Here is a 57,671-nt window from a genome sequence, read left to right as displayed (position 1 = left end):
ACAAATACATCCATTGTCAACGAGTTGCTTTGCTTCTTCGCCGTTTAACTCATTTTGAGTTGCGCAAGGCAGCGCTATATCACAAGGTACAGACCATGGTCTTTCTCCTTCAAAATATTTAGCATTTGGGTAGTGTTCAACATATGCACTTATTCTGCCTCTTTTTTCATTCTTAAGCTCCATTACATAAGCCAATTTTTCAGTATTAATTCCATCTTCATCCAAAATATAACCTCCAGAATCGGAAAATGTTAATACCGTTGCTCCTAATTCTATTGATTTTTCGGCAGCATATTGTGCAACATTACCAGAACCAGAAATTACAACCCTTTTTCCATTGAATGAATCATTTTTAGTTTTTAGCATATTTTCAGCAAAATATACATTACCATATCCTGTAGCTTCAGGACGTATTAATGATCCACCCCAAGATTGTCCTTTACCTGTGAGGACGCCTGTGAAAGAATTCTTAAGTTTTTTGTACATACCAAACATGTAACCTATTTCTCTTGCTCCTACACCGATATCACCTGCCGGTACGTCTGTATTATGACCTATATGTCTTGATAATTCTGCCATAAACGCATGACAAAATCGCATTATCTCATTATCACTTTTACCTTTTGGATCAAAATCAGAACCTCCTTTTCCACCACCCATTGGTAAGGTTGTTAAGGCATTTTTAAAGACTTGTTCGAATGCCAAGAATTTTAAGATACTTGCATTTACCGAAGGATGAAAACGTAAACCACCTTTGTATGGGCCTATTGCAGAATTCATCTGAATTCTATAACCTCTATTTACTTGTATCTCACCAGAATCATCTACCCAACAAACCCTAAAAGAGATTAATCGCTCTGGTTCAGCCATACGAAGTAAGATATTTTTACCGTGGTAAATATCATTTTTAACAATGTATGGAATTACAGTTTCGGCAACCTCTTGTACCGCTTGTAAAAATTCTGGTTCATGACCATTTCGTTTTTTTACTAGGTCTAAAAATGCTTCAATTTTATCTTTCATTTGAAAAATTATTAATAGATTCTTAAATAATAGCAACAAAGATACATTATCTATAAAAAAAACTGCTTATTTTTTTAATATTATCAATGTTCTTTTAATTTGAATTGCATAGCTTAGTTTTATTGGATAAAATATAATAATAATGCATTTCATCCGTTTTATTTGGTATTTCATCGATATTTTTTATATTTGCCATGTTTATGTCCCAAAAAACTAAACCTATGATCAAAACCTTAAGGCAATCATTCATATTGTGCTTTGTAATTTTTACAATTCAGACTTCTGTTGCTCAATTAGGATTTTCACATGAAGTAGGAGTAATTGCTGGACCAGTGCAATTTCGCTCAGATTTTGGCGAACGATTTAATGAAGAAAATAATATTGGTAATACAGGTTATGGAATAGGAATAATACACTATATCAACTTTTCTTACAGAGCAGATTGTAACTGTTATACCTCGGATAATTATTTTAATGACCATTTTAAGTTACGAAGTGAATTATCGTATAATAAAACGCAACTCGATCATTTTGGTCAATGGGTTGATGCGAGCCAGTTTGGTATAGATGGTCAGCGATTAAGAGCTCACTCTGGTGAAGCAAATAATTTTGATATTGGGATGCAGCTTGAGTACTTTCCTTTAAGTATAAGAGCCTTCTCATCTCACACAGGCAGTTGGGCACCATTTGTAAGTCTAGGTGCGCATTACACGATATCATCTCCTAAGCAATTTACCACGTTTGCTCGAGATGGTGGAATTTCGGATGAAAATATTTTTAATCCAGATAATATTTATGGCCCATGGATTCAGGCAAGTAATGGTGAATATCCAATAGACACAAGTCAAATAAGTGCATGGTCTGTGGTATCAAGCGTTGGTACAAGGTATAAACTAACGTTATTATCTGACTTAATGATAGATCTTAGATTTCAATATTATTTTAGTGATTGGATTGACGGTCTCAATCATAAACTACCTTCTAATAAATTTAACGATGTGCTTATTTGGTTAAATTTTGGATATATTTATTACATTGATTAGTAACAACATACCTTATATATTAAAAAAGACCGAACTTTAAATTGGGTCTTTTTTATCTGAATTAATGTTTTTTGAATTTTACCCAATAGCTTGTTTTAAATCTGCTATTAAATCTGCTTCATCTTCTATACCAACACTTAAGCGAATGAGTGAGTCTACGACACCTGTCTTTTCGCGTTCCACTTTAGGAATACTAGCATGAGTCATACTTGCAGGATGCCCAGCCAAAGACTCAACTCCACCTAATGATTCTGCTAGCGTGAATATTTTTAAGTTTTCAACTATTTTAATAGCTTCATCATAATTATTGCCTTTGGTTACAAAAGATACCATACCTCCAAAATCTCGCATCTGAGATTTTGCTATATCATGATTAGGGTGATTTTCAAAACCTGGCCAGTAAACTTTTTCAATCTTTGGGTGGTTAGCTAAGTATTCTGCTACTGCTCTACCGTTTTCGCAATGACGTTGCATTCTTACATGTAAAGTTTTAATTCCTCTTAATGCTAAAAAACTATCTTGAGGTCCACAAACAGCACCACTAGCATTTTGGATAAAGTACAAGCGGTCTGCTAGGTCTTTATCTTTAACAACTAATGCTCCCATAACCAAATCACTATGTCCACCGATATATTTAGTAGCAGAATGCATTACTATATCAGCGCCTAAATCTAAAGGTTGCTGTAAATATGGTGTTGCAAACGTATTATCTACAGCCAAAATTACTTGTCTTCTCTTAGCAATTTCTGCTGTGGTTTTTATATCAATAATATTCATCATTGGGTTTGTTGGCGTTTCAACCCATATAAGTTTGGTATTATCATTAATATAATCCTCAATTTTTGAGGCATTTTCCATACCTATGAAATGGAATTTAATTCCAAAATCTTCATAAATCTTAGTAAATAATCGATAAGAACCACCATACAAATCGTTTGTTGAGATAACTTCATCTCCTGGTTGTAGTAGCTTTATAACAGCATCAATAGCCGCCAAACCTGATCCAAAAGCCAAACCATAATTCCCATTTTCTATACTTGCAAAAGCATTCTCCAGTGCATTTCGTGTAGGATTATGAGTTCTTGAATACTCATAGCCTTTATGGCCTCCAGGTGTAGATTGCGCATAGGTAGAGGTTTGGTATATAGGTGGCATAACAGAGCCATAAGCTGGGTCATGTTCTTGGCCACCATGAATTGTTTTAGTATTGAATTTCATTTTAAATAAATCTATATTAAGAACGTCTTATAAGACGTAATATTAATGTAACCTTACGACGGGTTTAAGACGCAACAAATTTAAAGCTTAATTCGTTGGTTTCAAATGTATGTTTTACCTTTATTGAATGTTTAACAAAGTTGTTTTATTTTGAAAAAATTATCTCTATATATTCTAGCTTGCTTATTAGTAATATCGTGTAAAAAAGAAGTCAAACCTCAAACTTTTGAAACAGGTGGCATTGATAGGTCTTTTGATGCTGACATTGAAGTATCTTATGATACAGCAAACAATAAATCGGATGTTGCTAAAAAAATTAATGCAATCGTTCAATCCGAGATTCTTAAGTCTATACCAAATCATGAAGATAAAAACTCAGTTAATGAAGCTTTAGAAGCTTTTAATGCAGAGTACATAGAGTTTTCAAAACAATTTGAAGAAAACAAACAAAAATGGACTTTAGCCATCGAAACTGAAGTGATATATCAAGCAAATGAAGTCATTACTATGGGTTTGAGTGTTTATACTGATACTGGCGGTGCTCATGGTAATGATAGTATAGAGCTTTTAAACTTTAATCCTTCAAATGGTGAGTTGTATTCGCAAAATGAATTATTTTCCGATCTAAATGAATTTAAAAAACTAGCAGAAACTTACTTTAAGGACCATGTAAAAAATGAAGGTAAAAACATCTCAGAATTCTTCTTTGGTAAACCATTTCAACTTCCTGAAAATATTGGCTTTAATGATGAAGGTGTAATTTTATTATACAACACTTACGAAATTGCCAGTTACAACCAAGGTTATACTGAGTTTGTAATTCCTATAGAAAAGGCCGAAGAGTTTCTTGAGGTCTATTAATTAGAAAACCGTTCTGTTATTTTTCTAATAATTGGTCCAACAGTTAGTCCTTGTCCGATTATTGACACTATGACTACTATATATGTAATTACGAGAAAAAGGTCCTTATCCATTTCTGATGTTAGGCTTAAAGCCAGTGCTATTGATATTCCGCCACGTAGGCCGCCCCAAGTCATAATCAATGTTGTTTTTGGTGCGAAATTCAATCGTTTTGCATAAAACTTAATTGGTAAAAACAAGGATATGTATCTACATAATAAAATTATTGGGATGGCTAATAACCCGGCGTATATATAGTCTAAGTTTAAAGTTAGCACTAGCATTTCCATACCTATCATTACAAAAAGTATAGTATTAAGTAATACATCTATCAATTCCCAAAACTTGTCGACATATGCTTCTGTAATTTCGGACATTGATGTTTCTCTAATCGTATCATTACCTACTACCAAGCCTGCAGTAACCATGGCTAACGGTGCAGATAAATGTAACTTATGTGCTATTACTGTGCCTCCCATAACGGCTGCTAATGTGAGAATGACTTCTATCTCATAATTGTCTATCGATTTCATTAATCGGTATGTTACCCAACCCAATGCACCACCAAGTAAAATTCCACCACCAACTTCTTGAATAAACAATGTCGCAATTTCTGAAACATCTACTGCTGCATTTGGTTGTTTTGCAATGGCGTAAATTGTTAAAAAGACTACTACTCCAACACCATCATTAAATAAGGATTCACCAACAATTTTGGTTTCTAGCTTTTTTGGAGCTCCAACTCTTTTCAATATTCCTAAAACAGCAATTGGGTCTGTTGGCGAAATTAAAGCTCCAAATAATAAGCAGTTAACAAATGAGACATTAAAGCCAAGAGACGTAAGCAACGGATACATTATTGCAGCTACCAGCACCGTAGAGCATAAGACACCCAAAGTTGCAAACACCAAAATTGGCCATCGCTGTACTTTAAGCTGTTCAAAATTGGTATGCAAAGCTCCAGCAAAAAGAAGAAAACTTAACATAACATCTAGCAATAATGCTTCAAAATTAATGCTAGAGATAAAAGCCTTTTCAGTAAGTAGAATAGTATCATCAAACTGTCCAATGATTACGGCAAAGAGTGTAAAAAGAAGGGTAATAACCATTAGACCAATGGTTATTGGTAATTTTAAAAACTTAACATTAAGATACCCAAAAAGTGCAGAAATAACTACAAGCCCTGATGCGATACTAAAGTAATCCATAATGCTATATTGATTTTACTAAGGCCATAATATAACCAAGATGAATGCCTTCGTGAAAATTATTAAATGCCATTGCTTCTTCTGCATTCGTTAGTGTACTTCCTGTAGACACAGTATATTCAGTAAATGTTTTAAAACTTCCATTAAGATAATCCGTTTCTATTTGGTCATTCGTAGAGAACAAAATACTTTTAAGATAATCAATCTCTGATTGATTAAAATCAGTCTCATGTTTTGTCCCTTTCTTGTATCTATCTATGTAATCTTGAGCTAAATTCATTGGCAAATTAGATAAACGATATATCAAAATTTGTTGTGTCACAACTGTATGAGCAATATTCCAAATAATACTATTTTTAAATCCTTGCGGAACTTTGTTTAGTTGCTCGAGCGTTAGTCTGTCTATAAAAGATTCAAATATTTTTCTGTTTTTTCTAGTGATATCAATATCGTAAAGCATTATTTAATTTTTTACTAAATGTAACTTGTTTTAATTTGAAATGAAGTTTCTTTGTAAGTACAAATTTCGTGATTCTTTAAGGATGAAAAAAATATATTATTTAAGTACTTGCGACACCTGCAAACGCATTATAAATGACATTGATTTACCTTCAGAGTTTATACTTCAGGATATTAAAACCGAGACAATTACTGAAACCCAAATTGAAGAAATGCGAAGCCTAACCAATAGTTACGAAGGCTTATTTAGTAAGCGCGCTCGCTTGTATAAAGAATTGGACTTAAAGAATAAATCGCTCACAGAAGAAGATTACAAAAAATACATTTTAGAGCACTATACTTTTTTAAAGCGACCAGTAATTTTATTTGGAAATCAAATTTTTGTTGGCAACTCTAAAAAAGTGGTAGAAGCAGCAAAACAAGCTATACATGAATAGTAGAGCCTTTGCCATTTTTGCTTTATTTATGGTTCAGCTTTTGTATGGGCTAAACTATACTTTTGCAAAAATTGTAATCAATGACAATTACATTAAGCCTTTTGCTTTTGTAATACTAAGAGTTGTAGGTGCTACCATGTTATTTTGGGTATTTAGTTTTTTGTTTCCAAAAGAAAAAGTTGAACGCAAAGACTACATCAAATTCTTTACTGCTGCAATTTTTGGTGTAGCTATAAACATGCTCTTGTTTCTTAAAGGTTTAGAATTAACCACGCCAATTCACGCTGCATCTATTGTGACGATTACTCCAGTTATAATTCTAATATTATCTGCTTTAATATTAAAAGAAAAAATTACTACACTAAAAGTTATTGGCGTTACTTTGGCATTTTCAGGAGCATTAGCACTTACCCTTTTTGGTGAATCAACACGAGAAGGAGATAACATTGTTTTAGGAAATACGTTCATTTTTATTAATGCCATATCTTATAGTATTTACATTATTTTAATAAAGCAATTGACCGAAAAATACCATCCGTTTACATTTATAAAATGGCTGTTTTTATTTGGGTGTTTTATGGTAATTCCTTTTGGTTATAATCAACTTAAGGAAATTCATTGGGAAACTTTTACCCCATATGTTTACTTTTCTGTTGGATTTGTAATTATAGGTGCCACTTTCGCTACTTATATTTTAAATCCGTATGCATTAAGTAAATTAAAAGCATCTACTGTTGGTGTATTTATCTATCTTCAACCTGTAATTGCAGGTTTGTTTGCAACAGTAATGGGCGCAGATGTCATAGATGTTGTAAAGTTAGTTGCAATGCTATTGATTTTTTCTGGTGTGTATCTAGTTTCGCTAAAACCAAAAAGGACAAGTTAATTGGCTTTAAAATCTAAAATATTTAAAACTGTAGATAATATCCCTCAAGCCTATTGGGATAGCGTAAATTGTTGCACAAACATTTACTATTCTCCTGAGTTTTTAAGTGCATTTGAGAAAGCGAATACGGATATTGAATTTAATTATATTTTCATTCTCAAAGACGACGAAGCAGTAGCATTTGCTAATACACAAATTGTTACTATTGGTGTCGAAACCATAACACAAAACATAAAAATGTCTGCCAGGTTAAGACGCATTGTCAATAACATGTTTTGTAATAATCAGCTGCGTGTATTGTTTTGCGGTAATGTGTTTTTAAGTGGTGAATATGGTACATTCTTAAAAGAAGGAGCGCCTAAAGTTGAAACTTTTAAGGCCATTGCTGAAGGCGTAAAGCAACTGTCTAAAAAAACAAAACGCTTACAAACTATTTTTGTGAAAGATTTTGAAGACGAGTCGCTTTACATCACAGACCATTTAAAATCTTATGATTATGCATCTATGCAGGTTGAGCCTAATATGATTATTACGCTCAAACCTGAATGGAAATCCTTTGAAGATTATAAAAGTGCTCTTAAGTCCAAATACCGAGTCAAAGCCAATAAAGCAGACTCCAAAAGTGAATCTTTAGAAGCAAAGTTCTTCACTCAAGAAGATATAAAAACGCATAAAGAGTCACTGCAGGCGTTATATCAAAACACCATAGATAATGCAGATTTTAATGCCCAAATCCTTAATCTTGATACGTATACCTATTTAAAAGAAACGTATCCAGATAAGTTTTTTGTAAAAGGCTATTTTCTCAATGGGAAATTGGTTGGTTTTTTGAGCGCTATGCAAAACGAAACCAATCTAGATGCACATTTTATTGGTATTGATTACAGCAACAATAAAACCTATGCCATTTATCCACGGATTTTAAATGACTATGTGCGTTTGGGTATTGAAACAAATGCTTCTCAAATAAATTTAGGACGTACAGCATCTGAAATTAAAAGTACACTTGGCGCCAAACCAAAAAACTTAACGTGTTATTGCAAGCACAAAAGATATGTGCCAAATCAGATTTTGAAGCCATTTGTTAGAAACGTAAAAATCAAATCATTCAAACAGCACAAACCATATAAGTAAGTCTAAGCTTGCATTGGTCTTGGTCGCACGCCGTGCTTACGCGTATCTTGTTTAGTTAATACTTTAAAATCTTCGGACTTTGGGAATTTTTCTGCTAGGTCTAATAATGCTTGTGGAAGACTCGTAAGTTTTCTTTCTTTTAAGTCAATCCAACCGCCTTGCATTTCGCAATAGGCTAAATTGTCACCGTTTTCATTGTAGAAGTTATGTTTAAACATAAACAACATCCCATCTTCACTTAGTCCAGAAACTTCAATGGTTACAGTAATTGGCGCACCAATAAAAGATTCTTTAAAGTAAAACATGTGTTCGTAGAATACCACCGGACCAACATTGTGTTTTCTAATTTCGGGCATAGAAAATCCATGCTCACCAAAAAAAGACATACGCGCATGACTCATAAAGTTGGTATAAGCAGAATTTGCTAAATGACCATTTGCATCTACGTCGCTCCAACGAATTTCGAACTGTTTTTTGTACATAAAAAATCTTATTAATTGAGGTTGCAAAGATACACTTAAAAAACCGTTCTATTTTGTACATTTGCTCAACTCTAATACTATCATTTTAATGATACAATCTATGACAGGTTATGGGAAATCTGTACTTCAGCTCCCAAACAAAAAAATATCTATAGAATTAAAATCACTGAATAGCAAAAATTTAGATGTCAACGCACGGATGCCATCTATGTATAGAGCAAAAGAGTTAGATATCCGAAAAGCTATTGCAAAACATTTGGTGAGAGGAAAAGTAGATTTTTCACTTTTTGTAGAAATTACAGGTGAAGATACAAGCTCAAAAATTAACAAAACTGTAGTACAAGAATACATTAAGCAACTTAAAGATGTGGTTGATGGCGGTGACACTACAGAAATGCTTAAAATGGCAATTCGCTTACCAGATGCTGTAACTACGGAACGCGATGATATAAATGAAGAAGAATGGAACCTTATCGTTAAGGCTATTGATGATGCTATCGCCAAAATTGTGACTTATCGTGAAGATGAAGGCGCTATACTAAAACAAGATTTTACTAGCCGCATAGATACGTTGAATAGTTTATTGAAAGATGTCATTACAATGGATCCAGAACGTATTGAAGGGGTGCGTGCAAGATTAGAAAAAGGTGTTGCCGATATTAAAGAAAAGGTTGATGAAAATCGTTTCGAACAAGAGCTAATTTATTACATTGAGAAATTTGATATAACCGAAGAAAAAGTACGTTTGGATAATCACTTAGAGTACTTTATTAAGACTTTAAATTCTGACGATTCTAATGGTAAAAAGCTAGGTTTTATATCCCAGGAAATAGGACGAGAAATCAATACTATAGGTTCTAAATCTAATTATGCACCAATGCAAAAATTGGTTGTACAAATGAAAGACGAGCTCGAAAAAATTAAGGAACAATTATTGAATGTTCTATAGTAAACATAAAAATTAGTGTCTAAAACAAACGAAAATAAAAAAGGTAGACTTATCGTATTCTCAGCACCATCTGGCTCAGGGAAAACAACTATAGTACGTCACTTGCTAAAACAAAAAGAACTTAATTTAGAGTTCTCTATTTCTGCGACCTCCCGTGAAAAACGTGGTAACGAACAACCAGGTAAGGATTACTATTATTTGTCTTTAAAAGAATTTAAAACCAAAATTAAAAACGACGAGTTTTTAGAATGGGAAGAAGTCTATAGAGACAATTTTTATGGCACTTTAAAATCTGAAGTTGAACGTATTTGGGCAAAAGGTAAGCACGTTATTTTTGACATTGATGTATCTGGTGGTTTACGTATAAAACGTAAATTCCCAGAGGAAACCATAGCTATTTTCGTAAAACCCCCAGATTTAAATGAGCTCGTAAGACGTCTTAAAGATCGTGGTGAAGAAAGCGAAGAAAAAATAAGTATGCGTGTTGCAAAAGCGCCGGCAGAATTAGCCACTGCCCCTTTATTTGATGAGATTGTAGTTAACTCTAATCTTGAAGAAGCGCTTAAAAACGCTTATGATTTAGTTTCAGAATTTATTAAAACCTAATATTGTAAATTAATTACTGCTTTGGCAGGACTTAAAGTTATATATGAAAATTGGTCTTTACTTCGGCACGTTTAATCCAATACATGTTGGGCACCTTACCATTGCAAATCACTTGCAACAACATAGTGATTTGAGTCAAGTATGGTTTGTTGTAACGCCATTAAGTCCATTTAAAAAAAAGAGTAGCCTTCTAGATAATCATCAACGGTTAGAAATGGTCTATCGTGCTACTAAAGACTACAGCAACTTGCGCCCAAGTGATATTGAATTTCATCTTCCTGAACCTAATTATACTATTGACACACTCACGTATCTAAATGAAAAATTTCCTGAGCATGAATTTGCTTTAATCATGGGTGAAGACAATTTGAAGAGTTTTCATAAGTGGAAAAATTACGAGATTATTTTAGACAACTATAATATCTATGTTTATCCAAGGATTTCTGAAGGTAAAATAGAGCATCAATTTATTGAGCATCCAAAAATCCATAATGTAGATGCGCCGATAATGGAAATTTCTTCCACGTTTATTCGTAAGTCTATTAAAGAAGGGAAAATTGTAAGACCAATGTTACCAGAACATGTATGGGAATATGTCGACGAAATGAATTTTTATAAATAACAGATTATGAGATGCTGAAACAAGTTCAGCATGACACTAGGTTTCAAAAATGGTAAAAAGCATCTTCGAGATGCTCAATTTCATAGTTGTTTCCTGCCTTAACTATTGCAATGATATCAAAGCGTACTTCAACGTCTAAATTATTTACACTGACATATTCATCAACGGCTTTTACAAGGTTTTTAATTTGTTGAGGCTTTACAAAATCTTGAGGGTTGCCATAATCTGTGGTCGATCGTGTCTTTACTTCGATAATTGCTAGAATATCATTTTTTTGAGCGATTATATCAACTTCAGCTTTCTCAAAACGGTAATTACGCTCAACAATATCATAGCCTTTTTCCAAAAGAAAGTTAGTTGCTAATTCTTCTCCTTTTTTACCAAGTTTATTATGCTCTGCCATATTTCTAAAATAAAAAAATAGTATTAAATTTAAATCATAAATAAAATCATCAATCTCATCAATTCAATATTTAATTTTCCGTTTAGCTTTAATGAAAAAAGCTCATTGCTGTTGATATTCTTTTTTCATGGTATTGTCTTTTCATTTCTGTCATTAAGAAAAGGGATTATTCATAACAATAAAGCAAGTAAATGGCTAAGCCTTCTGCTGTTTTTGTATGCCATGTATTTAATCCCTTATATGTTAGGCTACGCAGGTTGGTATTCTGATAATTATGAGTACACAGCCGAAATTCTGTTTTTCATACCCTTTATGCAGGTACTACTCATAGGTCCAGTAGTTTATTTTTATTCTAAAAGCCAATTAAACCGCAGTTATAAGCTTTCAAAAAAGGACTATTTTCATTTCATTCCTGCAATTTTATACTTGATGTATAGTCTTGTAGTTTTTGTAACAGATGTGCTAATATTAGATGACTATTATTTCTATGCCGTTCGTAGAGATAAGGATTTGGCAAATTGGTATCAAGTAACAGGATTGGTATCTATGGCATTTTATCTTGTATTAAGCCTGCGCTATTATTCAAATTATAAAAAATTACTTTTTGCTACAGTAAGTTATGCAGATTCTATATTATTTAAATGGATTAGAAATTTCATGATTGCTTTTTTAGGTATTCTTGTTCTTCGTGTTGTCTTCTTTATAACTAATCCAGAATGGGGCGAGTTTGGAAGTCAATTTTGGCATTATATAGCCTTCTCATTTGTGTTTTATTATATCGCAATTACAGGCTACAGCAGTATCATTAAACAGATAGCTTTGAAAGGAGAAAAACTAAAAGTTATTAATGTTTTTGAAGAAAATATAGGTGTTGGAGAAGACGCAACAAAACACGAAGAAAATGACAAGGAGTATAAAAAATGGAAAGACAAGCTATCTCAATTAATGACGCAACAAAAATTGTTTGAAAATCCAAGATTAACCTTGTCCGACGTCGCAAATGAATTGAATGTCACTACTAAAACGGTTTCTTCAACCGTTAATTCTGGTTTTAATATGAATTTTAACGACTTTGTTAATCATCATAGAATTAAAGCAGTTAAAACCAAGCTAGATCATGGAGAGCATAACAAAACTACACTTCTTGGCATAGCTCTAGATTGTGGGTTTAATAGTAAAGCAACTTTTAACAGAGCTTTCAAGAAAAGTACGTCATTATCACCTAAGGATTATTTAGAAAAAATATCCAATTAATAGGTCTCAAATCGAGATTTGAAGCGCTTGTAATGCAATTTGACCTCAAATTTGTATTATAATTAAAACATTGGTCATGAAAAAAATCGTTTTACTCTGCATTGGTTTTATCGGTCTATCATCTTATGCTCAGATGCCATTAAAGCAAGTGGTGGACTCCATTGTAGAATCTAAATTAAAAGAAACACATCCGGGTATAGCTGTTGGAATAATTAAAGATGGAGAAATTATATATGAAACGTATCGTGGGTTATCAAACCTTCAGCATCAGGTAAAATTTAACGCAGCAACACGTTCTAATATCGCATCTACGGCTAAGCAATTTACAGCATTGATGGTGTTAGATTTAGCTTTGAATAAAAAGCTAAACTTAGATCATGATATAAGAAAGTATCTTCCATCACTCTATCCTAATGTAAAAGAGTCCATAAAAATTAGACATTTAATTAACCACACTAGTGGTATTAGAGATTATGTTGAGCTTCTAGACATGGTAGGAGATGTTTGGTGGAGAAGATTTGGATTAGACAATGACGATATCATGGAACTTCTTGAAAAACAACATACTATTGGTTTCAAGCCAGGGTCTGCATACAGCTACAGTAATTCTAATTATAATGTCTTGACCAAAATCATAGAAAATGTGACCAATACATCCTTTAATGATTATTCTAAAGCATTCTTCAAAGATTTAGGCATGAACGAAACATCTTTTGTAGAAAGATACATGAGAGTCATTCCAAATAGAGCTAATCCCTATTCTGATTGGGGAAGAGGCGAATGGTGGGAAGTTCCTACTGTTACAAAGACTAACGGTGAGGGTTTTTTATTTACGACGCTGAAGGACCAATTAATATATGAGCAAGCCGTTCAAAACGCAACACTAAACAATAATTTACTTTTGATTAAAAGTCAGCAACCTATTGAAAATAGCGAAATAAAAACATATGGTTTTGGTTTGGAGCTTGAAGACAAATTGGGAAGAACTTCTGTGCATCATTCAGGTGGAACATACGGGTTTCATTCCCAAACATATAGATTCCCAGAAGAACGATTAACCATCTTTATAATGAGCAATAACGGTAATATAAGCAGTAATTTAATAGCTCAAGAAATAGCCAAATTACTTTTTATAAAACCACCGAAAGCGCCTAAGTATGATAACCGCTTTTATGAGACTAATGAGAGTGTTAAAAGTGGAGTAATTTTCGGCAATTATACTTACCCAAATGAAAATTCAGTAGTGAACATATATGAAAAAGACGGGCAACTATTTTGGAAAGAAAAGAATTTTACCATTGAAATGGTTTTAGATTCGGACAACATATATTCTTTTACCAACAATCCAAAACTAAAAGTTGTTTTTTACAAGGATGAGATGGTCGAATTTTATCCTTCAGGAAAAACTATGGCATATAAAAGAAGAGCTCAATCTATGGTATCTCAAACCGATTTGGATGGATTGGTGGGCAACTATTACAGTAACGAACTAGATCTTAGTTTTAAAATAAAATTGACAGAGGAAAACGAGCTAAATCTTAAACTTTCTGGTGATAATGAGTATAGTAATATAGTCGTTTACAATGAATCATACATGCTAGCTAATAACTATTTTTTAAAGATTCATAGAGATGAGCTCGATCAAGTGACCAACATATCACTCACTTATGGTAGAGCTCTTAACATACCATTTAAAAAGATCGCGCCATAATCTCGTAAAGGTTATTTAGTAAAAACACATAATTAATGCGTCTCAAATCAAGATTTGAAGCGATTTCATTAGAATTTCACCTCAAGTTTGTATCAAATTAAAACATTCGTCATGAAAAAAATATTCACACTTTACACATTGCTACTAACAATGTCATTAGTAGCTCAAACACAAACTCAACAAATTGATTCTATTATTAATTCTAAATTATCAGACAATGACCCTGGGTTATTAGTAGGTGTAGTAAAAGATGGTAAAATACTTTATCAAGGTTACAAAGGACTAGCAAGTTTGCAACATAAAGTAAAAGTTGATGAAAATTCGAGATCTAACATTGCATCTACAGCAAAACAGTTTACTGCGTTAATGGTGTTAGATTTGGCCTTAAATGAAAAAATTAGCCTCGAAGATGATATACGAAAATATTTGCCAAAGTTATATCCAAATGTAAAGGAAGAGATTAAAGTAAGACATCTAATTAATCATACAAGTGGTGTTAGAGATTTTTACGATTTAATGAGCATACAACAAGAGCCTTGGTGGAGACGAGAAGGCTTAGATAATGAAGATGCTATTGAGTTACTGGAAAAGCAAGAAGATTTGGCCTTTAAACCCGGCTCGAGATATATGTATAGTAATTCTGGTTATACATTATTAACCAAAATTATTGAGGTTGATTCAGGAGAGAAATTTCATGCTTATTCAGAAAAGTTCTTCAAAAACTTAGGAATGAATCAAACAACTTTTCTTAAAAACTATATGAAAGTTATTCCTAATCAAGCATTACCATATTCTGATTGGGGTGATGGTGTATGGCAACAATATCCTATGATAACAAATCTTTATGGTGATGGCTTTTTATTTACTTCACTTAAAGATCAATTAATCTTTGAACAGGCTGTACAAAATTCAAAATTTAATAACAATAGACTACTAATTGAAAGTCAAATACCGATACCCAATAGTGAAATTAAAACCTATGGTTTTGGGTTAGAGTTTGGAGATAGACTTAACTATAAATGCGTACATCATTCTGGTGGTACTGGGTCTTATCACTCGCAAACTATACGTTTTCCTGAAGAGAAATTAACTGTTTTTGTAATGAGTAACAATAGTAATCTTTGGAGCGGCGCTATTGCAGACGAAATAGCAAAGTTATTTTTACCTAAAAAGAAAGAGGTTATTGCCTATAATGAACGTCTTAAAGACATTTCTAATACCATACCAACATCAAAAATACTTGGACAATACCTTTCGCCAGGTAACTATTTAATACGTATTGAAGAAAAAGGAGATAAACTCACTTGGAGAAATGGTAACAACAACCCAATAGAACTTAATAAAGAGACACAGAATTTATATAGTATCTCATATAACTCTAAAACAAAAATTGGTTTTTACGAAAATGAGCTCATCCTGTTCTATGCATCTGGCAAAACAAGCGTTTATAATAAAATGCCTAAACAAGATGTAACCATTGCCGATTTAGAGGGTTATGTAGGTGAATACTACAGTAGAGAACTAGATGTTACGTTTTCGATAAATTATATAGATGAGAAACTATCCATCTCATTACATGGTTGGGATAACGCACAAGATTTGGAGGTGTTAAACAGAAACGAGCTTTTGGTATTTGATTATATACTGAAAATTGAACGTGACCAATTTAACCGAGTAACAGGAATTCTTCTTACAACAAATCGTGTTCTAAATAACAAATTCGCCAAGAAGACAAACTTAAAATTTCAGCCAAAAATTGATACTGAAAACGGATCAATTAATGTCACTACAATTGGGTCTAGAGATGGTAATTCTTCACAAATACTACTAACCGCTAATTACCCAAATGGTAACGAGATATGGAGCACACAATTTGGCGGTAAGAGCTATGACAAGGCAAGTTCTATTATAGCAACAGAAGATGGATATTTAATTATTGGTTCTACTAGTTCTTTTGGAAATGGCAACTATAACATGTTTGTAATTAAAACAGACAAAAAAGGGAATAAGCAATGGCAAAAAGCATATGGAGATTTTTATAACGAGTATGGCTATACTGCTGAAAAAGTTAGTAATGGTTATATCCTAAAAGGAACCATCCAAAATTGCACTTCAAATTCGGATGTATTCAATAGAACGTGTACCACCAATGTTTGGTTCGTTACTATTGATGAAAATGGTAATGAAATTTCTAACAAAGTCTTGGAAGAAATCAATAAAGCTTAAAATTAGCATCAATGTAATCTATTGCATCTTGCTGTGATAACACAGCAAACTTTTTATAACGGTTGTGTACGTCCACAATTTCATCTAAAGCCTTTTGTACTAAGATCTTATTATCCCAAGTATTTAGATGTTTAATGACGGTTTGTATGCAACCTTTTTTGTAAGCTATTTGACCAAGAACATGAACCAATGTATCAGACACTCTTTTAGTTTCATCAAACTCCAATTCCTTAAGTAAAGGCAATATATCTTGTGGATGCGTTCGGCCTCTTAGTTCAATACCATGACAAATCTCTCTACGGATTTCTTTATCTGGATGTTTTAAATAGGGTTTTGCCCAGGCTAAAACTGGCACAGGATTACGCTCACCCATTTTTTTGACAGAACCAATAACTGCATTTCTTACACGATGATGAGCATCAAATAAGCCTTTATCCATAAAATTTTGAATTTTATCAAAGTGAAACTTTCCAATTTCACCTGCAGCATTAATAACAGTTTGCCTTACTAACTCATCCTCGGACTTAAACAAATTTTCTAAGGTGGCGAATATTATCTCTCGAAGCTTTGGATACGCATAGAAGATTTTACCAATGGCTAAATATCCCGTTTTGCGGATATAAGTATCATCGTCCGAAAAATACCTTATAATAAGTTTTGTTTCATTATGAGATAAGTCCTCTTGTATATCTTGATTAATTTTTAAGACAAGTTGATTTCGTTCTTCCTTAGAAAGATCATAAAAAGCCATAAAAACCTAGTTAATGTATTTGATATATAAAGGTATTGATTCTAAAAAAACTAGACCCTAAAATTATTTTGTAACCTTTTTTAGAGTCGTCTTGTCCAATGATTGTGAATTCGCATAAACACAATTTAAACTTTTAAAATCATCAAAAAATGAACACTTTAAAATCATATTTAATTATCTCTGCTTTGACTCTAACTAGTTTAGTTTATGGGCAGAAAAATTCAAATCTTATAGAAGTCCCTGACGGAAGAACTATTTCTGCCGAAACTTTAAACCAACATATCAGTAAAGCTATGGATTCCTTAAAATTACCGGGTTTGTCAATAGCTATAGTTAATGGCAATAAAATAGCTTACCACAATACATTTGGTGTCAAAAACAATAAAACTAAAACACCAGTTACAGCTGCAACCATTTTTGAAGGCGCATCATTATCTAAACCATTATTCGCATATTTCGTAATGAAGATGGTAGAAGACGGCAAAATAGATTTGGACAAACCTATTTACCCATACTTAGAACCTATTTTTCCTGAAGGCACTGTTGAAGAGAAATCACTTGAGTATTATAAGCGCTTAACACCTCGTATTATTTTATCTCATGGCACTGGTATTCCTAATTGGGTAAGAGGCGAGCCTATTAAAATTGCTTTTAAACCAGGTACAGATTTCTCATATTCTGGTGAAGCTTATCAGCATTTAGGGGCAGCATTTGCCCTAAAACAAGGCATAGATTGGGGCTCAAAATTAGATTCACTTTTTATTAAAGAAGCTGCTATACCTATTGGTATGGATAGAACCCTATACACTTGGGATTCGAAATATGAAAATGCTGTAGCTAATGGACATCTAAAAGGTAACGTCAATTCAAAAATAAATAGATTTAAAAAAGTAGGCCCAGGTTTTAGCTTGCACACTGATGCAGAAGATTATGCTCTGTTTCTTATAGAAATGATGCATCCCAAAAATATTACAGAAGCTACCAGAGACGAAATGCTTAAAACGCACAATCTCTTTAAAGAAAATAACGCGCTATACATAGAAACTGGACAAACAGGTTGGGGTCTTGGGTTCGCACAAAAACCCACTCCTAATGGCTTAATGCATTTACATACGGGCAACAATCAAGATTTTCAAGCATATACAATGTTTATTCCTGAGCAGGATTATGGTTTTGTTATGTTTGCTAATTCCGACAATCTATTCCCATTCTTAGAAAAACTAGAAGAACTAATAGGAGAACATTTTTAAAATTAAAAACTATGAAAAATTATAATGAAGCCATCGTATTTACGGCTATAATAGTAGCGCTGCTACTAATTGTTTTTATCATTTCTCGCTACACATATTTAATAAAAAAAGAAATGATAAACCAGGGCATTTATCTCGAAAACAGAACCGTAAAATATAAGTATTTGGATATTGGTTGTATTGTTTTTGGCTTGGGTATTGGCTTAATGGTATCGTCCATCTTTACATCAATGACACTTTCTGAAGACACCACAGATCTTTTGGTTTGGGGAACTATTTTAATCTTTGGAGCAGCTGGTTTGGTAGCAGCACATTTCATCAGAAAAAAGCTTGAAGACTAAACCTCAAATAGAAGACTACGAATTAATTCGTAACACAATAGAAGGTGACACAACTGCTTTTAGACAATTGGTCTACAAGTATAAAGACGTGTCGCTTTCTCTTGCGTATTCGATTCTGAAAAATAAAGCACAATCAGAAGATGTACTTCAAGATGCGTTTATTAAGGTTTTTAACAAACTAGATACGTTTAAGTTTAAATCTTCTTTTTCAACTTGGTTGTATAGAATAGTCGTAAATACAGCTTACAATGAGTTAAAAAAACAGAAACCTAAGGTTTCTATTGACGATACCATCAACGAAGGTCTGTTAACACCAGCCGAGGACGAAGACCATTTAAAAGAAAAAGACCAAAAACGCTATATCAATCTGGCTTTGGAACGCATGAGAATAGATGAGGCGTTGGTTTTGCGATTATTCTATTTATGCGAATTAAGTATTAAAGAAATAGAAGCAATTACCAAGTTTAAAACCTCTAAAATTAAAATTGATTTACATCGCGGAAGAGAAAATTTAAGCTTCCAGCTTAAGCAATTATTAGGGAATGATATAAAACATTTATTATGAATGAAGAGCAATTCAAAAAAATTATAAAAAAGAGTAATCTTGAAACTTCAGATGACTTTATAAATAACCTAATGTCGACTATTGAAGTCAATAAAGAACGTAAGAAGGCATTAAACAAGTTATTTAAAATTACCTTATTTACTGTGGCAGTCGTAACCGCTGTGACATCATTTATTATGTTTAAGTATTTAGGAGATAAAAACGGGTTAGTTGTTATTTTTACGAGTATTCCTAAAACACCAATATTCGTTGTTTTTATGGTAATAACACTGGGCTACATAAACTCATTTATTAGATTGAATGAGCGAAATCGGGGATAATTATTTTAGTTCTAACTTATAACCTACACCATGAACATTAGTCAACTTTATAGAAGCATCGCTCTTTAGCTTTTTCCTTAATTTAGAAATGTAAGTATCCAAGCTTCTTCCAACAAAAACACCATTGTCTTCCCATACACGCTTGGTTAACTCGTCACGCTTTATAACTTCATTAGGTCTAGAAACAAATATCTCTAACAACTCGCACTCTTTTTTAGATAGATTAATTTCTTCTGCTTCTTTAATAAGTTTATTCTGGTCGGCATAAAACTTAAAACTTCCAATCTTAATAGCCGTTTCAGTTTTATTTTCCTTGTCATAATTACGTCTTCTGTAATAAAATATAATTCCTAAAAAGCATAAACCAATTAAGGCAACTAACAGAATTAGTATTGAATTACTAGAACTTGAGTTTTTAGTATTAATAAGCCTTACCTCAATATTGTAACAGGCTTTTGGTAAAACTCTACTGATACACGGAATGATTGTATTCTCTTCATTAAGGCTCACTTCATAGCTATAAGCAACTTCATTATCAACACATTGAATCACCTCTACACGATAATCTTTGGTAAGTGTTGTTTTTTGAAAATTCTCTCTAAAAATTTCTACTAAATCATCAGGCTCAAAAGTCAATGGTTTTTGAAATGATAACCTAAACTTTGATTTCTCTATGGCAACCACAGGTAATATTAATGATGTTGAATCTTTATTAACTAATAACAGCTGATTACCTACTTCTCGGAGTACCACTTTTATATGTTCGGTAGAAGAATCTTCTTTTTCATCTGCACAGGAAAGCACAAATAAAAATAATAGAGGCATTACATACTTAAATAGGTTTCTAATCATAACAGAATGTAAATAACATACAATTTCATGACATTTTGCAACTGTTGACACTTCTTTTACAATTTTTTGACACTCTCAAATGCAGTCCATTCTAGTTTTACCAAAAAAACAACATCTAAAAATAAGTAATCATGAAAAAACGAACATTCCTGATCATTCTAATAATTTCTAATCTTGCTTTATGTCATTCTCAAACTTCAGAAAAATTAAACATCAATACCTCAACCAGTGAAATAAAATGGACTGGTGAATATGCATTCTATTTTGGAGGTCATAAAGGTATTATTGACTTTAAAGAGGGTCACTTTTTAAAAGAAAATGAAGTCATTTCTGGAGGTGAGTTTATAATTGATATGAATACTATAGTATGTACTGATAACGATGAAATTGATAAAGACTCTGGCTTAGTAAATCATCTCAAAGACCCCGATTTTTTCGACGTTAAAAAATATCCAATAGCCAAGCTTGTTATTACTAGTGTTTCTTACCATAATGCCACACAAATGAAAATATTTGCAGATCTTACTATAAAAGATATTACCTTGCCTATACACTTTGAAGCCAAAGTCAATTACACAAAGAAAGAAATGACTACTCGATTTAAAATTGACCGCACGCTCTGGAATATTACTTATAATTCTAAAGAGGTCGAAGGAAAATTAAAAGACGGTCTAATCTCTGATGCTATTGGGTTTGAAGTAAAATTAAGCCTGTAATGAAACCACTAACCTTTATCATCATTTTTCTAAATACATTAATAGTGTTTAGTCAAACAGAAAAAAATGAAACTATCCTAATAGCTAACAATACATGGTCTAAAGAATCCTTAAAAATGCCCCTAAGCTTTGCTCCTGGAATCGAATACGAAGGCATTGAGGATATTAGATTTGCTGAAGGTTGGTCTAAAAAGGATAGGCCTGATTTTTGGACCTACGTTTTTGTTTGGCATATAAAGGGTATCCAAAAACAAACCATAGAAAATCTAGAACAGCATTTGAAATTATATTTTGATGGGTTGATGCTTTCGGCAAACAATGATGAAGAAAAAATACAAGGAGCTTCAGTTTTGTTTATAGAAAATCCGAATAAGCCCTCGAGCTTTATTGGTAAAATAAAAACTTATGATAGATTTCATACTAAAGAAGTTATCTCGCTAAATTGTACTGTCGATGCTCATTATTGCGAAACTAGCAATAGGTCTACAATTGTATTTAGACTTTCCTTAAAACCCCAAAAAGATAAAGTGTGGCAGAAGTTGCAAGAGGTTACAGTTCGTGATGGTATTTGCAAAAACTAGATGTTTTTAGTTTTTAAAAACTATAGAAGATTCGGTTTTAGAAACATCTAATTCTATAGTTCTGCCCAATACTAAAGCTCGATTATCTTTTTCATGACCTGCAGGCATATTAAAAGCTATAGGGAAGTCGTATTCAGAAAGTGCATCTAAAATTAATTGTTCAATTGATGTGCCCCATAGTGTTGTATTCTTTCGTAGCTTAGACATATCACCAACAATAAGACCATTTAGTTCCTCGAAATAGCCAGCACGCTTCATACTTTGCAACATTCGGTCTATATGATATTTGTATTCACCGATTTCTTCAATAAACAAAATTTTACCAGCTGTATCAATACTCTCATTAGAGCCTAACATAGTATGCAACATGGTTAAGTTTCCGCCTACCAACTGCCCAGATGCTTTGCCTGCCTTATTATAACTAGAACCCTCTAGAAGGTAATTAGTAGGGTTTCCAAACAACACGGACTTAAATGTAGCTATTGAATTTTTTATCTCATCTAAGTCCTTTGTTAAGCTTACACACATCAACGCATGAAATGATTCATACCCATTGTTATGCATCTGGTTATGTAAAGCGGTAATATCACTATACCCAATTAACCATTTAGGGTTTTTCTTAAATTTTGTATAATCCAGTTTGTCTAAAATTCTTACCGTGCCGTAGCCTCCACGTGCACACCATATAGCGCTAATGCTTGGATCATCCAAAGCTTTTTGCATGTCTTCACATCGTTCATCATCAGTACCTGCAAAATGATTAGCTGTGCTAAAAACATGTGTTCCAACCACACTATACAAACCCCAACTTTTTAATAAATCTATAGCCTGTTGCACTTCTCGTTCTCTGTTTTTGAGAATACCTGATGGTGCAACTATAGCAACAGTATCGCCTGCTTTGAGATAAGGTGGTTGAATTAATTTGGAACTCATTTTCATAGAATTATCAGAGTGGCTTTGAGCATAAGTAGTTGTATTAAAATTCAAAATTAAACTTACGAATACAACAGCTAAATAATGTCTCAAAATCATAATACCTCCTTTTTTGTAAATATAAAAAGTATAATACAACTATACTGAAATCTTAAAATTTAACGTTTTTTAACGAAAAAACATCCAAAAGTCTTAATTAAACCGTAGATATTCAGTAGATTAAAAAACCAAATCTATTTTTCAACTTAAAATTTCAACTTATGGCTGTTACTACATCCTGTAATTCTAGCACTATTCAGCCTTATATACCGTCAGCAATAAACCCTTGGGATGAAGCAAGGGTTAGACATGCTTATAGACGTATTGGATATGATGCGAGTAAAGCTATGGTTACTGCCGCCTTAGCTATGTCTCCAAATGACTTTATTGACCAATTGGTTGATGAGGCATTTAACGAACCTAACTGGCCAACACCTGTTTGGGCAGACTATACAAATCATGATTATGATAATTTAGGACTTGATTTTGAGGAAGAAACTCAAAATAATCATCATGAATTGCGATTAGAAGTTATAAACAAAATGCAAAATAATGGTTTAAAAGGACGCTTAATATTGTTTTGGAGTAACCATTTTGTAACTGAATTAGAGAGTTATTTTGCGAGTAATCTGCTTTATGAATACTATCATACACTGGAGCGTCATGCCCTAGGTAATTTTAGAGAATTTGTATATGATATAGGTAGAACAAGTGCAATGCTTGTATACCTCAATGGTTTCGAAAACACAAATAACAGCCCTAATGAAAATTATGCCAGGGAATTATATGAACTTTTTACACTTGGTGTAGACAATGGATACACACAGCAAGATATTGTTGAAACTTCTAAAGCATTAACTGGATTTAATCACAGAGTCAATTGGACTTACCCTATCAATTACGACTCTAGCACATTTGATAATTCTGTCAAGACTATTTTTAATCGTGAAGGAAATTGGGGTTATGACGAGGTCATTGCCATTTTATTTGAAGAAAAATCGCCATTAATTGCTCAATTTATTTGCCGAAAATTATATACATATTTCATTAGCCCTGAACCAAATGAAGTTGTTATTTCTGCTATGGCAGATAGTTTTGGGGCAGATTTTAATATCGCTAATGTTCTTAAACTATTATTCAAAAGTGAACATTTCTTTGATGAAAAATCATTGGGAACTAAAATTAAAAGCCCTTTTGACCTAACCATGTCGTACTTAAAAGTTACTGGTTTCACTATGCAACCAGATTATTTAGATGCTTTTGTTTGGTATAATAATATGATGGGGCAATATTTATTTAATCCGGTAGACGTAGCTGGATGGCAAGGCGATAAAGATTGGATAAACTCTAGTACTATTACGATTAGATGGCAAATATTCGAATGGATTATATGGCACACTTTGAATGAGTTTACAGAAGAATTAAGAACATTTGCTATAGAGAGTTCTGGTGATAGTAATGACCCATATATTATTACTAAAAGTATCATAGATCGTTTTGTCCCACTTGAGCTTTTTACTCCAACCGATTATCAAATAGCAACAGATATATTTAAACATAATATCCCACAAAACTATTATGATGATGGTTCATGGAACTTACAATGGGATACAGTACCAAATCAAGTCGTATTGCTTTTATTTCATATTATTAAAATGCCCGAATTTCAACTAATTTAATACCTGCTTATCATGTGCAACAACCATAATTACAAAAAACATCATCACGAAGGTAATCTTCATGATGAAGAACATAAAAAATGGAATAGACGTTCATTTCTGCAAGCACTTGGATTGGCAGGTGCAGGAACTATGATGGTAGGTGGAATGCCATTATCAGCATCTAACAGCTCAAGACTGGCAGCTGCAATACATCAATCTGAAACAGATAGAATTTTAGTATTAATTCGCTTAAAAGGTGGAAATGATGGCCTCAATACAATTGTACCAATCTATGATTATGACACCTATGCCTCTTATAGACCAACTATAAAACATGATCTTGGTAGAATTACTAATCTTGGGCCAGATTTTGGTATTCCGGACTTTATGAATCCTCTTTTAAACCTTTGGGATAATGGTGCCATGAAAGTTATACATGGTGTTGGTTATGAAGATTCTAACCAATCTCATTTTGCTGGTTCTGATGTTTGGGCTTCAACAGATCCAAGCGGTACAGAACAAACTGGTTTTTTAGGTAGATACTTTGAAAATCTCTATCCAGATTATTTAACTAATCTTCCAGATATTCCTGCTGCTATACAAATTGGAAGTATCGGAAATCTCATTTTTGATGGCGACTCTACAAACTATGCATTTTCAGTTGCAAACCCTGATCAATTAGAATCAATTGCTGAAAATGGTACTGTGCACGACATTAGTAATTTACCAGAATGTATTTATGGCGAACAGTTAAAGTATTTACGAACCACTACGAACACCACTTATCAATATGCAGGCACAATTCATGATGCCTACGCTAGTGCATCTAGTAATCCTAATTACACAAATACTAATTTAGGTAGACAGTTATCAATAGTCTCGAGATTAATAAAAGGGAACCTAGGTACAAAAGTGTATTTAGTTACTCTAGGCGGATTTGATACGCATGCAAACCAAGTTGATGACCATGAAAGCCTACTAACTGATTTGTCAAATTCGGTAAACGCTTTTTATGACGACTTGGCTTTAGCAGGGTTAGATGATAAAGTATTATCAATGACGTTTAGTGAATTTGGTCGTCGTGTTTATGAAAATGGTTCTAACGGTACTGACCATGGAACTGCTGCGCCACTTATGCTATTTGGGCCTGCTATTCAAGGTAATGGATTTATAGGACAGCATCCTAGTCTAAGTAATTTAACTAATGGTAATTTAGAATACCAACAAGACTTTAGAGAAATTTATGCAACAGTTATGTCGCAATGGTTATGTTTAGACAATAACTTAGTTAATAGTGCACTACTTAATGGCAATTACAATACTATTGACCTAGGTTTTAATTGCAGTGCAACCACCATTGATGACTTTAATATGGAAAGATTTAAACATTTTGTGACCTATCCACAAGGTGATACTATTATAAATTTTTTGAATCCATTTACTCAGCACACTGTAGTAAAACTCTATGATATAACAGGTAGAGATATAGCAACACTCAAAAATGAAATGCTAATATCTGGTGAGCATAGCATAAGTATCAAAAATACAATTAAACAGCGGTTAAGTGTCGGACAATACATCTATAAAATATCAGTAGGGAATAAAAATTTTAGTAAATCTTTATTCATAAGATAGTTGAAATTACAAATCCATAATAGTTTGGTTTAATAATTCAGTTCTTAAAAAATTTTGATTGTAATGTCGTAGTTTTGTGTTTCTAAAAAAACATACGCTACCAATGTCTAAAAGATATACTATAACCGCAGCATTACCGTATACAAATGGCCCAATACATATTGGACATTTAGCAGGCGTATATGTACCTGCCGATATATATTCAAGATATTTAAGGTTAACAGGGAATGACGTTGCATTTATTTGTGGTAGTGATGAACATGGTGTGCCTATAACCATAAAAGCAAAAAAAGAAGGAGTTACGCCACAAGATATTGTAGACAAGTATCATGCTATAATAAAAACATCATTTGAAGATTTTGGAATTTCATTTGACAATTACTCCCGTACATCCGCAAAAATTCATCATAAAACGGCTTCTGAATTTTTTAAAAATCTTTATGATAAAAATGAGTTTGTAGAAGAAGTTTCAGAACAGTTATACGACGCAGATGCTAATCAGTTTTTAGCTGATCGTTTCGTTATTGGTACGTGCCCAAAATGCGGTTATGAAGAAGCCTATGGAGATCAATGCGAAAACTGCGGTACAAGCCATAACGCCACAGATCTAATAAACCCGAAATCCGCTATTACAGGGAACGCACCTACCCTAAAAGAAACAAAGCATTGGTTTTTACCTTTAAATAAACATGAAGCGTTTCTAAAGGAATGGATTTTAAAAGGGCATAAAAAAGATTGGAAACCAAATGTCTATGGCCAAGTGAAATCGTGGATTGATGATGGTTTAAGACCAAGAGCTGTAACAAGAGATTTGGATTGGGGTATTCCTGTCCCAGTTGAAGGTGGCGAAGGCAAAGTACTTTATGTTTGGTTCGATGCACCAATTGGATATATCTCCGCAACTAAGGAATGGGCTAAACGAGTAGGAAAAAATTGGGAGGATTACTGGAAAGATAAAAACACCAAACTCGTGCACTTCATCGGCAAGGATAATATTGTTTTTCATTGTATAATTTTCCCCTCAATTCTGAAAGCCGAAGGTTCATATATATTACCCGAAAATGTACCTGCAAATGAATTTTTAAACTTAGAAGGCAACAAATTATCTACATCAAAAAACTGGGCTGTTTGGCTACCCGATTATTTAATTGATTTTCCTAACCAACAAGATGTTTTACGTTATGCATTAACGGCCAATGCTCCCGAAACTAAGGACAACGATTTTACATGGAAAGATTTTCAGGCCAGAAATAATAATGAGCTTGTTGCTATCTTTGGCAATTTCATTAACCGCGTCGCAGTGCTTACCAATAAATATTACGGCAGTGAAGTTCCTGAGCCATCAGATTATAAAACTATCGATGAAGAAACACTAGCAGCGCTAAAAGCTTATCCTGCGGTGATTTCGAGTTCTATTGAGCGTTATAGATTTAGAGAAGCAAGTCAAGAATTAATGAATTTGGCTAGACTTGGTAACAAATATCTTGCAGATGAAGAGCCTTGGAAAAAAGTTAAAGATAATCCAGAACGTGTAAAAACAATTATGTTTGTTGCCCTTCAAATTGCATCTGCACTTTCTGTTTTATCCGAACCATTTTTACCATTTACTTCTCATAAACTTAAAGGTATTCTAAATTCATTTAACAATAGTTGGTCGGATGTTTCTTCAAGCGATATTTTGATACCTTCAGGTCATACATTACAAGAAGGAAAAGCTGAATTGCTATTCAAGCCTATTGAAGATTCAGAAATTGAAAAACAGCTAGAAAAACTTGAAGCTAGTAAAAAAGCGAATGAAGCCGCCAAGAAAACTGTTGAGCCTCAAAAAGAAGAGATTACATTTGATGATTTTACCAAATTAGATTTAAGAGTTGGAACAATTATCGAGGCTGAAAAGATGCCAAAAACTAAAAAACTCTTAGTCTTAAAAGTAGATACAGGTATTGATATCCGCACAATAGTTTCGGGTATTGCTGAAAGCTTCAAACCTGAAGAGGTTATTGGTAAACGTGTTACGGTTTTAATCAATTTAGCACCTCGAAAGTTAAGAGGTACTGAAAGTCAGGGAATGATTTTAATGACCGAAGACGAAACTGGTAATTTGGTGTTTGTAAATCCTGATACTTCCACTTCTCACAATAACGGCATAGAAGAGATTTCTAATGGTTTAAAGATTAGTTAAAGGTAATTAGTTTGGTATATTTTTTGCTGAACTTTGTAAAAACTTACAACTCAATGAAAAACTCTACTTACTTTTTTCTTAGGCCTTTATTCACCATTTTTTTTAATTTAATATTCCTTTTTACTGCTGCTCAAAAGACCTCAAGCATTGTAGATGTTTTTGAAAATTATGTTGAGGCACCCAGAGAACTTGTTTATGTACAATTAAATAAATCGACCTATATCGAAGGTGAGATGATGGGATTCAAGGCTTATGTTTTTGATAAGTTTACCAAAGCACCATCCAAAATGACACGCAACTTATATTGTACTATAAGTAACAAGAACGGCACTGTTATTAAAAAGAAATTAGTAAAAGTTGATGATGGGGTCGCTATGAACACCTTTGATATAGACAGTACCATTGCTTCAGGTGTGTTCACTTTTAAAGCCTATACCAATTGGATGCGCAATTTTGATGAAAACAATCACTATGAACAAACGTTTAAGGTGATTGATGCTGATAACCTTGGCGACATCAAACCCGTTAATCCTAGTGATTTCAAGATTGATTTACAAGTTCTTGGAGAAGGAGGTCATATCCTTTATGGTAGTCAAAATACAATTGGTATTATTGCTAAAAATCAATTTGGGTATGGCATTGCAAATGCCTATGGAAATATTACTAATGCCACAACAAATGAAATCCTGTCGGAATTTCAATTAAATGAAGTTGGCTTAGCCAAGGTTATTTTCACTCCAAATAAAGGCCAGGATTACAATGTGAATCTTAATTTAAATGAACGGAAAATCACTAACAAAATTGATAATATAAAAACCAATGGTCTTATTATGAGTTTAACCGAATTACAAGATAAAGTTAGTATTCAGGTTAGAACTAATAATGAGTCTTTACCAAAATTAAAAAACAAATCATTTAAAATTGGGCTTAATAATGGCAGTGATATTGTTGTTATACCGTTTTCTCTGAGCAAAGATGGCGCCGCCATTTTAAGTTTCCCAAAGGATGAGTTATTCTCTGGAATAAATATATTCACCATTTTTACGAGAGATAACCAACCTATTCTCGAACGCTTATATTTTAATAATACTATTCAGAATAAAAACCTTAATGGAGCCATCGTTACCGCTGTAAAAGATAGCCTAAAAGTCACTTTAAAGCCAAACAATATAGACCCTTCAAAATGGTCTAACTTAAGCATATCAGTATTGCCTTCTAATACAAAATCTTATAATCACCATAACAACCTTCTCTCTCAATTATATATTCAACCTTATGTCAATGGAAGATTAGAAAATGCTGGTGACTATTTTAAATCTAATGATAGGGAAACGGCTTTTAATCTCGATTTATTAATGCTTACTCAAGGTTGGAGCAGTTATAATTGGAGTACCATTTTTGCCGATAACGAAATAGCATACATTTATCCTTTTGAGAGAGGTATTGATATCGTTGCTAATATTAATGGGCAAAAAAATGGCTCCTATATCATTTATCCATTCTCTCAAAATAGCACTCAATTATTTGATGTGCCTAAAGGCGAGGATAGCTTCACTATAAAAAATACGTTCCCAACCGACGATGATATTTTTAGAGTTGGCTATATTGATACTAAGAAAAAAGAATTTAAAGAAAAACCGTCTTTATATCCTCAATTCTATCCGCAAAAATTTCCAGATTTCACAAAGGATTACAATCCAGTGGAAGAGACTTTTACAGCAGTAGAAACCTCTATTAACCCAGATCAAAATACTGCAGCTTGGGAAAATTCCAAAACTAATTTGTTAGATGAAGTTGTTATAGAAGGCACCAAAAAAAATACTAAACTAGAGTCTCTTAAAAATAAGGCCATTAATTCAAGAATTAATGAAATACCTGAAAATATTAAATATAGAAACATGCGATTAGATCTATATCTTCAAATGCTTGGATGGCGTACTGATTTTGATATTTTTACGGGTAATTTGAGTATAACAAATCCTCGTGTTCAAAGAGGAAACCCAGTACCACTTGTATATTTGGATAACGCATTGCTGTCTGGCTCCGGTATAAATTCAGACTTTAGTGTTCTTACTTTCTTGACGATGAACATGATAGACTATATTGAAGATGATCGATATGGAATTGGTGGAGGAATTAGAGGAAATGCTGGATATATAAAGATATTCACTTCTCCAGAGGCCTATTCAAAACCAAGAACGGATAATACAAAAGCTTACGGCATACCACTCAAATTTAGTAAAAACAAACAATTTTATACACCAAAATACCAATACTACAATACCGAATTCTTTAACGAATATGGGACAATTGCATGGGAGCCAAATCTTAAGTTTGATGAAAATGGGTCTAATGAATTCATTTTTTTCGACACCAATACGCCTAATATCACTTTATTTATTGAAGGTATTGTAAATAATAATGAGTATGTTTCTCAACAGATAGAAATTGAAAGCGGAAATTAGGTGCTAAAAATAGCTTATCATCCTATTTACAAACATTCATTACCTCAAGGGCATCGCTTTCCTATGGAAAAGTACGAGTTGTTGCCTCAACAATTACTGCATGAAGGCACTTGTAATAGCAGTAATTTTTTTGAACCCACAATACCAAATGACAAGTATATTTTAGCCGTGCACGAACCAGAATATTACTATGATTTAGTAAATATTACTTTAAATCAAAGAGCGGCCCGCAAAATAGGTTTTCCTTTAAGCGAAGTTTTAGTTGAGCGTGAAGTTATTATTGCTGATGGCACCATTAAAGCAAGCGATTATGCCTTAAAATATGGCGTGGCGATGAATATTGCTGGCGGAACACATCATGCATTTACTAATCGTGGCGAAGCTTTTTGTTTACTCAATGACCAAGCCATTGGTGGCCGATATTTGCAAAATAAAGGGTTGGCTCATAAAATATTAATAGTGGATTTGGACGTGCATCAAGGTAATGGCACTGCCGAAATCTTTAAAAATGACCCTACTGTATACACATTTTCTATGCATGGTAAAAGTAACTACCCTTTTAAAAAAGAGCAAAGTGATTTAGATATAGCTTTAGAGGACAATACTAACGACTCTACATACCTTTCTATTTTAAAAACGACTTTACCTAAACTTATTGAAACCCAAAAGCCTGATTTTATATACTATTTATGTGGCGTAGATATTATCGCTTCAGATAAATTAGGTAAACTCGGCATGACCATTGAAGGTTGTAAAGAACGTGATCGTTTTGTATTGCAGACTTGTAAAGATTATAATCTTCCAATAATGTGTAGTATGGGTGGCGGATATTCATCAGATATTAAAGTAATAGTGGATGCACATGCTAATACATATCGATTGGCACAAGAAATTTTCTTTTGAATTAACAGACACAAAATAAAAGCGCAACTTTGTATTAAGCTGCGCTTTCGAATATTCATCAATAGGTAATTAATCGTTATAATCCCCAAACTAAAATTAACCTACTTTACCAATTGGGTAACCGTGAATAATGATAAAGCTAATTAATGCCTTTTCAATTTGAATTACTAAAAAAGCGGATGGACAAACAAATGGACATTGTAAACGTCTAATTTTCAACAATTTCTGTAATGGGTGTTTTTTTAGAAATACCGAGTTTCTTTCTAAGTCTATATCTATTCTTTATGACACTTTCTGAAGATACACCTAATACATCGGCAATTTCAGAAGTCTTTAAATTTAGTTTTTCGAGAGTAAGTAATCGCTCTTCTGCATTGGTAAGATTGTTATTTAATCTCGCTTTAACTAAGAAATTAGGATAAACCTTTTCAAACTTGTGTTTGAATTGTTTCCAATCTTCTGAGGTAAGTATTTTTGTAGACACTAAATCTTGAAGCTTATCTAGTCTATTTTCTGAAATTTGTTCTGTTTTTAATGCCAACAGTTCTTTCTCTAAAACGTCATGCTCTCTACTCTTTGATACTAATGCTTGCGTATATGATATTAATTCACTTTTATGAAATTTTAATTTTTCTTTCAATTGTTTTGCTCTTTGACGAAAAACATAAAAGGCAATCAAAACAAAACAGATTATTGCGCCTAAAACAATTAAAAGTGTTCTAGTTTTTCCTGTTTCAATAGCTTTTTCTTTTTCTAATATTCTGATATTAGCTTCTTTCTCAGAAATTTCATTTTCTTTTCTTTCAGTTTCATATAACGTTTGATAATAGGAGAATGCATTTGTTTTTTCCTTATTAAATATGGAGTCTTCGACTTTAGTTTTAGCCTTGAAATACTCTAGGGCTTTGTTGTAGTTTTTCTTTTTCTCATTAATCTTACTTAAAATGTCATTAAAACCCATAATTAATGATGTTCCACCCCAAGAGTTTACCTGCTTTAAAGATGCTTTCGCAATTTTTTCGGCAGCATCTAATTGACCGTTTATGTATAAATACTTTGATTCATTCAAATTAAAAAGAAGTTTATGTTGAGTGACCTCTTTTAAACCATTTGCCATCAATTTTGCATCTTCTAAATAGTTTTTAGCTAAAACCATATTATCGTTATCCATATAAAACCCTGCTAAAGCAGAATTAATAACAATGTAAGATCCTTCATAATTAAAATCTTTGTTATGCAACTCTATATATTTTAAGGCATTTAATAGTGCTTTTTCTTGTAATTCTAAACGTCCTGTTTTTCCGTAGTTAATTGATTGATTATAATAGTCAATTGCTAGACCATCGTAATAGTTAATGGATAGTTTCTCTGCTATGACTTTATTTCGTTCTTCTATGGTTTTATTATGAAAGCCATTGACTCCATAAGTGCTTATTATATTAGCTTTAGCATAAAACATATACTGTTTGTCGTCTAGATTTTTGTAATATTGATAGGCAAGATTGAAGTGGTCTATTGCTTTAATATAATTACCCTTTGAGAAATAGGCTTGTCCTGCAAAAAACGTAGCATCTGCAGTATAAATAGAATCTTTATCGGTAAAAATGCCTATTGATTTAGTAAAATTTTCTATCGCTTTATTATAATCTTTTCCATTAAAGTAAGCACTCCCTTTTTTAAGATATAATGAGCCAACAGTTCTTTTATTATCCACACTATCGGTATAGACTTCTAAACTATTTAGCATCTCTAAAACACGATTTGGATTGCCTAATTGATTATTTATTGCAGCGACAGCAAATGTTGCTGCATCTATTGCATCTTTATATTTAGTTTTCTTAATCGCTAAATCGATATAAACATCGGTATAATCTGCATATAATTTAGGGTCTTCATCCCATTTTAAAACAAAAATTAAACTGTCTAGAGCATTAAACTTTATGTTTTCATCCTGTGTAGTATTAATTATATCTATGTAATCTTGAGCAGAGTTTTGAGATACTATTTGCAAAAAGCTCAAAGTAAACACTAAAAGAAAAATGACCTTTTTAAAAAAAGCACTCATTAAAAGAAAGAGTTAAAAAGTAGGTGTTTGTATTAACTAGACTGAGCAAGACCAATGTACCAAGAAAATTTTTAACTTTTGATTCAATCACGGAAAATATAGTACCCGTAAAATGGACAAAAAAATGGACTAGATGTAAATGTTCTGGAAAATCTGTAAGTTTATGGAGGAAAAATTGACAACACCTATATGATTCAAAATTTTACTGAATTTTCTACTGGAGCTACATTAAATGTAGCAAATGAAACTCTATTAGAAAGCTTCGCATCTCAAAAACCTATTGGGCTGTATACCTTTTTATGGACGACCTCAAATAAAGCAGAAATTATTGTTGATGGCATTCCTTTTACTTTAGAGTCTAATCGTATTCTGGCATTAACACCAATTCAAAATTTTCAATTTGTAAAAGGTAACAAGATTATAGTCTATCAATTTAATAAAGAGTTTTATTGCATTAAAGACCACGATAAAGAAGTAGGTTGCCATGGCCTCTTGTTTTTTGGAAATGAGTTTGTTCCTATTATTACCTTAGATGAGTTAGAACAAGAAAAGTTTTCGTTTTTGCACCAAGTTTTCTTAGATGAACTGCAAACAAAAGATAATATACAAGCTGAAATGTTGCGAATGCTCATGGCTAGATTTATGATTAAAGCAACCCGTATATTGAAGAATAATTCAGAAAACTTAAGAACACAAGAATCTAAAATTGACTTATTGAGACACTTTAACGTCTTAGTAGAGGCAAACTTTAAAAAAGAGCATAGCGTCTCATTCTATGCAGATAAACTGTTTAAATCTCCCAAAACGCTTTCCAATACATTTTCAAAATTTAATAAAAGTCCGTTGCGAATAATTCATGACCGGATTGTATTAGAAGCTAAACGTCAGTTAATGTATACTGATAAAACCACTAAAGAAATAGCCTTTGATATTGGCTTTGATGACCCATCACATTTAAGTCGCTTATTCAAAAAACTTACATCGGTATCTCCTTCTCAATTTCAAAATCAACTAAAACACATAGGATAGGGAAAAATTGACAAGCCACAAGGAAATTTGTTCATTTTCTTGCCTTGCTTTCCGCCGCATCTTTGCACTGTAATATTAAAACAATGTACAAGATGAATTTAAAACATATATCCATTTTCAATCTCATAGAGATTTTTAGAAAAGGTAACCAATCGATCAAAAACACAATAAGTCCGAAAACACAATAAGTCCGAAAACACATTGTGAGCAAAAACACATTCACGATTTCTATTGTGACAGTGAAAAACCACATGTAAATATTCAATAAACCACAACAATAAAATTTAATAATTATGAGCACATTTAATGTACCAACAAAAGATCAAGTAAGCGAAAATAACCAAGCTATATTTAATCAATTAGAAAAAGGATTAGGCTTTGTACCAAATCTATATGCCACTTTAGCACATAGTGATAACGCATTATCTAACTTTTTAACTTTTGCAAATTCAAAAACCTCTCTTTCTAACAAAGAAAAAGAAGCTATCAACCTAGCAGTAAGTGAAGTTAATAGATGTGTGTATTGTTTGTCTGCACACACAGCAATCAGCAAAATGAACGGTTTTAACGATAGTGAAATCTTAGAATTAAGAACCGGTAAAGCTGACTTTAACTCTAAACTTAATGCCCTAGCAAGATTAGCACAAAACGTAGCAATTAACAGAGGAAAAGTAGATAATGATGTATTAGACAACTTTTTTAATGAAGGCTATACTAAGGAGAACTTAGCAGATGCAATCAATGTTATTGGAGAAATTACAATCACTAATTATTTTCATAACACTACAAAGATTCCAGTAGATTTCCCTGTAACACAACCATTAGAATTACAAACTGTATAACCATTAAAATTTAAACATAAATATCATGAAAAAAATAATTTCAATTTTAGTAATCGCATTATCATTAACTGTAGTAGGTAATGCGCAAGAAAGCATGAAAAAAGATGCTATGATGATGAAAGATTCTAAAGCAACAACCGTGACTTTAGAACAAACCAAAGGTGAGTTTACTCAAAAAGAATTAGTCTTAAATGCAGGTGACTACATCTTTGAGATATCTAATAATAACGTTGGACATAACGTAGGCTTTGTATTAGTACAAAAAGGTAAGGATGCTTCTAACCCAGAAAATCATATTAAAACTGCGTATGTTACTAAAGCGGTAGCAAACAATACGTCTGAGACTTCTAAAGTTACAAGTCTAGAAAAAGGTGAATATGTTTATTTCTGTCCGTTAAACCCAACACCACAATACACACTTACTGTTAAGTAAGTTTAGATTTGGATTAATAATTAGTTAAAAAGCTCCCAAATGGGAGCTTTTTTTATTTGTCTAAATCAATGCGCTATTCCCAAATAGTTTCTATTTCCTCTAAAGTTTTGCCTTTTGTTTCTGGAATAAATTTATAGGTGACCACAATGATCAAAATGATAAATGCTATAAAAATGAAATAAGGTAACGACCCATTCCATGTAGAACTATTATTAACATCACTACCTACTACAATAGGGAAAGATTGGGATACCACATAATTTGCAGCCCATTGAGCTGCTACAGCAACGGACATGGCTACACTTCTTATTTTATTTGGAAACATCTCAGATAACAAGACCCATACAATTGGTCCCATTGACAACGAGAAAGAGGCAATAAAGATTAAAATACCTAAAAGAGATAGAACACCAACAGCCTGTTGTTGAAGTGTAATTCCTAGTAATAAAAACCCCATTATCATTCCTACTGAGCCAATGTATATTAGGGGTTTTCTACCAAATCTATCCACTGTGTACATGGCCACTAATGTAAAGACCACATTAACAAATGCTAAAAGAATTTGTTGTTTTAATACATCTTCTTCTCCAAAACCAAGAGCCTGTTCAAAAATATCGGCTCCATAATACAATACCGCATTAATACCTGTAAATTGTTGAAGAACCGAAAGTACTGTGCCAATAACAATAATAACTAATATCGATTTTGAAAAATAATTTATTTTCTCCGTTGCTGAGTTTTCACTCTTAATGGAGGCTTTAATCTTTATAATATCTTGTTTTGCATTATCTGTATTTTGAATCTTCTCTAACACTTCTAAAGCTTCATCTGTTTTTCCCTTAAGGCAAAGCCATCTCGGACTTTTAGGCACCAAGAATAGTAACGCCAAGAATAGTAAACTTGGAATTAATTCTGACCAAAACATGTGTCTCCAACCAACTGAAATATTCTCTGCCTGAGATAAGTTATCACCTATAAAATATGTAACAAGAAACACACTAAAGAAACCGATGACAATTGCTAATTGATAATACGTTACCATCTTCCCACGAATAGATTCAGGAGAAATTTCAGCAATATACATTGGTGCATTCATAGAAGCAATTCCGATACCTAATCCACCTATAATCCTAAATATTACTAAAACAGTCACTGTTTCTGGGAACAATTCGGGAAGTCCAGAACCATAAGCAGAAATTGCAAATAGAATTGCAGAAATAATAAGGGATTTCTTTCTACCCATAACAATACTTAATCTTCCAGCGATAATTGCACCAACAAAACAGCCTAGTAATGCGCTACCAACAACCCAACCTTTTAACCCATCACTAAGTTCAAAGTATTTGCTTAAATAAAATTGAGCGCCATTGATAACTCCCGTGTCGTATCCAAATAGTAGTCCTCCTAAAGCAGAAATAATGGTAATAAGTAATAGATAGGATTGTTTCTTCATGTTGTTAGTCGTTTATTTAGTTAGGAATTAAAGATCGTTATAATTAAGCTAATACCAACCTAAGTCTTGCAATCGTTTTATGTCTTTATTAATCCAATCTTGGTTTAAGCTGTCCGAGTTATCTTGGTATTGTATTCTAAGTTCTTCTAATCTTTTATGGAGTTTTTCTTGAACTGCTTTATAGTCATGATTTCCATAAACATTATTCATTTCATTAGGATCATTATCAAGGTCGTAAAGTTCCCAAGCTTCAATATCGTAATAAAATCTAATGAGTTTGTATTGTTTGGTTCTTACACCATAATGACGTTTTACCATATGTATTCCAGGGTATTCGTAATAATGATAATATAATGCATCGCGCCAGTTAGAATTGTCACCTTCAAATAGAGGCACTAAACTATTACCTTGTACTTCCTTTGGAATTGAAACACCAGCAACCTCTAAAACCGTGGGTGCAAAATCAATATTTTGAACTAAGTCAGTATTAACGCTTCCTGATTCAACAATATTAGGATACCGAATAAGCAACGGCGTTCTAAAAGATTCTTCATACATAAATCGTTTATCGAACCAGCCATGTTCTCCTAAATAAAACCCTTGGTCAGAAGTATAAACTACCATAGTATTTTCAGAAAGATTATTATCATCTAGATAATCTAAGAGCTTCCCAATATTCCGATCTACACTTTTAATCACTCCTAAGTAATCTTCCATATAACGTTGGTATTTCCATAGTGTAAGTGCTTTTCCTTTAGGTGTATTTTGTTCAAAATCTTTATTAATAGGTCCATACACTTTATGCCATTGCTCCTTCTCTGCCTCTGTTAATCTGTTTAGACGCTCTGTATAACTACTCGTGTACCAATCCAAAAATTCTTCGTAATCCAGTTTTTCTATAATTTCTGGGGCAATTTTATTGTCCATAGTTAAAGCCATATGGTCTGCTATGCGCATTTGGGCATCCGTAGAAGCTTTACTCTTGGTTTTATAATCATCGAACAAGGTTGCTGGCACTGGAATTTTTTTGTATTTAAAATCCTCCAAATCATGCATAGATGGCCACCATTGACGATGAGGTGCTTTGTGATTATACATTAACATAAAAGGTTTGCTTGAATCACGTTGTGTTTCCAAATAGTTAATGGCTTTATCTGTAATAACATCTGTCACATAACCCTCAGTTTTTATTTCTCCTTCAGGTGTTAGAAATTCTGGGTGATAATAGTGGCCTTGATCTGGTAATACTTCCCAATAATCAAACCCTTTTGGTTCAGATTTTAAATGCCATTTACCATAGATTGCCGTTTCGTAACCTGCTTGTTGAAGTAACTTAGGAAATGTGACTTGAGTGGTATCAAAAACATCCAAATTATCACGAACACTATTAAGATGGCTAAACTTACCTGTAAGAGCTACTGCTCGACTAGGAGAACAAATAGAATTGGTTACAAATGCTTTCTGAAACAACATGCCTTCATTTGCCAAACGGTCTATATGAGGTGTTTTGATAAACTTGTCATCGTATGCACTCAATGCTTGATACGCATGATCATCGGTTATTATAAATACAATATTTGGTTTAGTAGATGTTTGAGGATCTGAAGCTTCTTTACAACCAAAGAATGAAATACAAATACAAAATATCCAATAAAAATGCTTCATACTATTTTGTGCGCTCATACTTCCAAGTTTCTATTTTACTTTTAAAATCTTCAACGAGATTTGGATTAGCTTTAGCTAAATTATTATCGTTTCTTGGATCTGTATTCATGTCAAATAAGCCAATAGTTTCAGTAGTTAAATTCCATTGAAAAAACCACTCATTAGTTCTTGCCCAATAGGCTTCTATTTTCATGCCCATCATATCTTCTTCAGAACGCATTTGTGTTGCCTTACCAATTATAATTTCCCTATCGGTTTTATTGGTGTCTTCTATAAGCGTCTTATAAGATTTCCCAAAATAGTCTTTAGGTGTTTCAACATTAATATAGTCTAAAATAGTAGCAGGTATATCTGCACTATGCATTAAAGCTTTAGATATTGCTCCAGCTTTAATTTTGTCTTTCCAAGAAAAAATTATCGGTGTTCTAAACGACTGATCGTAAACTGATAGTTTACCTTTATCACCACCATTATGCCAACGCAAAGAGTCATGTCTAAACTCTTGGTGAGGTTCTTGTTCCCAACCATTATCATTTACATAAACAAACAGCGTTTTGTCAAACTCTTCTTTCTCCTTTAAATATCTTACGAGCTCTCCAACACCATCATCAAACCATGTACAATTGGCATAATAACGTTTAGCCGATTCTGTCATGTCTTTATCCTTATAAATATTGTAGTATTTGTCTGGTGCATCAAAAGGATAATGTGGCAATTCTGGTGCAAACCAGATAAAAAATGGCTGTTCGTTATAGTGTTCTATAAAGTCGTAAACAGGCTGCATAGTTGCTCTAGCCAGTTCTCTACCTTCTCCGCCCATGAACTGTAAAAACCAATCGTTTTTACCTTTATCTTCTTTTTTCCAGCCTTTGGTCATGCCTTCATCAAAACCTCCGTTTTGATAATTAAATTCCCACCATTTACCACCTTGAAAGCTTTTGTAGCCATGCTTTGCCAAGATTCTTGGTAAGGTTTCGAAATGTCTCATAGCATGATGTTTAAAGCCAACAACTGAATCTTCCGGAATTTGCTTGTCTTTAATTAATTGTTCTACTGCCTGTTCATGATTTATTGGTAGTGTTCCAGTCATTAAGGTTTGCAATGATGGTCTACAATGATTTTGCGGTACATAACCTTCAGTGAATAAGGTGCCACTAGCAGCCAATTTATCCATATTTGGAGTTTGTACATAATCTGCTCCCATAAACCCAAAATAGGGATAGCCTTGGTCATCGCCTACCAATAAAATGATATTGGGTTTTTCAATTTCAGTACGTTGTTTTTCTTCCTGTTTAACTTCTTTTTTGCAACCTACAATAGATAAGCAAACAAGAATAAATAGAATAGATCTCATTTTTTGACTTATTAAATTTTAGACTATTTTCTTCATTCAATAAGTTATAATAAATATCCGAGATTATTCCGAAATAAAAACTCTAGGCCGAATTTCTACTCGCATTGATATTACCGAATAACGATCTCGTTACAATCTTCTCATATATCTCTAATTCTGCTTTATCAGGGTTTTGAGATTTATTCAACTCTTGAATTTTCTTTAAAGCGTATTGCTGTATGGTTAATAATGGTAACACAATAGATTCTCTCACATCAATACTTACTTTACCTGCAGGTTCTTCTTGCATCAATTCTTTAAATCCAGTCAACTTTAGAATAAGTCGTTTACTGAGTTTAAATTCTTCGTAAATAAGCTTCCAAAAATCTCCAAACTCTTCATCTTCAGCCATATATTTAGTAAGGTCAAAAAAGGATTTCGCCATTGACATCATACTATTTTCTATTAGTGTTCTAAAAAAGCTAGAGTTTTTATACAATTGCTTCACTCTTTTAAACTCACCTTTATCCTCATAATATTTTAAAGCTGTACCGACACCAAAGAATCCCGGAACATTTTGCTTTAATTGACTCCAACTTCCTACAAACGGGATTGCTCGTAAATCTGAGAATACAAGTTCTGATGATGAGCCTCTTTTAGAAGGTCGACTACCAATATTAGTTTTAGCATAAAACTTTAAAGTGCTCATTCGCTCTAAATAACCAAGGAAATTAGGGTGTTTTTTAAAGTCCGTATATGCTTTATAGCTTATATCTGCTAAGCTATTCATTGTATTTTTATCTACTCTTGATAGCTTAGGATTAGAATCACTCAATCGATTTAAGATTCCAGAACTTATAAGCTGTTCCATATTATATTGAGACGAATCTAGTGTTCCAAAATTAGAGCTTATTGTTTGCCCTTGTATGGTTAATTGTACCTCTTTATCTTCGACAGTAGGACCGAGAGATGCATAGAAATTATGTGTTTTTCCTCCACCACGTGCAGGTGGTCCACCACGACCATCAAAGAAGATCACTGATATTTTGTATTTTCTAGATACTTTAGTTAATGCTTCCTTAGCTTTAAAAATTGCCCAATTGGCCATTAAATAACCACCATCTTTTGTGCCATCACTAAACCCAAGCATGATAGTTTGTTTATTACCTCGCTTTTCTAGATGTGCTCTGTAGGCCTTATTAGAATAAAGTTCATGCATAACATCTGATGCGTTTTCCAAATCAGGTACTGTTTCAAAAAGCGGTACAATATCTACAGGGAAATTATCTTGAAATGCAGTTAATTTTAGCATAGCATATAATTGCATAACATTCAAAGCCGTTTGGTTATTACTAATAATATATCTGCTTGCAGCTTGCTCACCGTTTGAAGTTTGAATTTCTTTTAATGCTTTCATAGTGTTTAAGGTCCTAACTGTGAACTCATCCTTAAACCAATCTATTGATAGCTTACCTTTAATATTAGATAATATTCGTACTTTCTGTTTTGGAGTTTTTTCTGAAAAATCAGCTGGTAGAACATCTGGTGATTTTTTATGCAAAGTTTTTACCACATCCTGAAAAACATCATTATGTTTTCTGCTATCTTGTCTAATATCTAATGCTGCAAAATGAAAACCAAACAACTGCGTCTTATTTATAAGACTTTCAATCTCATTAAGATATAGTGATTGATGGTCTTGTATTACTATTGCTTTAATTTCCTCCAATACATTTTTGAAATCTTCAAGAGTAATAACTCCTTGTGCATTAGGACTAATACTTGCATCATATAATCGACGCTCTAACGACGCTATTATATCCTCAAGACCTCTAAACGTTAACTTACGCTTTAATACCTTTACATCTCTCAGATAATTTCTTAATACCGCCTGTTTCAACTTCATTGCTACTTTTAACGTAGTATCTGGTGTCACAAACGGGTTTCCATCACGATCTCCACCTGGCCAAAATCCAATATTTATAATCTCATTTGGCATCTCAATATCATCGTAAATATTTTGCTGAATGTAATTAAAAATCTTTCCGAATGCATCATAAAATACATGCTCTAAATACCACATAAGGCTTATAGCTTCATCATAAGGTGTTGGTTTTTTCTTTTTAAAGAATGGCGTTTTACCCAGTTGAGCTAGTAAATCATTTATGAGAAGTAAATCGTCATTTTTAATGGCTTCAGTTAAATCTGTTATAATACCTAAAACAGCTCCAGGGTAAAATTGAGTAGGATGGGCAGTAAGTACAATTCTAACTTTAAACTCATTGAAGTATTTGATTAAATCTTGAAGTTTATTTTCAGAATCGGCATTCTCTTTTAAATGTCTCAACGTACCAATACCATCCATATTATTCACTGTCGGGAATGCAGCATCCTCAATAGCATCAAATAATACCACTTGTCGCTCTATATATTGAATAAATCTAAAGAGTAGATTAATCTGACTTTCATGTGTCCGTCTTGCTTGGTATTTCTCAAAAAACGTATTAACAATTGTAGTAGGATCATCTCCCTTTTCATAGCCTTTTTTACATGTCTCATGAAACAGAGGTAATAAAACTCCTGTTTTTGTCACAGCATAAAACGGAAGCGTCATAAAAATGCTGTTGTATATTTTGTATTTGGCTAAAACATTTTGGTTAAAACGTGTCAGTTTAGGTTGTGTTGCCATACTATATTTTTTCCTTTTTTGATAAAAGTAGTAAAGAGATATTAGAACTCATTCTAAATAAGTCGGAGTCGTAAAACTTTTGTCATATATTCATTATTTTTGATTAAAATCGAAAAAATGTTATCAAAATCAATAGAAAAAGCACTTAATAAGCAAATACGAATCGAAGCAGAATCGTCTCAAGTATATTTAGCAATGGCCGTTTGGGCAGAAGTAAAAGGGTTAGAAGGCATCTCTAATTTTATGTACGATCAGTCTGATGAAGAGCGCGAACACATGTTAAAACTAGTGAAATTTGTTAACGAGCGTGGTGGTCATGCACATATAAGTGAGCTTAATGCACCAAATGTTTCGTTTGATTCATTCCAAAAAATGTTCGAAAAATTACTTGAGCATGAGATCTTTGTTTCTCAAAGCATTAATGAACTAGTCCATATATCACTTCAAGAAAAGGATTATGCCACACATAATTTCTTGCAATGGTATGTAGCTGAACAAATTGAAGAAGAAGCAACTGCCAGAACTATCTTAGATAAAATAAACATGATTGGCGATGATAAAGGCGGTCTATATTTATTTGATAGAGACATTCAACAATTAAATGTTATTAGTTCTGCTGCACCTGAATCTCCAGTAGCATAAATTGTTAAATTTTATTTAGATTAAATTTAAACAACTATATTTGCGCCCAGAAATGAAGCACCAATTTTGGGTAAAAAGAAAGATAAAAAGTTAAAAAAGGAGCGCATAAAGGTTTTATCTACTTGTGGTATGGATCCACTGGGTAAGGTAAAATCTAAATGCTGTAAAAAATATAAAAAAGCAGAACATAAACGTTGTAAAAAATGTCCTTGCTTTGACTTACTTAAAAAAGTAGCCTAAATTGGTTACTTTTTTTATGTCTAGGCCTTAATAAACCAGATTAAAGAAATCATGGATATCATTAAATTTTATTGATTTTAGGACTTTTTTTAGCCTATAATTTTTTCATTTTGTTAAAAATTATAAAAAAACGTTAGTGTTTTGTTATTTTTGCGTCTCAAAAAAAAGCAAAATATTACGTCATGAAAAGAAATTACTATAAAGTTGTTTTTAGTGTTTTTGCGCTATTGAACTATATAACAGCATTCAGTCAGGCAAATAATACCCATGTATGTACCATGCCTGATACGGGTGCGCCAAATAACACATTGGTAAAACTTCGACCACTGGTAAAACAAAAACTCGAGAGCAGAGCAACGCCTTGTGCCACAATCAATGTTAACTATATTGGAGGTGATTGGACAGATATATTTGGGCAACCAAATGAAGCTCAAGATGCTTTTCAATTGGCAGTTGATATTTGGGCAAATTTAATTGATTCGCCTGTTACAATTAATATCAATGCTACTTATGAACCGTCCACTCCAGGTAACCTAGGTTCAGCAAGTGCCTCTTATTTTAGAAGCATCCCAGGAGACCCTGATAACGTATTATATCCTGGTGCGCTTTTCGAAAAAATTACTGGAGCAAACGGCAATGGATTCTCTAGTGATATCTCTTGTAATTTTAATTCTACGAGAAGCGATTGGTTTTTTCCAACGGCTGTAGATGAACCAACACCAGCAGGAATGTTTAATTTTACTTCGGTTGTCTTGCACGAATTAGGACATGGACTTGGTATTGCAGGGTTTGGAAGAACAAGAATTGGAACAACTGGAACCACAGTTGGTTATATTAGAAGAGACTCGAATGGAAATACCACAACTGCGGCAAATGACCCTGCAGCAATTTGGTATAATATATGGGACGAATTTATTGTAAATAGTAGTACTCCTGTACTTGATTTAGATGATCCTTCTAGCTTTTTATTAAGTGCTTTTCAGGGAGATAATTTATCATGTAATGGACCAATTGCTGTAGCTCAAAATGGCGGTGTTCGTCCAAAAACTTATGCACCATTTCCATTTAATGGAGGTTCTAGTTACAGTCACTGGGATGAAGCCACTTTTAATGGTACAGAAACTGCACTTATGACACCATTCTTAGGTCCTGGAGAATCTGTATATGATCCAGGCAATGTGACTTTAGGGTTTATGGAAGATATGGGCTGGTCATTATGTCAAGGCTCTTTAAGCGCCAATGATTTTGCTATTGATGATATTAATATTAGTCCTAATCCTTTTACGGAGTCAATTACAATTGAGTTACCACCACGATTATCAAACAACTCTTTTTCGGCTAGAATAACGGACATCAATGGACGCGAAGTTTATGGTAATTTAGATTTTAATAATGGAGAAATAATTATCTCTAATTTGAGTAATCTTAAAAATGCATTATACTTTTTGACCATTGAAAATAAAACGTCGAATATTAGTATAACAAAAAAGATAATTAAGAAATAAAAATTCTATATAATTATAAAAAAGGGAAGCTAATCAGCTTCCCTTTTTTATTAAATTAATAATACTACTTACCTAGCATCAATAATTCGTTGCATATCACTTCTGTAGTATATCTCTTAATTCCATCTTTATCTTCCCAAGAACGTGTTGATAATTTTCCTTCTATTGCTACTTCTTTGCCTTTACCAACATACTTCTCAACTATCTCGGCTGTTTTTCCCCAAGCTACAACATTGTGCCATTGTGTATCGGTCACTTTTTCTCCGTTTGCATTTTTATAGCTTTCATTAGTTGCTATTGAAAATTTAGCAAGTATTTTACCTGATTCAAGATTTACAATTTCCGGGTCATTGCCTAAGTTACCAATCAACTGTACTTTGTTTCTTAATGTGTTCATGTGTTCTAAAATTTTATTGTTAAACAGTTAATACTATTGAACCGCCTTGATTCAACATTGCAAATATGAAACACCTGTCCAATCTTATTCGGTTGATACACGTTTAAATTCGTTTGTAAATATTTGTAGTCGTTTGTAAATGGATAATATTCAGCTATATTTGCATATGAGTGCTTTTAAAATCAAAACTAAAAACCTTATCCTTAGACACTTAAGAGAAAGTGATTTACTAGGTATTTATGAATTAGATTCTGACCCATTGGTTCATAAATACTTAGGGAATAAACCTATTAAAACAAAAGAAGAAGCTCTAGAAAGTATAAAATCTAATATTCTACAGCATAAAGAACGAGGAATTGCCCGTTGGGCTGCAATTGAAAAAAGCTCTGGTGAATTTATTGGTTGGTCAGGTTTAAGATTAAACAACGATCTAACGTTTAATAACCAAACAAACTTCTATGATGTTGGTTATCGTTTTATACCTCGCTTTTGGGGGAAAGGCTATGCAACTGAATCTTCAATTGTAGCTATGGATTATTTTTTTACTACCATGAAAAAGGAGCTATTAATTGGGGTTGCTGAAATCGACAATATAGCTTCGAACAAGGTTTTAGGAAAAATAGGATTGCAGTTTAAGGAAGAATTTAAAATAGATGATGTCAAAGCAAATTGGTACGAACTAAAAAAAGATGAGTATGCAAAAAGAATGTCCTGAATGCGGTAATAAAATTTTTGGTAGAATAGATAAAAAATTCTGTAGTGATGGTTGCAGAAATGCTTATAATAACAGAATTAATAAAGACTCTAAAAATCTTATTAGAAACACCAATAACCGGTTACGCAAAAATTATAGAATTCTTGAGGAACTCAACCCTAGAAAAAAATCAAAAACTTCGAGAGCAAAGTTAATTGAAAAAGGTTTTGATTTTAATTACATTACCAGTATCTATACTACCAAGGCTGGCAAAATTTATTACTTCGTTTACGATCAGGGCTATTTACCTATCGAAGGGGATTATTATGCTTTGGTCAAGCGTGATGATTAGTTGTGTAACATTTATAATTTAGTATACACATATAGTATACAACTAACCACGCTTTTATGGAACCATTTCTTATTATTTCCCTTTTTATAGGTGCTACTGCCATCATAATTTTTCTGTCTCACTACTTTAGTAATAAGCAAATAATAAAACGGTCACTATCAAAAATTCCGTTTAGAAATGTTACTAATCTTAGACAAAATGAGTTATCAAAACTGCATGGTAAAGCGTTACACGTTAAAGCGCCTTTAATTGCGCCGTACTCTAAACGTGAGTGTATATTTTATCAGATAAAAATTCAAAAAAGAGTAAGTAATGGTAAATCTACACGATGGAAAACATTGGTGGAAGAAGAGCGTATGCAAGAGTTCTTTATAGAAAACAATGGCGATATGGTGATTGTAAAACCTACAAAACATCCAAAAAATTACAAGTGCTTTTTGGTTAAAGACCAGAAGCAAAACTCTGGTACATTTAATGACGCTTCACCTAAATTTGAAGCCTTACTTCGATCTTACAATATTGATAGTACTAATTGGTTAGGGTTTAATAAAACGTTGAGATACGAGGAAGGTATTATTGAAATAGGTGAGGCAATTACAGTATCTGGTATAGCAAAATGGAAATCACTAAGCGAACCTATACCTGAGTATCCATATTCGAAAATTGCAGAACTTGAAAGTGGTGTAAATCAAAAACTACTAATTACGGATCTGCCAGAAACATTTCCGCCAATACACAAAAGATTAAGAGGTAAAAGAACTACCCTTTAGTTGTGCTATTCCAGTTTTCAGATTTTAATTGAAGTGCAGCTTTTAAGATATCTTTCTGGCTAATTTGCCCTACTAATCTACCGTTTTCAACTATAGGAAAACGTCTACGTTTTGAGTTTAAAAACTTATTGGCAGCATCAAAAATATCCATATTGCCATCAATAGTTTCAACATTTTTAATCATTCTTTTCTCAACTAAATCTTCTTCTAATGGCATGTTATAATACCTGCTTTCACTCAATTGCTTTAGACAATCACCCTCAGAAATAATACCAACTAATTCATTTTTGTCATTAACTACTGGCCCACCAGAGATTTTATTTTTAATTATAGCCTCTACTACAGTATGTATTTTTTGATGAGGTTTAAAAGTTATGAGGTTGGTTGTCATATAATCTTTTACTTTTAAAGCTCTTTGTGTAGTGGTGTTTTGATGCTTGCGAGCACCTTGAAAACTTTTAATACCCATGACCTTGATATTTTGAGTGAATCTTAAAGTTACTTAAAATTAGCGAGCTTTGCAAGAATCAATAATTACAGCACTATCTTTGATGTATTAAATTTCATAATTATTGAAGTCGCAAAATATAGGTGTTATTGGTTGTGGATGGCTCGGGCTACCTCTAGCTAAGAAACTAATTAGTAGTGGTCATAATATAAAAGGTACTAGCACCTCTTTAGAAAAATTAGAGGTGTTAAAGCAACATGGTATTACGCCTTATTTAATTCAGCTAAGTGAAACTTCTGTACTTGGAGATATTACATCCTTTCTAGAAAATACAGACACTCTGGTTGTAAATATTCCGCCTGGAATTCGTAAAAACCCATCCAAAAATCACGTAGCCGAAATTAGACAATTGTTAAAGCACATTGACAAAAGCCAAGCTAATAATATCTTATATATAAGTTCTACTTCTGTCTATTCAAATAAATATCCAATTGAGACAATAACCGAACAAACTGATCTTGATGCCACAACAAATTCTGGCAAACAGCTTATCGAAATAGAACGGTTACTTAAAACAAATTTGAATTTGAATACAACAATTTTAAGGTTCTCAGGTCTTATAGACAAGAACAGACATCCGGGGCAGTTTTTGTCTGGGAGAAAAAATATTCCTAATGGTAATGCACCAATAAATCTAATTGATAAAAATGATTGCATCGCCATCATTAGCGAGCTCATAAAACATGACATTTGGAATGAAGAATTAAACGCTTGTTACCCTTATCATCCTACCAAAAAAAATTACTATACTAACTATTGTAAAGACCATAATTTAAAATACCCAGAATTTAAAACTGAGCTTTTTTCAAAAGGAAAAATAATTGATTCATCAAAGTTGGCACAACTATTGGACTTTGAGTATAAAACTAGCCTCTAGGAAATTAATAAGTTTTTAAGACCAATTTCTATTAATTTTCTTAGATTTGGCGCATTAAAATTTTATCAAAATGAAGAAGATTACCGTTGCAATTGTTTTATTGATTTCCGCAATATCTTTTGCTCAAGGAAACGCAGATTTAAAAGCGCACTATGAAGCTTATTATAAACAAATGAAGGCCCAGGGTGATGTGCAAGGAGTTATTAATGCTATGACACATTTAGAAGTGCTTGCTCCTAATCAATCTAGAAGAGATACATTAGCCTATCTCTATATTACTGAAGGTCAATTTGTTCAAGCCATTAATACTATTGGTTTTGAAAAAAATGCCACTGATTCTGACTTAAATGTTGAAGTAAAAGCAATCGCCCTTAAAAACTTAAACGAAACTAAAAGAGCCTTAGAACACTATAATGTCTTATTTAGAAGAAATGCAAATCCTGTTTTAGCTTATGAAATTGCTGATTTAATGATTCAGAATAAAGACTTAGCAGGTGCTAAAGCTAAAATTGAGTACGGGATTACCAATGCAAAAGACGATATGAAGCGTGCGTTTTATGAGTCGCAACGTCCTTATGAAACACCATTAAAAGCAGCTTTTATATATCTAAAAGCATTGGTAACGTTTCAAGAAAACCAAGATGCTAATATAGACCCAGCTTTAAAATTAGTGAATGATGCTTTAGCAATTGATCCTAATTTTAATATGGCTAAAATGACTCGTGAAGCTTTAGAGGCTAAAAAAGCAGCTCCTAAAAACTAATAATTCTTAAAAATAGATTACAAAAAAAGGCAGCTAATAGCTGCCTTTTGTTTTTATATAAATTTGGTTTTACCAAATTCTTACTCGCTTTTCAGGAGCTAAATACATAGCATCACCTTCTTTAATACCAAAGGCTTCATAGAACGCATCAACATTTTTTAGTGGCTGTGTTGCTCTAATATTTCCAGGAGAATGTGGATCTGTTTTTATTTGAGTTCGTAACGCATCCTCTCTAATTAACGTTCTCCATACTGTTGCCCAAGACATAAAGAAACGTTGCTCGGCAGTAAATCCATCAATATCGTCTGGTCTTCCGTTTTCTTCAAAGAATAATTGAAGTCCATCGTAAGCTCCAAGTACACCACCAAGGTCACCAATATTTTCACCAAGTGTAAAGGGTCCATTAACATAAACACTATCTAAAACCTCTAATGCTGAGTACTGATCTGCCAATGCTTTACCTCTTTTTTCGAACTCTTTAAGGTCTTCTGGTGTCCACCAGTTGTTAACATTACCGTCTGCATCAAAACGTGCACCTGAATCATCGAATGCATGAGATATTTCATGTCCAATAACTGCTCCTATACCTCCATAATTCACAGCTTCATCTGCTGTATAATTGTAAAATGGTGGTTGAAGAATTGCAGCAGGGAATACGATTTCATTATTTAATGGATTAAAATAAGCATTTACTGTTTGCGGAGACATTCCCCATCTTTTCTTATCTACTGGTTCATTAATCTCTGACAAGTTTCTTTTTTGAGCCCATTCGCCTACTGCCAACATATTTTCAGCATAAGAATTACCTTCTTTTACAGCCATATTAGAATAGTCTTCCCATTCATCTGGGTAAGCAATTTTTACAGTAAACTTATCTAACTTCTCAATAGCTTTTGCTTTTGTTTCTGGAGTCATCCAGTCTAACTTATTAATTCTATTCTGGAACGCTTTGATTACGTTAGCAATCATCTTTTCTGCTTTGGCTTTTGCTTCTGGTGGGAATTTAGAATCTACATAAAGTTTACCAATAGCTTCACCAACACTTCCGTTTACTGTTCCTAAAGCTCTTTCTTCAGCGGTTCTTTGTTTTTTAGCACCACGTAATGTTTTACTATAAAAGTCCCAATTAGCCTTTTCAATTTCAGTAGTTAAGAATCCGGCAGCATTGTTTAATGTAGACCAAGTCATCAACGTTTTTACATCGTTAATTGGCGTCTCCTGTAGAAAATTATTTAACGCTGCCATGTACTTTGGCTGCATCACTAATAATGTATCAACCTCTTTTTCGATGCCCATATCATCCATAAATTGTTTCCAATTCATAGAAGGGACCATTTTTTGTAAATCAGCTAATGCTGTTGGATTATTAAAGTTTCTTACATCTCTACTTGCTACTTTATCTAAACGTGGTTCAGCAAGTTGAGTTTCGAGTTCTAAAACACGCTCAGCAGCACTTCGAGCATCAGCTTCAGAATAATTAACAAACTGAAGCATACGCGTTATATGATCAACGTATTGCCCTCTAATCTCTTTAGTTTTTTCATCTTGATCAACGTAATAATCACGCTGTAATCCTAGTCCGCCTGGAAATACCCAAGCAGTATTCATTGTACTATTGTTTAAATCTGGATTAGCACCAATGCCTGCAAATGGAGCTGAAACACCTAAAGTGCTAGCAAGAATTTGCTGCATATCTGACACAGATGAAATACTATTAATTTTATCTAATAGGGGTTGCATCGGTTTTATACCTGCTTCGTCTCTCGCTACGGTATCTAACTCAGATTGAAAAATTAATAAGGCTTTCTTTTGATCAGATCCTTCTTTATAAGTACCTAGTTCTTTAGATTGATAAAGTATTTCTAATACGTCATTTCTTGTAGATTTACGTAAAACTCCAAATCCACCCCAACGCGTTTCGTCATCAGGAATGGTATTCGTTTTCATCCAATTTCCATTAACATAGTTATAGAAATCATCTTTTGGACTTACATCTTTGTCCATGTTCTCGAGAATTATCCCTGGGATTTCCTCGGCCATCGCTGTATCTTCTTTCTTTTCTTCCTTACAAGACACTATTATAAGTGAAGCCAATAAAAGAACTACAAACCTGGAATTTAAAATGGTTTTCATAATGATTTGTAATTAGTTTGATTAAAAGTAGTTAATCGTAAGACTTGCATTGGGAGAAAATGTTACATCTTAACTAAACTTTAATAAAGTTTATTCGCCCTCTGGTCGTCCTACATCTCGTTTTTTTATTTCTATTTCCTTATTAATCATATAGATAAGGTTAGAATTAGCAATTAGTAATTCCTTAATACTTTTAAGCTTATTATCAACCGCGTAATTATCAAGCTTTAGGTCGTTATTTAGTTTCAATAATTTGGTTTCAAGAACTGAAATTCTTGAGTTTATTGAGTTTGTATTTATATTATCAGGTATGCTTACTCTTAAACTATCCAAAAAAACCTTTAGTGTATCCTTCGCATCCGTAAAAAAGGTAACATCCGCTGTTCTAAGATAGGATATTTGAGTTGAAAGCTCTTGAAATTTTGACCAGTTAGTGACTTCATTTTTTGCGTCATCACTCAAAATATAATCATTGAACTTAAAATTCTCTATTGCCTTTGTCGTGATGGCTTCTGTTTTTTGCTCATTAGAATTTTCGTCCTCAACTTTTTGTCGAGGTTTATCATCTGCACAACTTATTAAAAAAAGTAAGCTTAGTATATAAATAAATTTTGAACTCATTACTCCATATTCTGGCATAAAGATAAATAATCTGTAACAGCTATCGTATACTCATATCAACCAATATCTTAAATGCTAAATTCTTATTAAAACCCTTCAAATTCTTATTTATTATAAAAAAACAGCTGAATTTCTTATTATTTTTGACAATCCTTAAAAAATAAGTATGTCTTCTAAGATATTAATCATAGGTGCTTGCGGACAAATAGGCACAGAACTTACAATTAAATTAAGAGAAATCTATGGCGTATCTAATGTTATTGCCAGCGACATAAATACTCGTAATCTAGATTTGGTTAATTCTGGTCCTTTTGAGATCATAGATGCAAAGAATTACAATGCTATACACGATTGTTGTGTGCAAAATAATGTGAAGACTATTTATTTAATGGCTGCATTGCTAAGTGCAACAGGCGAAAAATATCCTATGGAAGCGTGGGACTTAAACATGAATTCACTTTTTCATGTACTTAATTTAGCAAAAGATAACGTCATAGATAGAATATTTTGGCCAAGTAGTATCGCAGTATTTGGGCCAACTACTCCTATAGATAATACACCACAACATACCATATGCGAGCCAACAACAGTTTATGGTATTACAAAACAAGTTGGTGAGCGCTGGTGCGAATATTATTGGGAAAAGTACGGCGTGGATGTAAGGAGTATTCGTTATCCGGGCATTATAAGCCATAAAGCAATGCCTGGTGGTGGAACTACAGATTATGCTGTAGAAATTTATCATGAAGCCGTAAAAAAAGCCTCTTACAACTGCTTTCTTGCTGAGGATACTGAATTACCAATGGTATTTATGGAGGATGCAATTAGGGCTACAGTACATATAATGCAAGCACCAAGTGACGCCATAGAGATACGTTCGGCATATAATTTAGCGGCCATTTCTTTTACTCCAAAAGACATATACCATAGCATCAAAAAGCACATCCCTGATTTTACGATAAATTACAATCCTGATTTTAGGCAGTCTATTGCAGATAGCTGGCCTTCATCCATAGATGATAGCAAAGCTCGAGAAGATTGGAATTGGAAGCATGAGTTTGATTTGGACCAAATGACTGCCGAAATGCTGAAACATTTAAAAGTAAAGTACAACTCCTAACCGTTTTGTTTCAGGAGATATTTATTTCTAATAATCTCACCTACTTGCTTATTTTCGATTTTACTTTCTAGCCAGGAAATAATATCTAAGTACAAAAAGGCTCTTCGCTCGTAAGGATGCTCTTCATAGGTCTTTAATGTTTCATGTAATTTTTTGAAAGCCTTCTTTAAATCATGTGGGTAAATATCTTGAAGCCCTCGAATAAACTTTATCATTTCCTTTTGCACTTCATGCAAATCATTCATTTTAATTAAGAATTTATAGGTACTTCTTAATAGCGACTCCAAATGATAATCCAATCCTGCTTCGTAATGTGCAACTAAATTTAGTACTCTAGAGAAGCATAATAAATCTTCTCTCATAGAAAGCGACTTGTTGGATATTATTCTGTCTAAATATTCTATACATTTTTTATTATTCCCAGCACCAAAATGAAGACTGGCAAACTTGTAATAAAAAATCATTGCATGATGTTCATCTATTCGGTTCTTATAACCTGTAAGTTCGCCTTCAATCTTTGGAATGAGCTCTAAACCTTCGTCAAAACTACCATCCATAAAATGGAGATTAACCTTATTGAGGTTAATGTATAAAAACGATAAGGCTTCAACATTTTCATCTTTAGGCAAGCTATTTCCATTCTTAATTTCTTCAAGTTTTGACAGTGCATTTTTAAACTTCTCTCTATTACCGATAAAAAACAATGCCTCAAGTAAATAGTTATTCCCTTTTAAGAAAAACACAGGATTTAATCGAATCATGCTTGGGTTTTCATAAAATAGATTTACCCATTTGGAAGCATACTTATAACAGTTTTTAAAGTCTTGGAGCAAAAAACTATACCACAAATACACTTTGTACAACCATAGCTTTTCTCTAAAACCCAATTCTTTGATGCTATATTCTGGTAATCTATTGTTGAAGTACGTTGTAATTTCATTAGCTTCTTCTTCATTTTTGGCATAACCTGTTTTCAAGAAAATACCATACAATTGCAGGGATAAATTAGAGAGCTTACTGGTAATAACATTTAATCTACTTAACTCTTTTGCTTGTATACTTAACTCATCTGCACGACCACTAATGCTTCGTGTTATGTATTGCGTTTCGATTATTTTTTCGAGCTCTACAATTTCGTAAGCTAAATTTTTTTCTTCGTTTTTAATTGCCACTTCCTTAGACTTATCCAAAAGTTTAAGGCTTTGTTTGTACAATCCCTTATGATAAAGAATAGAAGCAAAATCTAATTGCTCCCGAATTTGAGACCTAATATTTTGATGAGATGGATTAAGCTTTAGACTTATAAGTATCTGTTTGTAAAGATGCGCCTTTACGTTTGCTAGCTGCTGTTTTTTAACGATGTCAGCCTTCAAAATTGCAGCTTCATCATATTGCGATGACTTGTCTAAAAGATTAAAAAGGTTCAAAAATTTTGAATCAGAATTTACACCCAATCGCCCAACGTAAAGTTTAAATTGTCGCTTTTCGGATTTAGTAAGCGATTTTATTAATAAAAACAGGTTATCTTTTTGAGCTTTAGTCATCAAGCGGTTTTAAGTTTAATAAATTGATTTTCAATTATTTAAAATCTATTTAATCTCTTGGACATCGTATTTAAAAGTTCTGCACTTATACATATGACAAAACCAAAATATACATTCGTATAACAAGAAAAAAATAAATTGTTAAAAATGTCAAAAGGTGAGGTCAAAATATTCGATACAACACTAAGGGATGGAGAGCAAGTCCCAGGTTGTAAGCTAAACACTGAACAAAAATTGGTCATTGCAGAACAATTGGATGTATTGGGTGTTGATATTATTGAAGCCGGTTTTCCGGTATCAAGTCCAGGAGATTTTAAATCGGTTGAAGCTATTTCAAAAATTGTAAAAAATGCTACTGTTTGTGGGTTAACTAGAGCAGTAAAAAATGATATAAAAGTAGCTGCAGAAGCCTTAAAATATGCTGTAAAACCAAGAATTCACACAGGTATTGGTACTTCTGATTCGCATATAAAACACAAATTCAACGCAACAAGAGAACAAATCATTGAGCGCGCTGTCGAAGCTGTGTCTTACGCTAAGTCTTTTGTAGAAGATGTGGAGTTTTATGCTGAAGATGCCGGTCGAACAGACAATGAGTTTTTAGCTAAAGTATGTGAGGAAGTTATAAAAGCTGGTGCTACGGTTTTAAATATTCCAGATACAACTGGCTATTGCTTACCTAGTGAATACGGTGCAAAAATCAAATTCTTAAAAGAAAATGTAAAAGGTATTGATAAAGCTACTTTATCATGCCATTGTCATAACGATTTAGGGTTAGCAACTGCAAACTCTATAGAAGGTGTTATTAATGGAGCACGCCAAATAGAGTGCACTATAAATGGCATTGGAGAACGTGCTGGTAATACGTCTTTAGAAGAAGTAGTGATGATTTTGAAACAACATCCATACTTAAATTTAGATACCAATATCAATACGTCCATGCTATATGGCATAAGTCAATTAGTATCAGATAGTATGGGAGTTTATGTACAACCAAACAAGGCTATTGTTGGTGCTAATGCGTTTGCACATAGTTCTGGAATACATCAAGATGGTGTCATAAAAAATCGTGAGACTTACGAAATTATAGATCCAAAAGATGTTGGTGTTACAGAATCAGCTATAGTTTTAACTGCTCGTAGCGGAAGAGCTGCTTTGGCATACCGAGCTAAAAAAGTAGGCTACGAATTAACTAAGCTTCAGTTAGATGATGTGTATCAAAACTTCTTGAATTTCGCTGATAAGAAGAAAGAAATTGAAGATAATGACATTCATCAAATTATTGAAACAAGTAATGTTTATGCACAAATAATTTCTGCTTAATGGGAAAAACATTATTCGATAAGGTTTGGGATGCGCATGTGGTAGATACTGTTGAAAATGGACCACAAATACTTTATATAGATAAACATCTCATTCACGAAGTAACGAGTCCACAAGCATTCAACGAGTTACGAGAGCGAAATATTCCTATTGCTCGTCCAGATAAAATTGTTGCTACTGCTGACCATAACACACCCACCAAAGATCAGCATTTACCAGTTAAAGATCCATTATCTAAAAACCAGTTACAACAACTCTCTGAGAATTGTAAAGAAAATAACATTACACTGTATGGATTAGGTCATGAATATAACGGCATTGTACACGTCATGGCTCCAGAATTAGGTATCACACAACCAGGAATGACTATCGTTTGTGGTGATAGCCATACTTCAACTCACGGCGCATTTGGAACAATAGCATTTGGTATCGGTACAAGTCAAGTAGCACAGGTATTTGCTAGCCAATGTTTACTGCTTAAAAAGCCTAAAAGTCTGCGTGTAAATGTAAATGGTAAATTGAATAAAGGCGTGACACCAAAAGATGTTATTCTTTATATCATTTCAAAAATTGGTACTAATGCAGGCACGGGGTATTTCTGTGAATATGCCGGAGACGTGTTCGAGAACATGTCTATGGAAGGCCGTATGACTGTTTGTAATATGAGTATTGAAATGGGTGCTCGTGGTGGAATGATTGCGCCAGACCAAACGACTTTTGATTACGTTTCAGGACGAAAATTTGCTCCAACCGGAAAAGATTTAGAAGCCAAAATAGCCTATTGGAAAACATTGCCTTCTGATGTAGATGCAATCTTTGATAAAGAATATCATTTTGATGCAGAAGATATCGCGCCAATGGTTACCTATGGTACTAACCCAGGAATGGGAATAAAAATAACAGAGCATATTCCTGAAT

General features: G+C 33.0%; 54 protein-coding genes (2 of these 54 running past the window's edge). 35 read left to right on the top strand and 19 right to left on the bottom strand.

Going from position 1 to position 57,671, the window contains the following annotated elements; genetic code table 11:
* Window positions 1–1,023 carry the 5' portion of an NADP-specific glutamate dehydrogenase gene (gene gdhA / locus ED556_RS04035; protein WP_296319592.1) on the bottom strand. It extends 321 nt beyond the left edge of the window, so 1,023 of the gene's 1,344 nt are visible here — the first part of the coding sequence; it begins with the start codon at window positions 1,021–1,023; its stop codon lies beyond the left edge, outside the window.
* A 221-nt stretch (window positions 1,024–1,244) separates the two neighbouring features.
* Here gdhA and ED556_RS04030 point away from each other — a divergent pair, with 221 nt between their 5' ends.
* A complete protein-coding gene (locus tag ED556_RS04030) occupies window positions 1,245–2,066 on the top strand; it encodes a glutamate dehydrogenase (RefSeq protein ID WP_296319591.1) in 822 nt (273 codons plus the stop codon).
* 78 nt (window positions 2,067–2,144) lie between these two features.
* Here ED556_RS04030 and ED556_RS04025 read toward each other — a convergent pair whose 3' ends face one another.
* Window positions 2,145–3,284 carry a cystathionine gamma-synthase gene (locus ED556_RS04025; protein ID WP_296319590.1) on the bottom strand — a complete coding sequence of 380 codons (1,140 nt, stop codon included), beginning with the start codon at window positions 3,282–3,284 and terminating at the stop codon, window positions 2,145–2,147.
* Between the two features lie 150 nt (window positions 3,285–3,434).
* Here ED556_RS04025 and ED556_RS04020 point away from each other — a divergent pair, with 150 nt between their 5' ends.
* Window positions 3,435–4,145: a DUF3298 and DUF4163 domain-containing protein gene (locus tag ED556_RS04020; protein ID WP_296319588.1), complete on the top strand. Its 711-nt coding sequence runs from the start codon at window positions 3,435–3,437 to the stop codon at window positions 4,143–4,145.
* Here ED556_RS04020 and ED556_RS04015 read toward each other — a convergent pair.
* Both ED556_RS04015 and ED556_RS04010 read right to left on the bottom strand, forming a co-directional pair.
* The gene (locus tag ED556_RS04015) at window positions 4,142–5,392 is read right to left on the bottom strand and encodes a sodium:proton antiporter (protein ID WP_296319586.1); all 1,251 of its coding nucleotides are present in this window, start codon (window positions 5,390–5,392) and stop codon (window positions 4,142–4,144) included. The two genes, ED556_RS04020 and ED556_RS04015, sit on opposite strands and share 4 nt — an antisense overlap.
* A gap of 4 nt (window positions 5,393–5,396) precedes the next feature.
* Entirely contained in the window at window positions 5,397–5,852 is a 456-nt protein-coding gene (locus ED556_RS04010; RefSeq protein WP_296319585.1) for a DinB family protein, read from the bottom strand.
* An 82-nt stretch (window positions 5,853–5,934) separates the two neighbouring features.
* Here ED556_RS04010 and ED556_RS04005 point away from each other — a divergent pair, with 82 nt between their 5' ends.
* Genes ED556_RS04005 through ED556_RS03995 form a run of 3 tightly spaced genes read left to right on the top strand, consistent with a single transcriptional unit; the run spans window position 5,935 to window position 8,308 of the window.
* The gene (locus tag ED556_RS04005; protein ID WP_296319582.1) at window positions 5,935–6,288 is read left to right on the top strand and encodes an ArsC/Spx/MgsR family protein; all 354 of its coding nucleotides are present in this window, start codon (window positions 5,935–5,937) and stop codon (window positions 6,286–6,288) included.
* Window positions 6,281–7,174 carry a DMT family transporter gene (locus ED556_RS04000; RefSeq protein ID WP_296319580.1) on the top strand — a complete coding sequence of 298 codons (894 nt, stop codon included), beginning with the start codon at window positions 6,281–6,283 and terminating at the stop codon, window positions 7,172–7,174. Before ED556_RS04005 ends, ED556_RS04000 begins: the two co-directional genes overlap by 8 nt.
* A complete protein-coding gene (locus ED556_RS03995) occupies window positions 7,175–8,308 on the top strand; it encodes a peptidogalycan biosysnthesis protein (RefSeq protein WP_296319578.1) in 1,134 nt (377 codons plus the stop codon). It abuts the gene before it with no gap.
* Between the two features lie 2 nt (window positions 8,309–8,310).
* Here ED556_RS03995 and ED556_RS03990 read toward each other — a convergent pair whose 3' ends face one another.
* On the bottom strand, window positions 8,311–8,790 hold the full coding sequence (locus tag ED556_RS03990) for an acyl-CoA thioesterase (RefSeq protein ID WP_296319576.1): 480 nt from the start codon (window positions 8,788–8,790) through the stop codon (window positions 8,311–8,313).
* Between the two features lie 88 nt (window positions 8,791–8,878).
* Between ED556_RS03990 and ED556_RS03985 the strand changes: the two genes are divergently transcribed.
* The 3 genes from ED556_RS03985 to nadD are packed head-to-tail and all read left to right on the top strand — an operon-like array spanning window position 8,879 to window position 10,967.
* Entirely contained in the window at window positions 8,879–9,739 is an 861-nt protein-coding gene (locus tag ED556_RS03985; RefSeq protein ID WP_296319574.1) for a YicC/YloC family endoribonuclease, read from the top strand.
* Between the two features lie 15 nt (window positions 9,740–9,754).
* Window positions 9,755–10,345: a guanylate kinase gene (gmk, locus tag ED556_RS03980; protein ID WP_296319572.1), complete on the top strand. Its 591-nt coding sequence runs from the start codon at window positions 9,755–9,757 to the stop codon at window positions 10,343–10,345.
* Window positions 10,346–10,388: 43 nt separating this feature from the next.
* Window positions 10,389–10,967, top strand: a complete 579-nt coding sequence (gene nadD, locus ED556_RS03975; protein WP_296319570.1) for a nicotinate (nicotinamide) nucleotide adenylyltransferase — start codon at window positions 10,389–10,391, stop codon at window positions 10,965–10,967.
* Window positions 10,968–11,010: 43 nt separating this feature from the next.
* Here the strand turns inward: nadD and ED556_RS03970 are convergent, their stop codons facing one another.
* Window positions 11,011–11,370: a YraN family protein gene (locus ED556_RS03970; protein ID WP_296319568.1), complete on the bottom strand. Its 360-nt coding sequence runs from the start codon at window positions 11,368–11,370 to the stop codon at window positions 11,011–11,013.
* Between the two features lie 240 nt (window positions 11,371–11,610).
* On the opposite strand from ED556_RS03970, the gene ED556_RS03965 reads away from it, so the two are divergent.
* From ED556_RS03965 to ED556_RS03955, 3 genes are all read left to right on the top strand, one after another.
* Complete coding sequence (locus ED556_RS03965) at window positions 11,611–12,624, top strand: helix-turn-helix domain-containing protein (RefSeq protein WP_296319566.1); 1,014 nt, start codon at window positions 11,611–11,613, stop codon at window positions 12,622–12,624.
* Window positions 12,625–12,700: 76 nt separating this feature from the next.
* On the top strand, window positions 12,701–14,335 hold the full coding sequence (locus ED556_RS03960) for a serine hydrolase domain-containing protein (RefSeq protein WP_296319564.1): 1,635 nt from the start codon (window positions 12,701–12,703) through the stop codon (window positions 14,333–14,335).
* A 111-nt stretch (window positions 14,336–14,446) separates the two neighbouring features.
* Complete coding sequence (locus tag ED556_RS03955) at window positions 14,447–16,561, top strand: serine hydrolase domain-containing protein (protein ID WP_296319562.1); 2,115 nt, start codon at window positions 14,447–14,449, stop codon at window positions 16,559–16,561.
* Here the strand turns inward: ED556_RS03955 and ED556_RS03950 are convergent.
* Window positions 16,548–17,312, bottom strand: a complete 765-nt coding sequence (locus tag ED556_RS03950; RefSeq protein WP_296319560.1) for a HEAT repeat domain-containing protein — start codon at window positions 17,310–17,312, stop codon at window positions 16,548–16,550. The two genes, ED556_RS03955 and ED556_RS03950, sit on opposite strands and share 14 nt — an antisense overlap.
* Window positions 17,313–17,461: 149 nt before the next feature.
* On the opposite strand from ED556_RS03950, the gene ED556_RS03945 reads away from it, so the two are divergent.
* Genes ED556_RS03945 through ED556_RS03930 form a run of 4 tightly spaced genes read left to right on the top strand, consistent with a single transcriptional unit; the run spans window position 17,462 to window position 19,788 of the window.
* Window positions 17,462–18,562, top strand: coding sequence for a serine hydrolase domain-containing protein (locus ED556_RS03945; RefSeq protein ID WP_296319558.1), 1,101 nt, complete (start codon window positions 17,462–17,464; stop codon window positions 18,560–18,562).
* 11 nt (window positions 18,563–18,573) lie between these two features.
* Entirely contained in the window at window positions 18,574–18,903 is a 330-nt protein-coding gene (locus ED556_RS03940; protein WP_296319557.1) for a hypothetical protein, read from the top strand.
* Window positions 18,893–19,468, top strand: a complete 576-nt coding sequence (locus ED556_RS03935; protein WP_296319556.1) for a sigma-70 family RNA polymerase sigma factor — start codon at window positions 18,893–18,895, stop codon at window positions 19,466–19,468. Before ED556_RS03940 ends, ED556_RS03935 begins: the two co-directional genes overlap by 11 nt.
* A complete protein-coding gene (locus ED556_RS03930; RefSeq protein ID WP_296319553.1) occupies window positions 19,465–19,788 on the top strand; it encodes a hypothetical protein in 324 nt (107 codons plus the stop codon). Before ED556_RS03935 ends, ED556_RS03930 begins: the two co-directional genes overlap by 4 nt.
* On the opposite strand, the gene ED556_RS03925 is transcribed toward ED556_RS03930, so the two are convergent.
* Window positions 19,789–20,640: a winged helix-turn-helix domain-containing protein gene (locus tag ED556_RS03925; protein ID WP_296319550.1), complete on the bottom strand. Its 852-nt coding sequence runs from the start codon at window positions 20,638–20,640 to the stop codon at window positions 19,789–19,791.
* A gap of 131 nt (window positions 20,641–20,771) precedes the next feature.
* Here ED556_RS03925 and ED556_RS03920 point away from each other — a divergent pair, with 131 nt between their 5' ends.
* A complete protein-coding gene (locus ED556_RS03920; RefSeq protein WP_296319548.1) occupies window positions 20,772–21,356 on the top strand; it encodes a YceI family protein in 585 nt (194 codons plus the stop codon).
* Window positions 21,356–21,937 (top strand): hypothetical protein, encoded by a 582-nt coding sequence (locus ED556_RS03915; protein WP_296319547.1) that lies wholly within the window; start codon window positions 21,356–21,358, stop codon window positions 21,935–21,937. The genes ED556_RS03920 and ED556_RS03915 overlap by 1 nt, the downstream gene beginning before the upstream one ends.
* 6 nt (window positions 21,938–21,943) lie before the next feature.
* Here the strand turns inward: ED556_RS03915 and ED556_RS03910 are convergent, their stop codons facing one another.
* Window positions 21,944–22,870 (bottom strand): LD-carboxypeptidase, encoded by a 927-nt coding sequence (locus ED556_RS03910; protein WP_296319544.1) that lies wholly within the window; start codon window positions 22,868–22,870, stop codon window positions 21,944–21,946.
* Window positions 22,871–23,130: 260 nt separating this feature from the next.
* Between ED556_RS03910 and ED556_RS03905 the strand changes: the two genes are divergently transcribed.
* From ED556_RS03905 to ED556_RS03885, 5 genes are all read left to right on the top strand, one after another.
* Window positions 23,131–24,588 (top strand): DUF1800 domain-containing protein, encoded by a 1,458-nt coding sequence (locus ED556_RS03905; protein ID WP_296319543.1) that lies wholly within the window; start codon window positions 23,131–23,133, stop codon window positions 24,586–24,588.
* 12 nt (window positions 24,589–24,600) lie between these two features.
* Window positions 24,601–26,205, top strand: coding sequence for a DUF1501 domain-containing protein (locus ED556_RS03900; protein WP_296319541.1), 1,605 nt, complete (start codon window positions 24,601–24,603; stop codon window positions 26,203–26,205).
* A 103-nt stretch (window positions 26,206–26,308) separates the two neighbouring features.
* Window positions 26,309–28,387, top strand: coding sequence for a methionine--tRNA ligase (gene metG, locus ED556_RS03895; protein ID WP_296319538.1), 2,079 nt, complete (start codon window positions 26,309–26,311; stop codon window positions 28,385–28,387).
* A gap of 53 nt (window positions 28,388–28,440) precedes the next feature.
* Window positions 28,441–30,852, top strand: a complete 2,412-nt coding sequence (locus ED556_RS03890; protein WP_296319534.1) for a hypothetical protein — start codon at window positions 28,441–28,443, stop codon at window positions 30,850–30,852.
* Window positions 30,853–31,755 (top strand): histone deacetylase, encoded by a 903-nt coding sequence (locus tag ED556_RS03885; protein ID WP_296319532.1) that lies wholly within the window; start codon window positions 30,853–30,855, stop codon window positions 31,753–31,755.
* Window positions 31,756–31,963: 208 nt separating this feature from the next.
* Here the strand turns inward: ED556_RS03885 and ED556_RS03880 are convergent, their stop codons facing one another.
* Window positions 31,964–33,820 carry a tetratricopeptide repeat protein gene (locus ED556_RS03880; RefSeq protein WP_296319530.1) on the bottom strand — a complete coding sequence of 619 codons (1,857 nt, stop codon included), beginning with the start codon at window positions 33,818–33,820 and terminating at the stop codon, window positions 31,964–31,966.
* A gap of 189 nt (window positions 33,821–34,009) precedes the next feature.
* Here ED556_RS03880 and ED556_RS03875 point away from each other — a divergent pair, with 189 nt between their 5' ends.
* The 3 genes from ED556_RS03875 to ED556_RS03865 all read left to right on the top strand — a co-directional run bounded on the left by ED556_RS03875 (window position 34,010) and on the right by ED556_RS03865 (window position 36,124).
* Window positions 34,010–34,849 (top strand): AraC family transcriptional regulator, encoded by an 840-nt coding sequence (locus ED556_RS03875; RefSeq protein WP_296319528.1) that lies wholly within the window; start codon window positions 34,010–34,012, stop codon window positions 34,847–34,849.
* A 293-nt stretch (window positions 34,850–35,142) separates the two neighbouring features.
* The gene (locus ED556_RS03870) at window positions 35,143–35,691 is read left to right on the top strand and encodes a peroxidase-related enzyme (protein ID WP_296319527.1); all 549 of its coding nucleotides are present in this window, start codon (window positions 35,143–35,145) and stop codon (window positions 35,689–35,691) included.
* Window positions 35,692–35,716: 25 nt separating this feature from the next.
* The gene (locus ED556_RS03865; protein WP_296319525.1) at window positions 35,717–36,124 is read left to right on the top strand and encodes a plastocyanin/azurin family copper-binding protein; all 408 of its coding nucleotides are present in this window, start codon (window positions 35,717–35,719) and stop codon (window positions 36,122–36,124) included.
* A 73-nt stretch (window positions 36,125–36,197) separates the two neighbouring features.
* On the opposite strand, the gene ED556_RS03860 is transcribed toward ED556_RS03865, so the two are convergent.
* From ED556_RS03860 to ED556_RS03845, 4 genes are all read right to left on the bottom strand, one after another.
* A complete protein-coding gene (locus ED556_RS03860; protein ID WP_296319523.1) occupies window positions 36,198–37,577 on the bottom strand; it encodes a sugar porter family MFS transporter in 1,380 nt (459 codons plus the stop codon).
* Window positions 37,578–37,625: 48 nt separating this feature from the next.
* Window positions 37,626–39,260, bottom strand: coding sequence for a sulfatase (locus tag ED556_RS03855; protein ID WP_296319522.1), 1,635 nt, complete (start codon window positions 39,258–39,260; stop codon window positions 37,626–37,628).
* A complete protein-coding gene (locus ED556_RS03850; protein ID WP_296319521.1) occupies window positions 39,244–40,596 on the bottom strand; it encodes a sulfatase-like hydrolase/transferase in 1,353 nt (450 codons plus the stop codon). Before ED556_RS03850 ends, ED556_RS03855 begins: the two co-directional genes overlap by 17 nt.
* 82 nt (window positions 40,597–40,678) lie before the next feature.
* On the bottom strand, window positions 40,679–43,264 hold the full coding sequence (locus ED556_RS03845; RefSeq protein WP_296319520.1) for a phosphoenolpyruvate carboxylase: 2,586 nt from the start codon (window positions 43,262–43,264) through the stop codon (window positions 40,679–40,681).
* A gap of 117 nt (window positions 43,265–43,381) precedes the next feature.
* Between ED556_RS03845 and ED556_RS03840 the strand changes: the two genes are divergently transcribed.
* Together ED556_RS03840 and ED556_RS03835 are read left to right on the top strand one after the other, a co-directional pair.
* Window positions 43,382–43,906, top strand: coding sequence for a ferritin (locus tag ED556_RS03840; RefSeq protein ID WP_296319519.1), 525 nt, complete (start codon window positions 43,382–43,384; stop codon window positions 43,904–43,906).
* Window positions 43,907–44,328: 422 nt separating this feature from the next.
* On the top strand, window positions 44,329–45,651 hold the full coding sequence (locus tag ED556_RS03835) for a T9SS type A sorting domain-containing protein (RefSeq protein WP_296319517.1): 1,323 nt from the start codon (window positions 44,329–44,331) through the stop codon (window positions 45,649–45,651).
* A 64-nt stretch (window positions 45,652–45,715) separates the two neighbouring features.
* On the opposite strand, the gene ssb is transcribed toward ED556_RS03835, so the two are convergent.
* On the bottom strand, window positions 45,716–46,048 hold the full coding sequence (gene ssb / locus ED556_RS03830; RefSeq protein WP_296319515.1) for a single-stranded DNA-binding protein: 333 nt from the start codon (window positions 46,046–46,048) through the stop codon (window positions 45,716–45,718).
* Between the two features lie 166 nt (window positions 46,049–46,214).
* Here ssb and ED556_RS03825 point away from each other — a divergent pair, with 166 nt between their 5' ends.
* From ED556_RS03825 to ED556_RS03815, 3 genes are read left to right on the top strand one after another with little or no spacing between them, the layout of a single operon-like run.
* The gene (locus ED556_RS03825; protein ID WP_296319513.1) at window positions 46,215–46,763 is read left to right on the top strand and encodes a GNAT family N-acetyltransferase; all 549 of its coding nucleotides are present in this window, start codon (window positions 46,215–46,217) and stop codon (window positions 46,761–46,763) included.
* Window positions 46,744–47,094 carry a hypothetical protein gene (locus tag ED556_RS03820; RefSeq protein ID WP_296319510.1) on the top strand — a complete coding sequence of 117 codons (351 nt, stop codon included), beginning with the start codon at window positions 46,744–46,746 and terminating at the stop codon, window positions 47,092–47,094. The genes ED556_RS03825 and ED556_RS03820 overlap by 20 nt, the downstream gene beginning before the upstream one ends.
* Window positions 47,095–47,150: 56 nt before the next feature.
* Entirely contained in the window at window positions 47,151–47,864 is a 714-nt protein-coding gene (locus ED556_RS03815; protein ID WP_296319509.1) for a GIDE domain-containing protein, read from the top strand.
* On the opposite strand, the gene ED556_RS03810 is transcribed toward ED556_RS03815, so the two are convergent.
* Window positions 47,854–48,333: a CBS domain-containing protein gene (locus ED556_RS03810; protein WP_296319507.1), complete on the bottom strand. Its 480-nt coding sequence runs from the start codon at window positions 48,331–48,333 to the stop codon at window positions 47,854–47,856. The genes ED556_RS03815 and ED556_RS03810 overlap by 11 nt on opposite strands.
* 103 nt (window positions 48,334–48,436) lie before the next feature.
* Between ED556_RS03810 and ED556_RS03805 the strand changes: the two genes are divergently transcribed.
* Window positions 48,437–49,249 (top strand): NAD(P)H-binding protein, encoded by an 813-nt coding sequence (locus tag ED556_RS03805; protein ID WP_296319504.1) that lies wholly within the window; start codon window positions 48,437–48,439, stop codon window positions 49,247–49,249.
* Window positions 49,250–49,319: 70 nt separating this feature from the next.
* Window positions 49,320–50,012, top strand: a complete 693-nt coding sequence (locus tag ED556_RS03800) for a hypothetical protein (RefSeq protein ID WP_296319502.1) — start codon at window positions 49,320–49,322, stop codon at window positions 50,010–50,012.
* A 69-nt stretch (window positions 50,013–50,081) separates the two neighbouring features.
* On the opposite strand, the gene ED556_RS03795 is transcribed toward ED556_RS03800, so the two are convergent.
* Together ED556_RS03795 and ED556_RS03790 are read right to left on the bottom strand one after the other, a co-directional pair.
* Window positions 50,082–52,145, bottom strand: coding sequence for a M13 family metallopeptidase (locus ED556_RS03795; protein ID WP_296319500.1), 2,064 nt, complete (start codon window positions 52,143–52,145; stop codon window positions 50,082–50,084).
* A gap of 90 nt (window positions 52,146–52,235) precedes the next feature.
* Complete coding sequence (locus ED556_RS03790; protein ID WP_296319498.1) at window positions 52,236–52,766, bottom strand: hypothetical protein; 531 nt, start codon at window positions 52,764–52,766, stop codon at window positions 52,236–52,238.
* A gap of 166 nt (window positions 52,767–52,932) precedes the next feature.
* On the opposite strand from ED556_RS03790, the gene ED556_RS03785 reads away from it, so the two are divergent.
* Window positions 52,933–53,886 carry an NAD-dependent epimerase/dehydratase family protein gene (locus ED556_RS03785; protein WP_296319496.1) on the top strand — a complete coding sequence of 318 codons (954 nt, stop codon included), beginning with the start codon at window positions 52,933–52,935 and terminating at the stop codon, window positions 53,884–53,886.
* On the opposite strand, the gene ED556_RS03780 is transcribed toward ED556_RS03785, so the two are convergent.
* Window positions 53,883–55,430 (bottom strand): hypothetical protein, encoded by a 1,548-nt coding sequence (locus tag ED556_RS03780; protein ID WP_296319493.1) that lies wholly within the window; start codon window positions 55,428–55,430, stop codon window positions 53,883–53,885. The two genes, ED556_RS03785 and ED556_RS03780, sit on opposite strands and share 4 nt — an antisense overlap.
* Before the next feature lie 147 nt (window positions 55,431–55,577).
* On the opposite strand from ED556_RS03780, the gene ED556_RS03775 reads away from it, so the two are divergent.
* Both ED556_RS03775 and leuC read left to right on the top strand, forming a co-directional pair.
* Window positions 55,578–56,753 (top strand): 2-isopropylmalate synthase, encoded by a 1,176-nt coding sequence (locus ED556_RS03775; protein ID WP_296319491.1) that lies wholly within the window; start codon window positions 55,578–55,580, stop codon window positions 56,751–56,753.
* Window positions 56,753–57,671 carry the 5' portion of a 3-isopropylmalate dehydratase large subunit gene (gene leuC / locus ED556_RS03770; protein WP_296319489.1) on the top strand. 464 nt of this gene lie beyond the right edge of the window, so the window shows 919 of its 1,383 coding nt (coding positions 1–919); its start codon is at window positions 56,753–56,755; the stop codon falls past the right edge of the window. The genes ED556_RS03775 and leuC overlap by 1 nt, the downstream gene beginning before the upstream one ends.

The organism is Winogradskyella sp., assembly GCF_003712105.1.
In the GTDB taxonomy this organism is placed as follows: Bacteria; Bacteroidota; Bacteroidia; order Flavobacteriales; family Flavobacteriaceae; genus Winogradskyella.
The sequence above is the reverse complement of the archived record's forward strand: the minus strand, read 5'-3'. Positions and strand labels throughout refer to the sequence as shown.

Coding starts and splice junctions, on each gene's coding strand:
- ED556_RS04030 (WP_296319591.1), top strand. CDS start 1,245: ATGATCAAAACCTTAAGGCAATCATTCATATTGTGCTTTGTAATTTTT.
- ED556_RS04025 (WP_296319590.1), bottom strand. CDS start 3,284: ATGAAATTCAATACTAAAACAATTCATGGTGGCCAAGAACATGACCCA.
- ED556_RS04015 (WP_296319586.1), bottom strand. CDS start 5,392: ATGGATTACTTTAGTATCGCATCAGGGCTTGTAGTTATTTCTGCACTT.
- ED556_RS04010 (WP_296319585.1), bottom strand. CDS start 5,852: ATGCTTTACGATATTGATATCACTAGAAAAAACAGAAAAATATTTGAA.
- ED556_RS04005 (WP_296319582.1), top strand. CDS start 5,935: ATGAAAAAAATATATTATTTAAGTACTTGCGACACCTGCAAACGCATT.
- ED556_RS04000 (WP_296319580.1), top strand. CDS start 6,281: ATGAATAGTAGAGCCTTTGCCATTTTTGCTTTATTTATGGTTCAGCTT.
- ED556_RS03990 (WP_296319576.1), bottom strand. CDS start 8,790: ATGTACAAAAAACAGTTCGAAATTCGTTGGAGCGACGTAGATGCAAAT.
- ED556_RS03985 (WP_296319574.1), top strand. CDS start 8,879: ATGATACAATCTATGACAGGTTATGGGAAATCTGTACTTCAGCTCCCA.
- nadD (WP_296319570.1), top strand. CDS start 10,389: ATGAAAATTGGTCTTTACTTCGGCACGTTTAATCCAATACATGTTGGG.
- ED556_RS03970 (WP_296319568.1), bottom strand. CDS start 11,370: ATGGCAGAGCATAATAAACTTGGTAAAAAAGGAGAAGAATTAGCAACT.
- ED556_RS03965 (WP_296319566.1), top strand. CDS start 11,611: ATGTTAGGCTACGCAGGTTGGTATTCTGATAATTATGAGTACACAGCC.
- ED556_RS03960 (WP_296319564.1), top strand. CDS start 12,701: ATGAAAAAAATCGTTTTACTCTGCATTGGTTTTATCGGTCTATCATCT.
- ED556_RS03955 (WP_296319562.1), top strand. CDS start 14,447: ATGAAAAAAATATTCACACTTTACACATTGCTACTAACAATGTCATTA.
- ED556_RS03950 (WP_296319560.1), bottom strand. CDS start 17,312: ATGGCTTTTTATGATCTTTCTAAGGAAGAACGAAATCAACTTGTCTTA.
- ED556_RS03945 (WP_296319558.1), top strand. CDS start 17,462: ATGAACACTTTAAAATCATATTTAATTATCTCTGCTTTGACTCTAACT.
- ED556_RS03940 (WP_296319557.1), top strand. CDS start 18,574: ATGAAAAATTATAATGAAGCCATCGTATTTACGGCTATAATAGTAGCG.
- ED556_RS03930 (WP_296319553.1), top strand. CDS start 19,465: ATGAATGAAGAGCAATTCAAAAAAATTATAAAAAAGAGTAATCTTGAA.
- ED556_RS03925 (WP_296319550.1), bottom strand. CDS start 20,640: ATGATTAGAAACCTATTTAAGTATGTAATGCCTCTATTATTTTTATTT.
- ED556_RS03920 (WP_296319548.1), top strand. CDS start 20,772: ATGAAAAAACGAACATTCCTGATCATTCTAATAATTTCTAATCTTGCT.
- ED556_RS03915 (WP_296319547.1), top strand. CDS start 21,356: ATGAAACCACTAACCTTTATCATCATTTTTCTAAATACATTAATAGTG.
- ED556_RS03910 (WP_296319544.1), bottom strand. CDS start 22,870: ATGAGTTCCAAATTAATTCAACCACCTTATCTCAAAGCAGGCGATACT.
- ED556_RS03905 (WP_296319543.1), top strand. CDS start 23,131: ATGGCTGTTACTACATCCTGTAATTCTAGCACTATTCAGCCTTATATA.
- ED556_RS03900 (WP_296319541.1), top strand. CDS start 24,601: ATGTGCAACAACCATAATTACAAAAAACATCATCACGAAGGTAATCTT.
- metG (WP_296319538.1), top strand. CDS start 26,309: ATGTCTAAAAGATATACTATAACCGCAGCATTACCGTATACAAATGGC.
- ED556_RS03890 (WP_296319534.1), top strand. CDS start 28,441: ATGAAAAACTCTACTTACTTTTTTCTTAGGCCTTTATTCACCATTTTT.
- ED556_RS03880 (WP_296319530.1), bottom strand. CDS start 33,820: ATGAGTGCTTTTTTTAAAAAGGTCATTTTTCTTTTAGTGTTTACTTTG.
- ED556_RS03875 (WP_296319528.1), top strand. CDS start 34,010: ATGATTCAAAATTTTACTGAATTTTCTACTGGAGCTACATTAAATGTA.
- ED556_RS03870 (WP_296319527.1), top strand. CDS start 35,143: ATGAGCACATTTAATGTACCAACAAAAGATCAAGTAAGCGAAAATAAC.
- ED556_RS03865 (WP_296319525.1), top strand. CDS start 35,717: ATGAAAAAAATAATTTCAATTTTAGTAATCGCATTATCATTAACTGTA.
- ED556_RS03860 (WP_296319523.1), bottom strand. CDS start 37,577: ATGAAGAAACAATCCTATCTATTACTTATTACCATTATTTCTGCTTTA.
- ED556_RS03855 (WP_296319522.1), bottom strand. CDS start 39,260: ATGAGCGCACAAAATAGTATGAAGCATTTTTATTGGATATTTTGTATT.
- ED556_RS03850 (WP_296319521.1), bottom strand. CDS start 40,596: ATGAGATCTATTCTATTTATTCTTGTTTGCTTATCTATTGTAGGTTGC.
- ED556_RS03845 (WP_296319520.1), bottom strand. CDS start 43,264: ATGGCAACACAACCTAAACTGACACGTTTTAACCAAAATGTTTTAGCC.
- ED556_RS03840 (WP_296319519.1), top strand. CDS start 43,382: ATGTTATCAAAATCAATAGAAAAAGCACTTAATAAGCAAATACGAATC.
- ED556_RS03835 (WP_296319517.1), top strand. CDS start 44,329: ATGAAAAGAAATTACTATAAAGTTGTTTTTAGTGTTTTTGCGCTATTG.
- ssb (WP_296319515.1), bottom strand. CDS start 46,048: ATGAACACATTAAGAAACAAAGTACAGTTGATTGGTAACTTAGGCAAT.
- ED556_RS03825 (WP_296319513.1), top strand. CDS start 46,215: ATGAGTGCTTTTAAAATCAAAACTAAAAACCTTATCCTTAGACACTTA.
- ED556_RS03820 (WP_296319510.1), top strand. CDS start 46,744: ATGCAAAAAGAATGTCCTGAATGCGGTAATAAAATTTTTGGTAGAATA.
- ED556_RS03815 (WP_296319509.1), top strand. CDS start 47,151: ATGGAACCATTTCTTATTATTTCCCTTTTTATAGGTGCTACTGCCATC.
- ED556_RS03810 (WP_296319507.1), bottom strand. CDS start 48,333: ATGGGTATTAAAAGTTTTCAAGGTGCTCGCAAGCATCAAAACACCACT.
- ED556_RS03800 (WP_296319502.1), top strand. CDS start 49,320: ATGAAGAAGATTACCGTTGCAATTGTTTTATTGATTTCCGCAATATCT.
- ED556_RS03795 (WP_296319500.1), bottom strand. CDS start 52,145: ATGAAAACCATTTTAAATTCCAGGTTTGTAGTTCTTTTATTGGCTTCA.
- ED556_RS03790 (WP_296319498.1), bottom strand. CDS start 52,766: ATGAGTTCAAAATTTATTTATATACTAAGCTTACTTTTTTTAATAAGT.
- ED556_RS03785 (WP_296319496.1), top strand. CDS start 52,933: ATGTCTTCTAAGATATTAATCATAGGTGCTTGCGGACAAATAGGCACA.
- ED556_RS03780 (WP_296319493.1), bottom strand. CDS start 55,430: ATGACTAAAGCTCAAAAAGATAACCTGTTTTTATTAATAAAATCGCTT.
- ED556_RS03775 (WP_296319491.1), top strand. CDS start 55,578: ATGTCAAAAGGTGAGGTCAAAATATTCGATACAACACTAAGGGATGGA.